General features: G+C 62.9%; 47 protein-coding genes and 1 tRNA gene (1 of these 48 running past the window's edge). 30 read left to right on the forward strand and 18 right to left on the reverse strand.

Going from position 1 to position 41,538, the window contains the following annotated elements:
- The 3 genes from ACBR42_RS09760 to ACBR42_RS09770 all read right to left on the reverse strand — a co-directional run.
- Positions 1 to 950, reverse strand: the 5' portion of a protein-coding gene (locus ACBR42_RS09760; protein ID WP_371207855.1) for a GNAT family N-acetyltransferase. The gene continues 205 nt to the left of window position 1, outside the view; only the first 950 of its 1,155 coding nucleotides appear in the window; its start codon is at positions 948 to 950; the stop codon falls past the left edge of the window.
- 81 nt (positions 951 to 1,031) lie between these two features.
- Complete coding sequence (locus ACBR42_RS09765) at positions 1,032 to 1,499, reverse strand: RidA family protein (RefSeq protein ID WP_102325219.1); 468 nt, start codon at positions 1,497 to 1,499, stop codon at positions 1,032 to 1,034.
- 39 nt (positions 1,500 to 1,538) lie between these two features.
- Positions 1,539 to 3,134, reverse strand: a complete 1,596-nt coding sequence (locus tag ACBR42_RS09770) for a vitamin B12-dependent ribonucleotide reductase (RefSeq protein WP_371207856.1) — start codon at positions 3,132 to 3,134, stop codon at positions 1,539 to 1,541.
- A gap of 320 nt (positions 3,135 to 3,454) precedes the next feature.
- On the opposite strand from ACBR42_RS09770, the gene ACBR42_RS09775 reads away from it, so the two are divergent.
- From ACBR42_RS09775 to ACBR42_RS09805, 7 genes are all read left to right on the forward strand, one after another.
- On the forward strand, positions 3,455 to 3,823 hold the full coding sequence (locus tag ACBR42_RS09775) for an NADH-ubiquinone oxidoreductase subunit NDUFA12 family protein (RefSeq protein WP_102325221.1): 369 nt from the start codon (positions 3,455 to 3,457) through the stop codon (positions 3,821 to 3,823).
- Positions 3,824 to 3,882: 59 nt separating this feature from the next.
- Complete coding sequence (gene mlaD, locus ACBR42_RS09780; RefSeq protein WP_102325222.1) at positions 3,883 to 4,419, forward strand: outer membrane lipid asymmetry maintenance protein MlaD; 537 nt, start codon at positions 3,883 to 3,885, stop codon at positions 4,417 to 4,419.
- On the forward strand, positions 4,416 to 4,646 hold the full coding sequence (locus ACBR42_RS09785; RefSeq protein ID WP_102325223.1) for a hypothetical protein: 231 nt from the start codon (positions 4,416 to 4,418) through the stop codon (positions 4,644 to 4,646). The genes mlaD and ACBR42_RS09785 overlap by 4 nt, the downstream gene beginning before the upstream one ends.
- Entirely contained in the window at positions 4,643 to 5,302 is a 660-nt protein-coding gene (locus ACBR42_RS09790) for a DUF2155 domain-containing protein (protein WP_118962540.1), read from the forward strand. The genes ACBR42_RS09785 and ACBR42_RS09790 overlap by 4 nt, the downstream gene beginning before the upstream one ends.
- A gap of 94 nt (positions 5,303 to 5,396) precedes the next feature.
- Positions 5,397 to 6,152, forward strand: coding sequence for a trehalose-phosphatase (gene otsB / locus ACBR42_RS09795; protein WP_371207857.1), 756 nt, complete (start codon positions 5,397 to 5,399; stop codon positions 6,150 to 6,152).
- Positions 6,140 to 7,492 (forward strand): trehalose-6-phosphate synthase, encoded by a 1,353-nt coding sequence (locus ACBR42_RS09800; RefSeq protein ID WP_132305443.1) that lies wholly within the window; start codon positions 6,140 to 6,142, stop codon positions 7,490 to 7,492. The genes otsB and ACBR42_RS09800 overlap by 13 nt, the downstream gene beginning before the upstream one ends.
- 6 nt (positions 7,493 to 7,498) lie before the next feature.
- Positions 7,499 to 8,014 (forward strand): disulfide bond formation protein B, encoded by a 516-nt coding sequence (locus tag ACBR42_RS09805; RefSeq protein WP_102325227.1) that lies wholly within the window; start codon positions 7,499 to 7,501, stop codon positions 8,012 to 8,014.
- Here the strand turns inward: ACBR42_RS09805 and ACBR42_RS09810 are convergent.
- Positions 7,971 to 8,141: a DUF1328 family protein gene (locus ACBR42_RS09810; protein WP_345893629.1), complete on the reverse strand. Its 171-nt coding sequence runs from the start codon at positions 8,139 to 8,141 to the stop codon at positions 7,971 to 7,973. The two genes, ACBR42_RS09805 and ACBR42_RS09810, sit on opposite strands and share 44 nt — an antisense overlap.
- Before the next feature lie 131 nt (positions 8,142 to 8,272).
- Between ACBR42_RS09810 and ACBR42_RS09815 the strand changes: the two genes are divergently transcribed.
- From ACBR42_RS09815 to ACBR42_RS09825, 3 genes are all read left to right on the forward strand, one after another.
- Positions 8,273 to 10,333: an NAD(+) synthase gene (locus ACBR42_RS09815; RefSeq protein ID WP_371207858.1), complete on the forward strand. Its 2,061-nt coding sequence runs from the start codon at positions 8,273 to 8,275 to the stop codon at positions 10,331 to 10,333.
- Positions 10,334 to 10,493: 160 nt separating this feature from the next.
- A complete protein-coding gene (locus tag ACBR42_RS09820) occupies positions 10,494 to 11,933 on the forward strand; it encodes a hypothetical protein (RefSeq protein ID WP_371207859.1) in 1,440 nt (479 codons plus the stop codon).
- A 353-nt stretch (positions 11,934 to 12,286) separates the two neighbouring features.
- Positions 12,287 to 12,556: an HU family DNA-binding protein gene (locus ACBR42_RS09825; protein ID WP_102325230.1), complete on the forward strand. Its 270-nt coding sequence runs from the start codon at positions 12,287 to 12,289 to the stop codon at positions 12,554 to 12,556.
- A gap of 57 nt (positions 12,557 to 12,613) precedes the next feature.
- Here ACBR42_RS09825 and ACBR42_RS09830 read toward each other — a convergent pair whose 3' ends face one another.
- The 3 genes from ACBR42_RS09830 to ACBR42_RS09840 are packed head-to-tail and all read right to left on the reverse strand — an operon-like array spanning position 12,614 to position 15,344.
- Entirely contained in the window at positions 12,614 to 13,198 is a 585-nt protein-coding gene (locus ACBR42_RS09830) for an LUD domain-containing protein (protein WP_102325231.1), read from the reverse strand.
- Positions 13,195 to 14,604 carry a lactate utilization protein B gene (locus tag ACBR42_RS09835; RefSeq protein ID WP_132305449.1) on the reverse strand — a complete coding sequence of 470 codons (1,410 nt, stop codon included), beginning with the start codon at positions 14,602 to 14,604 and terminating at the stop codon, positions 13,195 to 13,197. The genes ACBR42_RS09830 and ACBR42_RS09835 overlap by 4 nt, the downstream gene beginning before the upstream one ends.
- Positions 14,601 to 15,344, reverse strand: a complete 744-nt coding sequence (locus ACBR42_RS09840; protein WP_102325233.1) for a (Fe-S)-binding protein — start codon at positions 15,342 to 15,344, stop codon at positions 14,601 to 14,603. The genes ACBR42_RS09835 and ACBR42_RS09840 overlap by 4 nt, the downstream gene beginning before the upstream one ends.
- A 106-nt stretch (positions 15,345 to 15,450) precedes the next feature.
- Between ACBR42_RS09840 and ACBR42_RS09845 the strand changes: the two genes are divergently transcribed.
- Complete coding sequence (locus ACBR42_RS09845; RefSeq protein ID WP_102325234.1) at positions 15,451 to 16,395, forward strand: LysR family transcriptional regulator; 945 nt, start codon at positions 15,451 to 15,453, stop codon at positions 16,393 to 16,395.
- 9 nt (positions 16,396 to 16,404) lie between these two features.
- Here ACBR42_RS09845 and ACBR42_RS09850 read toward each other — a convergent pair whose 3' ends face one another.
- Both ACBR42_RS09850 and ACBR42_RS09855 read right to left on the reverse strand, forming a co-directional pair.
- Entirely contained in the window at positions 16,405 to 17,466 is a 1,062-nt protein-coding gene (locus ACBR42_RS09850) for a putative zinc-binding metallopeptidase (RefSeq protein ID WP_371207860.1), read from the reverse strand.
- Positions 17,463 to 18,374, reverse strand: a complete 912-nt coding sequence (locus tag ACBR42_RS09855) for a transglutaminase N-terminal domain-containing protein (protein WP_371207861.1) — start codon at positions 18,372 to 18,374, stop codon at positions 17,463 to 17,465. The genes ACBR42_RS09850 and ACBR42_RS09855 overlap by 4 nt, the downstream gene beginning before the upstream one ends.
- A gap of 289 nt (positions 18,375 to 18,663) precedes the next feature.
- On the opposite strand from ACBR42_RS09855, the gene ACBR42_RS09860 reads away from it, so the two are divergent.
- The gene (locus tag ACBR42_RS09860; RefSeq protein WP_102325237.1) at positions 18,664 to 20,130 is read left to right on the forward strand and encodes a circularly permuted type 2 ATP-grasp protein; all 1,467 of its coding nucleotides are present in this window, start codon (positions 18,664 to 18,666) and stop codon (positions 20,128 to 20,130) included.
- Positions 20,127 to 21,161, forward strand: a complete 1,035-nt coding sequence (locus tag ACBR42_RS09865; RefSeq protein WP_371207862.1) for an alpha-E domain-containing protein — start codon at positions 20,127 to 20,129, stop codon at positions 21,159 to 21,161. Before ACBR42_RS09860 ends, ACBR42_RS09865 begins: the two co-directional genes overlap by 4 nt.
- 101 nt (positions 21,162 to 21,262) lie before the next feature.
- Here the strand turns inward: ACBR42_RS09865 and ACBR42_RS09870 are convergent.
- From ACBR42_RS09870 to ACBR42_RS09890, 5 genes are all read right to left on the reverse strand, one after another.
- A tRNA-Gln gene (locus tag ACBR42_RS09870) sits at positions 21,263 to 21,337 on the reverse strand.
- A gap of 91 nt (positions 21,338 to 21,428) precedes the next feature.
- A complete protein-coding gene (locus ACBR42_RS09875) occupies positions 21,429 to 22,070 on the reverse strand; it encodes a TetR family transcriptional regulator (RefSeq protein ID WP_132305455.1) in 642 nt (213 codons plus the stop codon).
- Between the two features lie 57 nt (positions 22,071 to 22,127).
- Positions 22,128 to 22,964, reverse strand: a complete 837-nt coding sequence (proC, locus tag ACBR42_RS09880; protein WP_132306255.1) for a pyrroline-5-carboxylate reductase — start codon at positions 22,962 to 22,964, stop codon at positions 22,128 to 22,130.
- Positions 22,964 to 23,467, reverse strand: coding sequence for a YbjN domain-containing protein (locus tag ACBR42_RS09885; protein WP_102325241.1), 504 nt, complete (start codon positions 23,465 to 23,467; stop codon positions 22,964 to 22,966). Before ACBR42_RS09885 ends, proC begins: the two co-directional genes overlap by 1 nt.
- A 151-nt stretch (positions 23,468 to 23,618) precedes the next feature.
- Positions 23,619 to 23,915, reverse strand: coding sequence for an accessory factor UbiK family protein (locus ACBR42_RS09890; protein WP_102325242.1), 297 nt, complete (start codon positions 23,913 to 23,915; stop codon positions 23,619 to 23,621).
- 163 nt (positions 23,916 to 24,078) lie between these two features.
- Here ACBR42_RS09890 and rfaD point away from each other — a divergent pair, with 163 nt between their 5' ends.
- The 14 genes from rfaD to ACBR42_RS09960 all read left to right on the forward strand — a co-directional run bounded on the left by rfaD (position 24,079) and on the right by ACBR42_RS09960 (position 36,467).
- The gene (gene rfaD / locus ACBR42_RS09895) at positions 24,079 to 25,059 is read left to right on the forward strand and encodes an ADP-glyceromanno-heptose 6-epimerase (protein WP_282758739.1); all 981 of its coding nucleotides are present in this window, start codon (positions 24,079 to 24,081) and stop codon (positions 25,057 to 25,059) included.
- 53 nt (positions 25,060 to 25,112) lie between these two features.
- On the forward strand, positions 25,113 to 25,973 hold the full coding sequence (lgt, locus tag ACBR42_RS09900) for a prolipoprotein diacylglyceryl transferase (protein WP_102325244.1): 861 nt from the start codon (positions 25,113 to 25,115) through the stop codon (positions 25,971 to 25,973).
- Complete coding sequence (locus ACBR42_RS09905; RefSeq protein ID WP_371207863.1) at positions 25,970 to 27,013, forward strand: class I SAM-dependent methyltransferase; 1,044 nt, start codon at positions 25,970 to 25,972, stop codon at positions 27,011 to 27,013. Before lgt ends, ACBR42_RS09905 begins: the two co-directional genes overlap by 4 nt.
- A 2-nt stretch (positions 27,014 to 27,015) precedes the next feature.
- Positions 27,016 to 27,807: a peptidoglycan editing factor PgeF gene (gene pgeF, locus ACBR42_RS09910; RefSeq protein WP_371207864.1), complete on the forward strand. Its 792-nt coding sequence runs from the start codon at positions 27,016 to 27,018 to the stop codon at positions 27,805 to 27,807.
- A gap of 40 nt (positions 27,808 to 27,847) precedes the next feature.
- Positions 27,848 to 29,296 carry a hypothetical protein gene (locus ACBR42_RS09915; protein WP_371207865.1) on the forward strand — a complete coding sequence of 483 codons (1,449 nt, stop codon included), beginning with the start codon at positions 27,848 to 27,850 and terminating at the stop codon, positions 29,294 to 29,296.
- A 99-nt stretch (positions 29,297 to 29,395) separates the two neighbouring features.
- On the forward strand, positions 29,396 to 30,385 hold the full coding sequence (locus tag ACBR42_RS09920; RefSeq protein WP_110548071.1) for a ribose-phosphate pyrophosphokinase: 990 nt from the start codon (positions 29,396 to 29,398) through the stop codon (positions 30,383 to 30,385).
- Positions 30,386 to 30,452: 67 nt separating this feature from the next.
- Positions 30,453 to 31,043 (forward strand): histidine phosphatase family protein, encoded by a 591-nt coding sequence (locus ACBR42_RS09925; RefSeq protein ID WP_102325249.1) that lies wholly within the window; start codon positions 30,453 to 30,455, stop codon positions 31,041 to 31,043.
- A 114-nt stretch (positions 31,044 to 31,157) separates the two neighbouring features.
- Entirely contained in the window at positions 31,158 to 31,769 is a 612-nt protein-coding gene (locus ACBR42_RS09930) for a 50S ribosomal protein L25/general stress protein Ctc (protein WP_102325250.1), read from the forward strand.
- Between the two features lie 33 nt (positions 31,770 to 31,802).
- Positions 31,803 to 32,375, forward strand: coding sequence for an aminoacyl-tRNA hydrolase (gene pth / locus ACBR42_RS09935; RefSeq protein WP_371207866.1), 573 nt, complete (start codon positions 31,803 to 31,805; stop codon positions 32,373 to 32,375).
- A gap of 6 nt (positions 32,376 to 32,381) precedes the next feature.
- A complete protein-coding gene (gene ychF / locus ACBR42_RS09940) occupies positions 32,382 to 33,476 on the forward strand; it encodes a redox-regulated ATPase YchF (protein WP_371207867.1) in 1,095 nt (364 codons plus the stop codon).
- 47 nt (positions 33,477 to 33,523) lie between these two features.
- Positions 33,524 to 34,807 (forward strand): glutamate-5-semialdehyde dehydrogenase, encoded by a 1,284-nt coding sequence (locus tag ACBR42_RS09945; protein WP_371207868.1) that lies wholly within the window; start codon positions 33,524 to 33,526, stop codon positions 34,805 to 34,807.
- A gap of 56 nt (positions 34,808 to 34,863) precedes the next feature.
- Positions 34,864 to 35,457 (forward strand): nicotinate-nucleotide adenylyltransferase, encoded by a 594-nt coding sequence (locus ACBR42_RS09950; protein ID WP_118963561.1) that lies wholly within the window; start codon positions 34,864 to 34,866, stop codon positions 35,455 to 35,457.
- Positions 35,458 to 35,570: 113 nt separating this feature from the next.
- Complete coding sequence (rsfS, locus tag ACBR42_RS09955) at positions 35,571 to 36,002, forward strand: ribosome silencing factor (protein ID WP_102325254.1); 432 nt, start codon at positions 35,571 to 35,573, stop codon at positions 36,000 to 36,002.
- A gap of 3 nt (positions 36,003 to 36,005) precedes the next feature.
- On the forward strand, positions 36,006 to 36,467 hold the full coding sequence (locus ACBR42_RS09960) for a 23S rRNA (pseudouridine(1915)-N(3))-methyltransferase RlmH (protein WP_102325255.1): 462 nt from the start codon (positions 36,006 to 36,008) through the stop codon (positions 36,465 to 36,467).
- Between the two features lie 25 nt (positions 36,468 to 36,492).
- Here ACBR42_RS09960 and ACBR42_RS09965 read toward each other — a convergent pair whose 3' ends face one another.
- The 4 genes from ACBR42_RS09965 to ACBR42_RS09980 all read right to left on the reverse strand — a co-directional run bounded on the left by ACBR42_RS09965 (position 36,493) and on the right by ACBR42_RS09980 (position 39,698).
- The gene (locus ACBR42_RS09965; protein ID WP_371207869.1) at positions 36,493 to 37,230 is read right to left on the reverse strand and encodes a CHAP domain-containing protein; all 738 of its coding nucleotides are present in this window, start codon (positions 37,228 to 37,230) and stop codon (positions 36,493 to 36,495) included.
- A gap of 320 nt (positions 37,231 to 37,550) precedes the next feature.
- A complete protein-coding gene (locus ACBR42_RS09970; protein WP_102325256.1) occupies positions 37,551 to 37,901 on the reverse strand; it encodes a RidA family protein in 351 nt (116 codons plus the stop codon).
- Between the two features lie 79 nt (positions 37,902 to 37,980).
- Positions 37,981 to 38,616, reverse strand: coding sequence for an NTP transferase domain-containing protein (locus tag ACBR42_RS09975; RefSeq protein WP_371207870.1), 636 nt, complete (start codon positions 38,614 to 38,616; stop codon positions 37,981 to 37,983).
- Positions 38,613 to 39,698 carry an XdhC family protein gene (locus ACBR42_RS09980; RefSeq protein ID WP_371207871.1) on the reverse strand — a complete coding sequence of 362 codons (1,086 nt, stop codon included), beginning with the start codon at positions 39,696 to 39,698 and terminating at the stop codon, positions 38,613 to 38,615. Before ACBR42_RS09980 ends, ACBR42_RS09975 begins: the two co-directional genes overlap by 4 nt.
- A gap of 132 nt (positions 39,699 to 39,830) precedes the next feature.
- Between ACBR42_RS09980 and ACBR42_RS09985 the strand changes: the two genes are divergently transcribed.
- The 3 genes from ACBR42_RS09985 to ACBR42_RS09995 are packed head-to-tail and all read left to right on the forward strand — an operon-like array spanning position 39,831 to position 41,474.
- Positions 39,831 to 40,211: a host attachment protein gene (locus tag ACBR42_RS09985; RefSeq protein ID WP_371207872.1), complete on the forward strand. Its 381-nt coding sequence runs from the start codon at positions 39,831 to 39,833 to the stop codon at positions 40,209 to 40,211.
- Between the two features lie 55 nt (positions 40,212 to 40,266).
- Positions 40,267 to 40,926, forward strand: coding sequence for an MBL fold metallo-hydrolase (locus tag ACBR42_RS09990; protein ID WP_371207873.1), 660 nt, complete (start codon positions 40,267 to 40,269; stop codon positions 40,924 to 40,926).
- Positions 40,927 to 40,961: 35 nt separating this feature from the next.
- Positions 40,962 to 41,474 carry a DUF192 domain-containing protein gene (locus ACBR42_RS09995; protein WP_132305471.1) on the forward strand — a complete coding sequence of 171 codons (513 nt, stop codon included), beginning with the start codon at positions 40,962 to 40,964 and terminating at the stop codon, positions 41,472 to 41,474.
- Positions 41,475 to 41,538 lie beyond the last annotated feature (64 nt).

Genomic DNA, 41,538 nt, shown 5'->3' on the forward strand with positions numbered 1-41,538 from the left:
GTGGCGATGGCGAAGTCGATGGCGCGGTAATAGCACAGTTCAAAATGCAGGAACGGCCAGTCCCCTTCCAGCCGTCCCCAGTTACGCCCGTACAGCGTATCGCGGCCCATGAGGTTGAGCGCACCGGCCACAGGCACCCCGTTCTGTCGTGCCACCATCAGCACCACCCGGTCGCCCAGACGTTGTGACAGCAGGGGAAAGAAACCGGGCTGGAGATAGGCGCGGCCCCATTTACGGTCCACGGTGGACAGGTAGAACTGATAGAAATCATGCCACAGGGATTCGGTAATTTCGTGGCCGCGATAGGTATGGAACGTCAGCCCGCACGCATTGGCGTCACGCCGTTCGCGGCGGATGGCCTTGCGCTTGCGTGAGGCCAGCGTGTCCAGAAAATCGTCAAACGTGGTGTAGTCGCAGTTATCCCAGTGGTACTGCACCCCAAGGCGCTGCAACCAGCCCGTCTGGCCCATCAGGTCATATTCATGCTGCGTGCAGAACGTGACATGGACGGAGGACAGGCCCAGTTCCGCGCATGCCTGTCGCAGCGCGCGGGCGGCAAGCTGGCGCAGCGCGTCGGCATCGGGCGCATCGGGATGCGCCAGCAGGCGCGGGCCCGGCACGGGGGAGAACGGAACCGCAGCCTGCAGTTTGGGATAGTACTGCCCGCCCGCCTGCGCAAAGGCCTGCGCCCATTGCTGGTCAAAGACGTATTCGCCAAAGGAATGACTTTTGGCATAGAGCGGGGCCACTGCCAGCAGTCGCCCCGCACCGTTGCGCAAGACAAGATGCTGGGGCAGCCAGCCGGTCTGGGGGGAGGTGGAACCACTTTCTTCCAGCGCCGACAGGAAGGCATGGCTGACAAAGGGATTGTCATCGCCCGCGCAGTCGTCCCATTCCCGTGCCGGGATTTCGGCTATCCTGCGGTGCAGGATCATTGTGGTGCCGGTCATGACAGACGCACCATCAGGTCGGGTGCGTGGGGCATCTGGGACATGACAGGCTCCCTAAGCTTATGTCTGATGTGTTTTACATCAGGCGATTTCGAACAGTCCTTCCACTTCCACTGCCGAATCAAGCGGCAGTGACGGCACCCCCACGGTGGAACGGGCATGACGGCCCGCATCACCAAATACCGCAACCGCAAGGTCGGATGCACCATTCATGACGGCGGCATGCTGCGTGAAGTCGGGCGTGCAGGCGATGAACCCGCCCAGACGGACAACCCTGCGCACGCGCGACAGGTCGCCAATGGCGGCCTTCACCTGCGCGATCACGTTGATCATGCTGTAGCGCGCGGCCTCGACCGCCAGTTCCACCGCAACACTGTCACCCAGCTTGCCCGTGGTCAGCAGCTTGCCATCCACCAGCGGAAGCTGCCCGGACACCACCAGCGATGAACCGCTGAGTACGGCGGCGACGTAATTCGCCACCGGGGCGGCGGGTGTGGGCAGGACAATGCCAAGGTTCTTCAGGCGCTGTTCGGGAGTTGTGTCAGGCATCGGGGTATCCTTCTGTCAGGGTGGCGGGATGGACCAGCCTTATCCGACCAGTCGCAGCCCACGCCGCCGGGGAGGCGTGTCATCACCATCGTCATGCCCGGATTCGGGCAGGTCAAGCGGCAGCATGGGGGCAGGGCTGTCCGCCATCATATCCTCATGCGGGGCATCGGGCAGCCTGCGACCCAGATAGGCATCGGACAGGGCCCGGAATGCGTAGTCCAGCATGGATGTCGCATAGGATGCAACCGGATCGCCCTCCACCGTGCCGGCAGGGCCGAAATGGGTGTAGGCAAAGGCCTCCACATAGCTTTCCAGCGGCGCGCCATATTGCAGGCCGATGCTGACCGCCTGACCCAGCGTGTCCATAAGCCCGCGAACCATCGGGCTTTCGCGCGTGGGCGTCAGGCTGATTTCACCCAGCGACCCGTCGGCATATTCCCCCGTGCGCAGGAACAGGCGATGACCGCCCACGCTTGCTTTCTGGGTGAAGCCCCCATGACGCGGCGGCAGGTTGCGGCGCACGCCGCGTTCCAGACCGGACCGGGTGGCCAGCGTATCGCGCGTGGCGTCGGGGCGGGCGGGGACATGATCGACAAAACCGCTCAGCGCGCGGTGCATGGCCTGATGCGAAACGGCGCCGGGCAGCGGCAGCACGGTTTCACCCGCCAGCGTCGCCGCGAAGGCGGCTTCCAGCGTCAGTCCCCGGCAGGCCAGACGGGCCAGCGTGCTCATGGCCAGCCGCCCGTCAGCACGCAGCGGGGAAAACACCGGCGCAAGGCCACAGGCTTCCACACCCAGCAGCGCATCAATCGGGCCGGGGGTGGAAAAGCCGGTTTCCACCCGGGCCGCGGGCTGGTCGGCCTCGACTGCGGCTTCCTGCCACACGGCGCGGGCAATCTGGCTGACACCGGGCAGCACGCTGCGCACGGGCGGCAGGGGCATGGCGTCAGCGCCCTCGCCCGCATGGGCGACAAGGGTTGCCAGCGCCACGATGCTGCAGGCCGCATCCCGTCCGGTCTCGCTGTCGTAATCCAGTCCCAGCCCGGCGAGGCAGGCATCGAGATTGGTCAACTGGATGGTGCCGGCGGTGGGCGGGCGCTCATGGCTTTCCACCGGCTGCGGCATCGCCACGGGCCGCAGGTGCGGCGTGGCGCGGCCCGCAGGTTCGGGCAGGGGCAGTTCGCCGTTGCGCATATGGATTTTCTGTTGCGACACCGCGCGCAGGACGCGGGCCAGCAGCCGCAGGGCAGCGACGAAATCCTGCGCCATGAAGCCGTTATCGGCTTCCACGAACGCGGCAAGGTTGACCACGAAGGCGGGTCTGCGGTCGTGATGGCCATGCCACAGGCTTTCCGCCGGCGCCGCCTGCCGCATGAGCAGGAGGCACGACAGCGTGCGCGCGACGGGCCGGATGACTGGACCGGACACTTCGCCCAGACACAGGTCATCTATCCATCGCGCGGCCTCGACCGGCAGGCTGGCGGGACCGTGGCCGGGGGCCAGCCGGGCAAGGGCCGCGGCTGCCGTGTCATCCCAGTCGGCGGGCAGGGTAACGGAACGTGGGGCGTCGTCGGGGTCGGCTGCGGCCTCGACGGTGCGCATGCGCACGCCGTTCCAGTGGCTTCGTGCTGTCATGCCTACTGTTTTACCGGCACGTACAGGGCGGGCGGAACCCGTTTGGAGCGGAGTCGCAACTATACATTCCACTGGATACCGTGGATATGGGGGATAACTGCAAACGGTGTGCCGCAGCAGTGAAAAATCGGGGCTGGCCGGGGTGTCGGGGTCGGGAATCCGGGTCATCCGCCGGGCCAGAAGACCGGGAGCAGCCCCTACGCGCGCGGGTTCATATGGTGTTTTGCGCAGGGTGGACGGATGGCCGATCCCGCAGATGTGACGGGCGCGTGCGCATATCCGCGTGGACCATGCGGGCACGCGCGGATTAGGCTGCGTGCATGGCAAATCTAGGCACCCGTATCTATACCCGTTTCAGGGGGCGGCTGGTCGGCAGGGACGCCGATGGCCGGTGTTATTATGAGGCCCGGACCCTCAACCGCACTGGCGGCGGGGAAAAGCGGCATGAACGCTGGGTCATCTACCATAAGGGGGAGGACGCATCCGCCGTTCCGCCCGAATGGTGGGGCTGGCTGCACCATATGGAGGCAGCACCCCTGCCCGAAAGCGCGCGCCAGCCATGGCAGCAGCCGTGGCAGCCCAACCGCACTGGCACGCCGGAAGCCTATCATCCCCCCGGCAGCGATGTGCAGGGCGGCCAGCGGGCTTCAACCACCAGCGATTATGAGGCATGGTACCCCGAGGGATGAAGTCGGTGGCGTAACCTGCTAGGGTGCGTCCCATCGGATATTGGGGAAGCTTAGCCACCATGGTTGCTGCTGTTTCAGGGCGCGCAGGCCGTCAGCCAACGGAACTTCTTGCCGGTTTCGCCGTACTGGCGGCGCTGGCCGGGCTGCTGGTTTACGCCGTTGTCGACAAGGGACGCCCGCATGAAACGGGCTACCGGCTGAATGCGGGTTTTGCCCATATCGATGGCCTGTCCATCGGGTCGGATGTGCGGCTGGCCGGTATTACGGTGGGGCAGGTGGTTGATGAACATGTCGACCCGAAGACCTATGCGGCGCAGGTTACCTTTACGGTGCGGCCGGACATAAAGCTGCCCGATGATACGGCGGCGATCATCACCAGCGACAGCCTGCTGGGCGGCAAGTATATCGCGCTGTCTCCCGGCGGGGATGAGAAGATGCTGGCCCCCGGCGGCATGATCGGCCAGACGCAGGGCGCGATCAGCCTTGAGCAGCTTTTAAGCAAGTTCATCTTTTCCGTCACCGATACACTGACGAAGAACCGGCAGGACAAGGCCGCGCAGCAACTGCCGCCGCCCGGTGGTGGAGACGCGCCATGAGCCGTGACGCATCGGATAATGCGACGACGCCCCGCATCTGGCCACAATCTGATGGCACACCCGTCTCATGTCGGGACAAATTGCTGATATTGCAGGAAAATCATGAAGAGATTCAGGGAATCCTGCGTGATGCGTTCGAGGATGCCATCCTGATGGGCGTGGATGAGGCCGCAATGCGCCAGATCCTGCTTGATGTGGTCAATAACCTGCGGAGCCCCAAGGTATGAGGTCGGCTGCGCGCTGCCTGCCCGTTCTGCTGCTCGCCTGCCTGCCCGTCAGTGCCCATGCTGTTGAATGGCTGCCCGCACCTGCCATCTATCCGGCCGATACATGGCAGGGCCAGTCAGTCGCGGTTGTGCGTGTGCTTGACAAACTCGACGCCCATACCCAGACGCTGACCGTTCCGGTCGGGCAGGACGCGACCTATAAAAGCCTGACGGTGCATGTGACATCGTGCCTCCAGCGCCCGCCTACCCTGCCTGCCGACAGTGCAGCATGGCTGGAAGTGCGTGATGCGCATGAGGGCATGACCCCATTCCAGGGCTGGATGGCGGTTGCGGAACCCGCGACGGGCGTATTCCAGAACCCGCTTTATGATGTGCAGCTTGTGGCCTGTAGCGGGGATGTCGTGGCCCCCATCCCGCCGCCGCTTGCCGTAGCGGCGGCCCAGAGTGCCGCGCAGCCGGCCGTGCCGCCCGCTGCGGATGGCGGTACCGCTGCACCTGTATCCCCCGCTCCATCTGCGGGGAGCGAGAGCACACCCGCGCAGGGCATGTCCCCCGTACAGGCACCCGTGATGGCACCGCCCGTGCCGTCCCCATCCGTATCCCCCACACCATCCCAGCCGGAGGACGATGGGGGTGCGCCCCTGATGCTACATTAGAAAAAAGTTTAGTTTATATCGTATTAATGCACGCTTTGGTTCGGGCCGGTTCCGGGCTTGCGTATTCCCCAGCTATGCCGGAGGCTAGAAAACCATGAGCAAGATATCTTCCCTTCCTTCGCTCGAACGGCTACCTCCACCGGCCAAGGCGGCATTCCTGCTGGATTTTGACGGTACGCTGGTCGATATCGCTCCCACGCCTGAATCGGTCGTTGTCGCCCCGGGCCTGCTGGATACGCTCAGACGCCTGCGCGAGCGGTGCGGCAATGCGCTGGCCGTCATTTCCGGCCGCCCCATCGAACAGATCGACCATTTCCTTGGGGATGTGCCCTATGCCGTGGCGGGGGAGCATGGCATCGCCATCCGGCACGCGCCGGGCCAGCCGATCGAACGCTCGCCGCTGCCGCCCGTGCCCGCCGCATGGCTGGAACAGGCTGAAAGTCTGGCGCAGGCCCATCCCGGCGTGCGGATCGAACGCAAGAAGGCGGGTTTTGTCCTGCACTACCGCGGCGCGCCCGATGCCGGTGCGGAACTGGGCCGTATCGCGCATGAATGGATCGCAACCACCAATGGCGCGTTTCATGTGCAGGCGGCCAAGATGGCGTGGGAAATCCGGCCAGCGGGTATCGACAAGGGACATGCGGTGGCGGCCCTCATGCAAAGTGCGCCCTTTGCCGGGCGGTCCCCCATTTTCGTGGGCGACGATGTAACCGATGAGGACGGCGTGCGCATGGCCGAACAACTGGGTGGTATCGGATTGCGTATTCCCGCCGATTTCCCTGATCCTGAAGCATTCCGCGCGTGGCTTGCGGGTCTGGCCGGGGGAGGCAGTGATACATGGGGCGACTGATTATTGTTTCAAACCGCGTTCCTTCCCCGCGTGAACGCAGCCAGCCTGCTGGTGGTCTGGCCGTCGGGCTGAAGGATGCCCTGCGCGAAGGGGAATCGCTCTGGTTCGGCTGGTCGGGCAAACAGGTCCAGCTTCACGGTGGCGATCCGGTGCCCCGGCTGGACCGGGTCGATAACGTGACCTACGCCACCATTGACTTGACACCCGCGCAGTATGAGGGATTTTACCAGAATTTCTCCAACGGCATCCTGTGGCCGCTGTTCCATTACCGCGTCGGGCTCATGAACTATTCCCGCACGGACTGGGAAACCTACCTTGCGGTCAACGCCATGTTCGCCCGCACGCTGCTGCCGCTGCTGCGTCCTGATGACGTGATCTGGGTGCATGATTACCACCTGTTCCCGCTGGGGCAGGCGCTGCGCGATCTTGGCGTGACATGCCGTATCGGCTTTTTCCTGCATATCCCGTTCCCGCCATGGAGCCTTGTACGCTCGCTGCCCGGCGCGGACCTGCTGCTTGAGGATATGCAGAGCTACGATCTGGTGGGCGTGCAGACTGCCGAGGATGCGGAAAACCTCAATCACGCGCTGCGCGTCAACAATCTGCCCGAACGGGGGCAGGCCTTTCCCATCGGTATCGACCCGGTTGAATTCCGCACGCAGGCTGAAAAAAGCATGCAGGGGGCGGAGGTCGAACGGCTCGAATCCAGCCTGCGCGGCGCGAAACTGGTGCTGGGCGTTGACCGGCTGGATTACTCCAAGGGCCTGCCCGAACGCTTCCGGGGGTATGAGGCGTTTTTGGCGCGCTACCCCGAACATCGGGGCAAGGTCACTTTCCTTCAGGTGGCGCCCATCTCACGCGGGGGGGTGGAGGAATATCGCCAGCTTCGCCGTCAGCTTGATGAACTGACCGGCCGGATCAACGGTGCGTATTCGGAATTCGACTGGACCCCCATCCGCTACATCACCCGCCCGATTGCGCGCGAAGTGCTGGCGGGATTCTACCGTCGGTCGGAAGCAGCCCTTATCACCCCGCTGCGCGATGGCATGAACCTTGTGGCCAAGGAATATGTCGCAGCCCAGGACCCGGCCAATCCGGGGGTGCTGATCCTGTCGCATTTCGCGGGCGCCGCCCCGGAAATGGAAGAAGGGATACTGGTCAACCCGTATGATCCCGATGAGATCGCCGATGCCCTGCACGCCGCCCTGACCATGGGGGTGGATGAACGGCGCACGCGCTGGCAGGCGCTGGAACAGGAAGTCAGCCGGACCACGGCGATAAGCTGGGCGGCGGATTTCATGCGTGCGCTTGAAGCAGCACCCGTCGCGGGTCAGCCGTAGCCGGTCATGCGTTCCTATGCCTTACTGCTCGTGCTGGCAGGCTGCATGGCGCTGGGTATCGCGTGGTGGAGCGAGCATGTTCTGGGCACGGTGCCGTGTGAACTGTGCCTGATGGAACGCTGGCCCTATCGTATCGTGATCGGGCTTGGCGTTCTGGCGGCCGTGCTGCCCCGTGGGGGGGCGCGTCTTGCCCTGTGGCTGTGCGTGCCGGTCCTGTTATCGGGCGGCGTTCTGTCGTTCGTGCATGTAGGGGTCGAGCAGGGATGGTGGATCAGTCCATTCCCGTCATGCCGCGCCCCGGTTTTTCACGGCGGCACCTTTGCCGAACGTCTGGCCTCCATGCCGCGCCACCCGGCCAAACCGTGCGACGCGGCGACTTATCTGGTGCCGGGCCTGCCCCTTTCAATGGCGGCCATGGACGGGATCTATGCCCTGCTTCTGATCCTGCCCGTGCGCCTTGCGCTCCGCCACGGCAAGGTCAGGGCAATGTTCCGCGACCGCGGCCAAAAAACAATCCAATGATGAACAGCACGATGAAGATGAAGAACAGCACCTTGCCGAAATAGGCAAAGGTGTCTGAAATGCCACCGAAGCCAAAAACCGCGGCGATCAGGGCCAGGACAAGGAATGTGATGGTCCAGCGTAGCAGGTCCATGATTCGGTTCCTTCCGTTCGTTGTTTGACAGACGCGGCAATGGAATCCGCCCTATAACAATGCGCCAGAGGGCGGGCGGTTCATCGGAACACATGATTTTGGCCAGGCCGGGTGGGAAGCAGGATATGACAGCAGGCAGTACGACAAGCGGATTTTACAATCTGTACCAGCATGGTTTCGCCCGCGTGGCGGCCTGTACGCTGCCTGTTGTGCTGGCCGATCCGATGGAAAATGCCCGCCGCACGTATGATGGTATCCGTGCCTGCCATGATGCGGGCGCTGTGGTGGCGGTGTTTCCCGAGCTGGGCCTGTCGGGCTACGCGATCGAGGATCTGCGGCAGCAGGACGTCCTGCTTGACCGGGTGAATGACGCCCTTGTCTGGCTTGCGCGGCAGACGGCGGGGTTACGGCCACTGGTACTGGTGGGCGCGCCGGTGGTGTGGCGCGATGCGCTGTATAACTGCGCCGTCGCCCTGCATGATGGCCGTATTGTCGGCATCATCCCGAAATCCTACCTGCCCAATTACCGTGAGTTTTATGAAGCCCGGCAGTTCACCGCCGGGGCCGGGCTGCGTGACGGTCATATTCTTCGCGACGGTTCTGACGTGCCTTTTGGCACAGACCTGCTGTTCGATGTGCAGGGCGTGCCGGGACTGGTGGTCGCCGCTGAAATCTGTGAGGACATGTGGGTGCCGCAGCCGCCGGGCATCCATGCGGCCCTGGCCGGTGCGTCGGTCATTGCGAACCTGTCCGCCAGCAACATCACGGTTGGCAAGGCGCGTACGCGCACCCTGCTGTGCAAGTCCCATTCGGCGAGATGTGTCTGTGCCTATGTCTATGCTGCCGCGGGCGAGGGGGAATCGACCACCGATGTCGCATGGGACGGTCAGGCATCGATTTTTGAAAATGGCACGATACTGGCGGAAAGCGCGCGCTTTCCTTCCGGTCTGGTGACATTGCTGGCGGATATCGATCTGGACCTGCTGCGGCAGGAACGCCTGCGCATGGGCACGTTCGCCAATAACCGTGCCCAGACCATCACGCAGGAATGGCGTCGTATCGCCCTGTCCGTCACGCCACCTGCCGGGGATATCGGCCTGCGTCGCGCCATTCCCCGTTTTCCCTTCGTGCCAAGCGATCCGGCGCTGCTGGATCAGGACTGTTACGAAGCCTTCACCATACAGGTGACGGCGCTGAAGCGACGGTTGCAGGCTTCGGGTGCGAAAACGCTGGTGATCGGGGTATCGGGCGGACTGGATTCGACGCATGCCCTGCTGGTGGCCGTGCGGGCGGCGGATGAAAGCGGACTGGGGCGGCAGGCGGTGCGGGGCTACACCATGCCGGGTTTCGGTACTACCGACGGCACGCGCGGCAATGCCCATGAACTTATGGCGGCACTGGGTGTGCAGGCGCAGGAGATAGACATCCGCCCCGCCGCACGCCTCATGCTGGAACAGATGGGTCATCCGTTTGCACAGGACCTGCCGATCTATGATGTCACGTTTGAAAACGTGCAGGCCGGGCTGCGCACGGATTACCTGTTCCGTCTGGCCAACCAGACGGGTGGTATCGTGATTGGCACGGGGGACCTGTCCGAACTGGCGCTGGGATGGTGTACTTATGGTGTGGGCGACCAGATGGCGCATTACAACGTCAATTCCGGCCTGCCCAAAACCCTGATCCAGCACCTGATCCGTTGGGTCATGGCGAACGGGCAGGAAGATGCCCGCACCCGCACGGTGCTGGAGGCGATCCTGTCGACCGAAATTTCGCCCGAACTGGTGCCCGCATCGCCCGGACAGGCCGTGCAGAGCACCGAAGCGCTGATCGGTCCTTACGCATTGCAGGATTTCACCCTGTTCCATGTGCTGCGTTATGGTTTCCGTCCCTCCCGTATCGCATTCATGGCCCTGCATGCATGGGGAAATGCGCAGGCGGGCGAGTGGCCTCCCGGTTTTCCGCCGGACAGCAGGCAGGCGTATACACTGGCTGAAATCCGGCACTGGCTGGGTGTTTTCCTGCGCCGCTTCTTCGGGTTCAGCCAGTTCAAGCGTTCGGCCATGCCCAACGGGCCAAAGGTGGTGGCAGGGGGCGCGCTGTCTCCCCGTGGTGACTGGCGCGCGCCGTCGGACGGCAATGCCCGCATCTGGCTGGAGGAACTCGAAAACCGCGTGCCATTAAACTGAACCAATCCGCTCCGGATTCTGAATTTCTTAACTGATCAAGACTATATCGGTCCTGAATGAAGCCTGTTCCGCTCCCGTCATGGCAGCGGAACAACGGATCATCTGCGGCAGGGGATGCAGGCACGCCCTTTCCCGCAGGGCGTGAAAAGGACCGGAATTCATGGGTGATGTGACCGTAACCGGCGCAACCGGACTGTTGCTGGGAATCAATCAGGACAGCGGTGCGCTCATACAGGGGCTGCAGCAGGTCGGCGAGCAGCAGGCACTGCGTGCGCTCAGCCAGCTTACGCTTGGCACCAATGCTTTTGGCGCGGATATCGCAACCGTGGCGGGGGGCGCCACGACAACCCAGCAGACCGGACGCGTTACAGGCGTGGAGGACATCGATCAGGCCCTGCGCAGCAACGCCGGGACTGCGGGCGTGCAGGATGTCACCAGTGGCGGAACATATGCCATCGACAGCACTGCCTCCCTTGTCGATATCGGCAGCACCACCACGACCCCGCTGGATCAGGATATCGGTCTGCAGGGCAGCAGCACGTCATCGTCCGTCAATGTCATGGACGGCGATCTTGGCACCGTGGAGTACAATGCCGGACCGGGGCAGGTAAATTATGACGCCGCCGGGGGCGATAGCGCCGTGGTCAGTGGCGCGGGGCAGGATACCGTCCATACGATGGGCGGATCGGATACGGTCTATGGCTATGCGGGCACGCCTACGGTTACGGGAAACTGGTCCATGCCGGGGTCATCGACAACGCTGTTCAGCGGCGGGGTATCGACCGTTGAGGTCATTGATGGCGTGGTCGTGCAGAATACCGGTAACGACACCATCAATGCCTATGATGACGGCGGCTTTTTTGAAGACGAATATACGGACCAGACCATCAATACCGTGCAGGGCGGACAGGATGACGTCATCAACGGCCATGGCAGCCTTGTGCTTGATACGGTCAGTGGCAGTTCGATTGTGGCGGATGGCAGCCTGTCCATCACGGGGGGCAGCAGCGATACGATTTCTGCCAGTCAGACGACGCAGATTGATGGTCTCGACAACAGCACCATTCAGGTCAGCGTACCGGGAACCCTGACCTTCATTGATGGCAGCAGCGGCATTTCAGATACCGTGACCGGAAGCAACGCCACCATTTTTGGTGCGGCTGGCCTGGATCTTACCGCTGGCACCACCCGCAGCATGACCTACCACGCCGCCGGCGGGAACGAGACACTGGATGGCGGCCTGTCGGGGGGGACGCTGTACGCAATGGGTGGCACGGGTAATGACACGCTGATCGGCGGCAATGGTCAGAATATCCTTCAGGCCGGATCGGGCAATGATCTGCTCAAGGCAGGGAGCGGGACGACGGAATTCGATTTTATCCACGGTCAGGACGGTGGCCACGACATTATCCAGGATTTTGGAAAGTCGGCTGCCAATATCGTCAAACTGTCCGGTTTTGACGCGACTCCGGCGTCGATACAGTCGATGCTGGATAACGCCACCATTGCGGGCGGCAGCACGACTGTCAGCCTTGGCGACAAGACCCAGATTACCTTTGTCGGTGTAACCGATCTCAAGGTCCAGAATTTCAAAAGCTGACCGGCCGACATATCCCTGCGCCGCAAACGGTGCCGCCCCGTAATGACGGGGTGGTGCCTATTCTCTGGTGCAGGCCCGGTTTTGCGCCGGTTAAATGATTCGGTTACGTTATAAAACTTTCGTTATCCGATAGATTCCCTTATATGACTGCAAAATATGGGACGGATACGGTTCTTGCTGATCTGATCAAGATAAATTTTCATGTGATAACAAAAAATTGCTGGCCTAACCCCTGTCATCAGGTTACAAGCCGCGACCGTCCAGCCCCGGTGGGTGGTTATGTCCAATCAATTCCATGCGGGCGCAAATATTGACGCAATCAATTTTTAGCCAGGAAGGAGCGCGCTGTTCCGATGAGTAAGGCCTTTATTGCCGCTGTTATACAGGATTCAATCGATTGCACCGGCGTTGCGGCCAACCAGGCGGCCTCTGACCTGATTGCAGCGATTGTCAAGGAACTCAAGCGGGAAGGGGGCTTTACCCTACCGTCTTTCGGAACATTTACCGTCAAGAAGACCAAGGCGCGCAAGGCGCTCAACCCCCGCACGGGCGAAGCGGTCAAGGTCAAGGCGGGCAAGACCGTACGCTTCAAGGCCAGCCCGAACCTTAAAAAGGCGGTCTGATACCAGCCCGTCCCGGCCACACTCCATGATGGGGCCGGGACGGATTTCTGGTTGCTGTCAGGTAAACCAGACGGAAAGCGTGCGCACGCCCTGTGCGCCACGGATCAGCACGCCCTGAATATCCGCCGTGGCGGATGGCCCGCTCATCAGCACGCCATAATTGGCGGACCGGAATTCCGGCTGCTTCTGATACGCAGTATGCATGTTGGCCGTAATCGCATCGGCTGACAGCAGCACCACGATATGCTGCCCCAGATGGGCAAAGGAATTGATCGGAAGCTGGGCTTCGCTCAGGAAGATCGATCCCATTTCCGCAATGCCGAAGGCTGCGCGCACCACGGTCACGTCTATCGTCGCGGCATCCTGCGGGGTCTTGATCCGCTCGACCGGCAGCGTCCCCCTGGCCTCCGGCACGTTGGAACAGATCACCTTCGCATCCGGGTGGCGGCGCAGGATGGCTTCGTCCAGCGTTTCACCTTCCACCGGTTCCAGTACGTCACCGCCCAGTATCTTCAGGCTGGTGATGAAACGCTCGCGGCTGGCATCCAGATCGCCCAGTGTCGCAACGGGCGGCAGGGGATGGTTTTCCGGCGTGGGGCGATTGTTCCGCAGGGCCTGCAGGATTTCATCGCGTGCGCTCATTTTGCGGTCTCCGCTGCGTCAGTCTGGCCGGGTGCGCGGTTTTTCTTGTACCAGTCATGGAAGGTCTGCTTGACCGGATGGGGGTTTTCGCGGTGCTTGCCCCACGGGTTCAGCCAGTTATACAGCACGAAGCGCGGCATGCTGGCCAGCGAGACCTCGGTCATCTTGATGGCGGCGCGATACATCTTGGGCTGCCCCATGAGCTTGCCCGCCATGTGCATGATCTCGCGCTTGACGAAGGGCATTTCATGGTGCTGCACCAGCACGCGACGCCATTTGTAAAGCTGTTCGTGGATGTTGATCTTGACCGGGCAGACATTGGTGCAGCTTCCGTTCAGCGTCGAGGCATAGGGAAGCGTGCTGTATTTGCGCTCGTTGAAGGTGGGATCGATGATCGCGCCGATCGGGCCGGAATAGACCGCGCCATAGGACAGCCCGCCAGACCGGCGGTAAACCGGACAGGTATTCATGCACGCGCCACAGCGGATGCATTTGAGCGATGTCCAGAAATCTTCCATGCCAAGGCGGGCGGAACGGCCATTATCCACCAGCACCACATGCATCTCGCCGCCCTTCTGCGGGCCACGGAAATGGGTGGTGTACTGTGTGATGGGCGATCCCAGCGCACTGCGTGACAGCAGGCGGATGAAAACGCCCAGATCGGCCATGCGCGGCACAAGGCGTTCGATGCCGATGGTGGCGATATGCAGGTTGGGCACTGTCGCACTCAGGTCGGCATTGCCTTCATTGGTGCAGACAACGAACGTGCCGGTTTCCGCCACCACGAAATTGCCGCCCGTCATGCCTGCATCGGCGTGCAGGATCACCGGCCGCGCGGCCTGACGCTGCGCTTCGGCCAGCAGGTGCGGGTCACGGATATCGGGATCGGTGTGGTAGTCCTTGGCGAATATCTTCGCCACGTCCGATGTCAGCTTGTGGACGGCCGGGACCACGATATGGCTGGGCAACTGGTCATCAAGCTGCTGGATGCGTTCGCCCAGATCCGTTTCGGTCACGGTAACGCCCTGTTTTGCAAGATAGGGCCGCATGTCACACTCTTCGGTGACCATGGACTTGCTCTTGATCAGGTTGCGCGCGTTATGGGCCTTCAGGATTTCACCCACGATGCGGTTATGTTCCGCCCCGTCGCGCGCCCAGTGGACGTGAATGCCGTTCTTCTTCGCGTTTTCCTCGAACTGTTCAAGATATTCGGGCAGGCGCGAGAGCGTGTGTTCCTTGATGCGCGATGCTTCCTCGCGCAGTTCCTGCCATTCCGGCAGGATGTGCATCTGCGCGTCACGCTTCTGGCGCATGTCCCACAGGCGTTCGTCATGGAACTGGAGATGGGGCGCATCTTCCAGAAAATGCGCGGCGGCCTTTGCGTGATTGACCGGTCTGTTGCTCATTCTGCTGCTCCGTTAAGGATCTGCGCGATATGAATGAAGCGGATCGGAACGCCCGCGCGTTCGGCACAGCCCTGCTGGTGCATCGTGCACGACGAATCGGCGGAGACGATGTATTCCGCCCCGGCCTGATGATGGTCGCGCACCTTGTCCACGCCCATGCGGGCGGACACGGCTTCTTCCGTAACCGAGAAGGTACCGCCGAAGCCGCAGCATTCATCAGGCCGTTTCGGGGTGACGAAGCGGATGCCCCGGACTTTTTTCAGCAGGTCCATCGGCTTTGAGAACGGCTTTTCCCCCAGTTCGGACATGCTGGCGGTGCGCAGGGCGCGCAGCGTGCCGCAACTGTTATGCAGTCCGACGGTGTGATTGAACTCCGCCCATGGGAAGGCGTCCACCTTCAGCACGTCATGCAGGAATTCCACCAGTTCGAAGGTGTTTTCACGCACATGGCGGACTTCGTCGGTCTGGGGAATCGCATCGAAATTGTCGCGCACATGATGCGTGCAGCTTCCCGAAGGCATGACGATCTTGTCGAAGCGCGCGAAGTTGCGCACGAACAGCGCTTCCGCCGCCGCAGCGTCCGAATTGCAGCCTGAATTGCCCATCGGCTGGCCACAGCAGGTCTGGTCCAGCGGATATTCAACATCCAGCCCCAGTTTCTCCAGCAGTTCCAGCGTGGCGATTCCCGCCTCGGGGTAGAACGCGTCGATATAACATGGAATGAACAGGCCAATCTTCATTACGGGATACTCATCCTCAGCACGATTGGCGCGAAACGTGGCGCATGGCATGTTATTTCGTCAAATATATATTGAAGGCCCTTTCCATATATAATTTATATGGAATATGGATTTAAGGCATTTACGATATTTCGTGGCAGTGGCCGAGAACGGCAGTTTCACCCGTGCGGCGGAACAGCTTGGCATAGAACAGCCGCCATTGAGCCAGCAGATCAAGCAGCTTGAAAATGAACTGGGCGTGCTTCTGTTCCAGCGCCTGACGCGCGGGGTCCGGCTGACGGATATCGGGCTTGTCCTTCTGGATCAGGCCCGTGCGTTGCTGGGGATGCAGCGGCAGTTCCTGTCCACCGCGCGCGGGCTGGCACGGGGCGAGAAGGGGCATATCCGCGTGGGGCTGGCGGGCGCGGTCTCCCTGCTGCCGCTGATCCCGCTGACCGTGCGCCGCTTTTGCGAAGTGTGGCCCGATGTCACCATCTACCTTGAGGAAAGCAATACCCCGGCCCTGCGCAAGGCCCTGCATGACCGGGCCATTGATATCGCAATCGTCCGCCCGCCAGTGCCAGACGGGGCGGGGCTGCTGGTTTCCCCCCTGCTGGAGGAGGAAACGGTGGTCGCCCTGCCCAAGGGCCATCCGCTTGCCATCCATCCGAATCTGGAACTGGAGATGCTGGCCGATGAGCCCTTCATCATCTTCCCGCGTGAACTGGGACCGGGCTTTCATGATGCGATCCTGTCAGCCTGTCACAATGCAGGTTTTACGCCGCGCATGGGCCAGCAGGCCCCGCAGATCGCATCGACCGTGCCGCTTGTGGCCGCAGGACTGGGGGTATCGGTCGTGCCGCGTTCGCTGCACCAGATCCATTCGGGCGGCGTGACCTATCATTCACTGGGGGCGAAAGCGCCGCGTGCGGAACTGGCCATAGCCATGCGGGCGGGCCAGCATGTGCCGCTTATGACGAACTTCATCGCCACCCTGCGCGCCTGCTGTCAGGACATGAACGACAGCGCCATTTCCATAGCCCCCGCCAGCCCGGACATGGAAGGGGCGTAGCGTCCCCGCTCAGCCCACGCGGCTGTGATGGATCAGGTCGTGGATGAAGGACAGCTTGCGCAGGATTTCGGGTGTCAGCACGAACGGATAGAAATCCGGCAGGCCCATGGAGCGGTTGAGGCTGTTGGCGGCATAGGTAAGGGGCAGCCAGCCTTCCGTAATCTCCGTAAACGACATTTCGGTATACGGGTCCTTGCGCACGGTGGCGCGCATCGGCGGGGCAGTGGCCCCCGGCGCGTCAATGGACATGCCATAGGCCCAGGCGGTTTCCAGCGTCGAGATGATATGCAGGTAATGCGCCCATGTTTCCGCAAAATCCTCCCATGGGTGGGATGTTGCGTACTGGCTGACATACCGTCCCTGCCAAGTATTGCCGGAAGGGGTTTCGTAGTGTTTTTTCAGCGCCTGTGCGTAATCGGCGCGGTCGTCGCCAAATACGTCCCGGCAGGCGGCAAGGCGTTCGGGGCCGCCGTCGCGTACCAGCACATTCCAGTAATAATGCCCCACCTCATGACGGAAATGGCCCAGAAGGGTGCGGTAATATTCCCCCATTTCCAGCCGCATCCGTTCACGCTGGGCATCGTCCGCCTCATTCAGCGCGATTGTGATGACGCCATTCATGTGCCCGGTCATGGCGGGCGAGCCATCGGGCAGGCTGTCCAGAAAATCGAAGGCAAGGCCGCCTTCGGGGTCCTCGCGCCGGTTGCGCAGCGGCAGGCCAAGGCGCAGCAGGGTATAGAACAGCCGGTGCTTGGCCACTTCCAGCTTCTGCCACCGGGCGGTATTGCCCACCACTGACAGGTTGGGAATGGTGCGGTTGAAACTGCATGCGACGCAGAATGGCTTTCCCGGTTCGGCCAGCCAGTTGCATACCCCGTAATCATTGTTGGCACATAGGGCGCGGGGCGTATCGGGGGCGACGATGGGACGCCATAGCCCGTCGCCCGTGGCTTCCAGCGCACTGAGGGTGGTCCGTTCAGGCAGGTAGCCCAGTGTCAGGCCACAGCGTTCACATGCCGTATTTTCAAAAAACAGGACCTGCTGGCATGACTGACAGAAAAAAAGCTTCATGAGGGGCGCGTCAGTCTTCGCGGGCTGGCATGGATTTCGCTCATGGCGGGCAGGGGCATGGTTTCCATCACGGCTTCGAATGTGGCGACGCACTGGTCCAGCAGCCCGCTTACGGGGGCGGCGTCCTGCGGGGTGACGGCGACGGCCAGCGGGACATGCCCCTGTGCGGCCAGCAGGCCCGATGTCGTATCCAGACCGATCCATCCCGCACCCGGTATGTAAACCTGCGTCCATGCGTGAAGTTCGCAGCCCAGATGCTCCGGGGCGTCGCGTTCGGGCTGGAACAGGTAGCCTGATACGAAGCGCGCGGCAAAACCCAGGCGGCGCAGCACGGCAATCAGCAGCCAGGCGCTGTCGCGGCATGAACCGGCGGCGTTACGCAGGGTTTCCTCTGGCGACCAGACACCGGCTTCAAGCCGGATACAGTAGGTGATGCGCGCCGCGATCGCCCGTGTCAGGCCGGTCAGCAGGTCCAGCGTGGGACAGGGCAGGGTCGCACGCCATTCCCGTGTCAGGGCATTCAGCAGGGGGGTGGCCTCCGTCGCTTTGTGCGGTGCCAGCAGGTACGCGCCCAGCGCGGGATCGGCATTCATGCCGTTGGCCGACCACAGCCGGGCATGCGGCGCGATGGTGAAGGTAAACGGGTCGGTGGGTGTCTGGTCCGTGGTCAGGCGGACGGTTACGTCAAAATGCGTGACCCGTTCGCCAAAAACGACGCGGGCGATGCGGTTGCCGCAGGCGTCATTGCTCCATGTGCGCGTGTGGGCCGCAGGGGCGATGTCCAGCGCGTGCGACAGCACGTTGCGGGTGCCGGGCAGCGGGTGCAGGCGGATCGTTTGCGGACCAAGGTGGACAGGCCGGTCGTATCGGTATCGCGTGTGGTGGACCAGCATGGCATGCGCGTTCATGTACTCACTCTCAGCCCCGGAAAACTCTCCCGCATGCCGGCCATCGTGATCCGGCGATGGTAACGGTCTGGACGCGGTTATGGATGCCGCGCCCACGCTATCAGGATTGGCGTTTGCAGCAATATCGTATTTTTCAGGCATTTGGGCGCGAATGGAAGAAGAATGCAGATTCGTTCTTGGCAAGAGACGATTTTCTTGCTCCGCTAGGTTGGGATCGAAACTGAAACGACAGGTGGGTGGACATGATTCCTTCGCGCCTGATCCACCTCCATCCCAGCGGAGGTAGGGCATGCATGATATGAAAATGGCGGCGCAGGCAGCGGGTCTGTTCGCGACATACGACATTCCGGATTTTTTTTGTGAACTGCTCAACCGTGGGGATACGCCCCCTCCCGGCCTGCAGATGGTGCGCGACAGGCTGGCCCGCTTTGACCTGACGGAACTCCGCCGTCGCGCGGCCGCGGTAGAGGCGCAGTTCTACCGCCTGGGCATCACCTTTACCGTCTATTCCGACCGCGAGGCCATCGACCGCGTCCTGCCGTTCGATGTCATTCCCCGCGTGCTGACGGCGGCGGAATGGGATCATGTCGAACGCGGCGTGCAGCAGCGCGTCCGGGCGATCAACCTGTTCCTGCATGACATCTATCACGACCGGCATATCCTGCGCGATGGCGTGGTTCCCGCCGATCTGGTGCTGGGCAATCCCAATTACTGTCAGGCCATGGTCGGGCTGGATGTGCCCGGCGGGGTTTACGTGCATATCAATGGCACCGATCTCGTGCGGGACCGTGATGGCCGTTTTCTGGTGCTTGAAGATAACGCCCGCACGCCATCGGGCGTATCGTACGTGCTGGAAGACCGGCAGATGATGCTGCGTCTCATGCCCGATCTGGCAACCGGGCTCAATATCCGCCCGGTCGATGAATATGGCCCCCGGCTGCATCGCGCACTGGTGGAAGTCGCCCCCGCCGGTGTCACGGAGCCGCAGGTCGTCCTGCTTTCCCCCGGCATCTATAACGCCGCGTATTTCGAACACGTATTCCTTGCCCGCGAAATGGGTATTCCGCTGGTCGAAGGCCGCGACCTGATGGTGGAGGACGGATACGTATACATGCGCACCGTCGCCGGGCCGCGCCCGGTCCATTCCATCTATCGCAGGCTCAACGATGATTTTCTGGACCCGCTGGTCTTCAACCCCGACAGCCTTCTGGGCGTGCCCGGTCTGGTTGACGCCTACCGGCGCGGGAACGTGACGCTGGCCAACGCGATTGGCACCGGCGTTGCCGATGACAAGGCGGTATATGCCTACATGCCGCGCATCATCCGCTACTATCTGGATGAGGAACCGATCCTGACCAATGTGGAAACCCATATCTGCGCCGAACGCGCGGGGCTGGAATACACGCTGGCCAATCTGGAACAGCTTGTGGTCAAGCCGGTGGGGGAATCAGGCGGTTACGGCCTGCTGATCGGCCCGCATGCGTCACAGGCCGAACTGGCGGAGTTCCGTGACCGGCTGCGTGCCAATCCGGCCAATTACATAAGCCAGCCGGTTATCAGCCTGTCGGTATCCCCCACCCTGTGCCCCGCAGGCGTGGAAGCGCGGCATGTCGATCTGCGGCCATTCGCCGTGACGGGGGAAAGCACATGGGTCCTGCCCGGTGGCCTGTCCCGCGTGGCGCTGCGCAAGGGATCGCTGGTGGTCAATTCCTCGCAGGGTGGTGGATCAAAGGATACGTGGGTGCTGGCATCATGACACAGGTTTCTGCCTTTACCGCCCCGGCCCTGCCGGGGCTGCGCAACCTGCTTTCGCGTTACGGCGAAAACATGATGTGGCTGGCGCGCTATATGGAGCGCATCGAGAACATGGCCCGCCTGATCGATGTGACGGGTTCGTCCGTGCAGGGCAGCAACAGGGATGCGGGATGGGACAGTGTCATCCGCATCAACGCGGATGAGGCGTTTTTCTTCCATCACCACAAGGCCGCGACCGAGCAGGCCGTGGTCGCCTTTTATATTACCGAGAGCGAGAACCCCGATTCAATCAAGTCCATGGCCCGCTGCGCGCGTGAAAACGCCCGTGTGCTGCGGCCCCTGATCTCGACCGAGATGTGGATGCACCTGAATGTCTTTACCCGCTGGGTCGTCGATCTGGGGCCGGAGGATGTGGGGGCCAGTTACCTGTCCGCCCTGTGCACGCGGCTGAAACAGGACTGCCAGACGCATTTCGGCATTACGGAGGGGACGCTGTACCGCGATCAGGCGTGGCAGTTCTACAGTGTTGGCAAGAACCTTGAACGTGCGGACCAGATCACGCGGCTGATCGACATCAAATACCATACCCTGCTGCCCAGTGGGGCCGGGGTGGGGTCGGATATCGATATGAGCCAGTGGACATCCGTGCTGCGGTCAGCTGCCGCCTACCACGCATTCCGCCGCGTGCTGCCCGATGGCATGACACCGGCCAATATCGTGGGCTTCCTGCTCAAGAACGATGGCTTCCCGCGTTCTCTGTCCACCAGCCTGCGCAATGTATACAGCGCGCTGGGCATATTGGCAGGCGAATACCGGCTGCGCCAGTGTGGCCCGATCCTTGAACGGGTGGAAGAACTGCGGGTGACGCTGGTGGAGCAGACGGTGGAAGACATCATCCTGCGTGGGCTGCATGAATACATGGACTGGATACAGCGCGAGCTGCGGCAGTTGCAGAACGAGATCGCGCAGGCCTTCTGGCCCCCGGTCGTATCGGTGGCTCCCATGGGGGGCATGGAGCAGATGCAGGACTGAAAACGCGGCCCATCGTCATGCCGATGTATGGCGATGGGCATGCGGTTCCGCACCCGGATGCGCGGGTGCAGGGAACAGATAGCGATTTCAGGAAAAATGGCTGGCTGGGGCGGGAGGGTTCGAACCTCCGCATGGCGGAATCAAAATCCGCTGCCTTACCACTTGGCTACGCCCCAACATGCAGCAAACCGCGCGATTCGCGTGATTGGTGTTCTTCTAATGTCTAAAGGGCTGTCCCGTAAAGGGGGGACAGCCCGGTTCGCGCCTTCAGGCGGAAGGTTCAAGCGGCAGATCGACCATCGGGTCGGTTTCCATATCGTAATCAGCCGGTGAAGCGGGGGCCTGCGTTGCGGCGGGGGCAAGACCGGTAAAGCGGGCGGCGCGGTCAAGGGCCTGATCCAGCGCGGCCATGGTGATGCCCATGTCCTGACTGTCATCACGGTCCCATGTCCGCAGGGTCAGGGTCCACACCCCCACCAGCGCCTGCAGGCGGACAGCGCCAGCCAGCCCCCCGGTTTCCATCCCGGCGGCATCGGCCATCCATTTCATGCTTTCCAGCGTGGCACCGCCCAGTACCACCGCCAGCAGCGGGTCGGTCGGCAGGGCGCGCAGGACGCTGCGCACGCCTTCACGATACTGCTGGAACACGTCCAGACGCCGCATGAGCATGTCAAACAGCTTTTCGCGCACGCTGCCTTCGGACTCGTCCTCGATCAGGGCCGCCTCATCGGCCTGCCGCCCCAGCGTGAGCAGGATCGTGGTCTTGCACGGAAAACGCTTGCGCGCGGTTTCAAGGCTGAGTCCGGCATCCCGTGCGGCATCAACGACCGTCGTGCGCCGCCATCCGTGCAGGCCGGCACGTTCCAACGCGGAGCGGAGAAGGGTGGCGTCAAACTGGTCGTTATCCATAGAGGGCTTGATCTTCCGGGTTAGGGGTATCGGGGGGAGCCATGCGCTGCCACATGGTCATGCAACGGGCTGGGCGCCTGACAGTTCACGCGAACGTCGTGCCGCGGCCCGCAGGGCGCGTGACATGGTGGCGGGCCAGGCGTCAGCGGCCATCAGGACCTCAAGCGCCTGCTGCGTGGTGCCGCCGGGGCTGGTCACGTTATGGCGCAGGATGGCGGAATCGGTGCCGCTCCGGATCATCAGCGCGCCCGCGCCCGCCACGGTCTGGCGTGCGATCTGGCGGGCCAGGGCGGGGGACAGCCCTTCCGCCACGCCAACCTGTTCCATGAGTTCGGCCAGAAGATAGACATAGGCCGGACCACTGCCCGATATCGCGGTCACGATGTCCATCTGGTCTTCACGGTCCGCCCACGCCACGTCGCCTATGGCGCGCAGCAGGCGTGTGCACAGGTCGCGCTGGGCCTGTGTCGCGGCGGGCGGGGCGTAACACACGGTCATGCCCTGTCCGATGCTGCTGGGTGTATTGGGCATGGCCCGGATCACCACGGGCATCGGGCTGCCTGCGGGCAGGTGATCCGTCAGCATGTCGGTCAGGCCGCCCACCGTACGGCCCGCAAGAACGGACAGGACCGGCGCACGCAGCGCGAAGGGGGCAATCGCCGCCATCACGGCATCGACCTTCTGCGGTTTGGTGGCCAGCACGATCATGCCGGGGTGGAAATCGTCGGGCACGTCATCGGCGCTGCGCACGAGGTGGTGCGGCGCGGGAACTGAGTCGCGATGCCGGTCGATGATGAAGGAAGGGGCAAGCCCTTCCTTCAGCCATCCATCAAACATGGCGCCACCCATCTGGCCGCAGCCGACAAGGAGGAGGGGGGGAAGCTGCTGCGTCATCATGCCATCCCGGCACAGTCGAGCATTGCAGCTTCGAGTGCCTCTGCTGGGTTTTTGCCGCCCCACAGCACGAACTGGAACGCAGGATAGAAACGTTCGCATTCGGTCAGGGCGATATCAATCATGTCCTCAAGGCTTTCCATGGATGCGCCACGCGATCCGCGCAGCAGCACCGCATGGCGGAATACCGGCGTGCCATGTTCCATATCCATGCCGAAATGGCCGATCCACAGCCGCTCGTTCGCCAGCGCCACCAGTTCGAACAGGTTGCGCCGCTGGCCCGCGGGCACCTTGAGGTCGAACGTGCAGGTGAAATGCATGGCGTTCACTTCTTCCGACCAGCAGAAGAACAGGCCGTAATCGCACCATTTGCCCGGTGCTTCGGCCGCCATTTCCGAATCGCTGCGGCGTTCGAAGTTCCAGTCGTATCCGCCGACGATCTGTTCCATCAGATCAAGGGGATTCGTATTGCGTGAGATTGCTGTCTGAGTCAGAGCAGGCATGTGGCACTCCCCGAAGCCGTCGTGGAGGAAATCCGGGCATGACGCCGGATTCCGTGTCTCTGCAACCCGATCCGCGTCCTGTTACGGGGAATCAGGGCGCGGGCCGTCCGGTTACACTATGGCCCGCGCGCACCGGCTGCAAGCGTTGTCCTCAAAGCCCGGAACGGGGCGGGGACGATGGCGCGGTCAGGCTGGCTTCAAGATCGGACACGCGCTCTTCCAGCCGGGCGATCTGGCTTTCCATCGTGGCCTGCGCCTGACGGGCGCGGCTGGCGACCTCGCGCACGACTTCGAATTCGTCGCGGCGGACAAGGTTCAGGCTGCCAAGTGTTTCATCCACGCGGGCACGGACGATGGCTCCGATTTCCTCACGCACACCGGCCAGCGCCGAGAACGCGCCACCGGCCACGCCTGCGAGGTCATCAAGAATGCGGGGCCTGTCGGACATAGGGGATACTCCATGACGTTCCGCGCCGTGTCTGTGCCAGACCGCGCGAAGGGGGAAAGGGCACTACTATAGACACATTGCCGCCTCAGGGCTATCCGCACGATTGTAGCGACCGTACATACGCTGCAACATCAACTTCCATGCGACAGGCGGGGTGCGGACAGTGATCGTGATTACGGGGGGAGCCGGGTTCATCGGGTCGTGCATGCAGCAGGCCCTGCATGCGCGCGGCATCGAAACGGTGGTGGTGGACTGGCTGGGCAATGCGGGCAAGTGGCGCAACCTGCGCCATCATGCCCCCGCGCGTATTGTCGCACCCGAGGCGCTGGACGCATGGCTTGCGACCCGGCCGGACATTTCCGCCGTCATCCACATGGGCGCGATCAGCGAGACCATGGCCACCGATGGCGATCTGGTATGGCGCACCAATGTGGACCTGTCATGCCGCCTGCTGGAATGGTGTGCGCGCGAAGGGGTGCGCTTCATCTACGCCTCCTCCGCCGCGACCTATGGCGCGGCGGATACCGAAGACCGGTTCAGTGATGATCCGGCGCAGATGGATACGCTCCGTCCGCTGAACCTGTATGGCTGGTCCAAACATGCGTTCGACCAGATTGTGCTGCGGCGTCTGGGGCAGGGGGATCTGCCGGGCCTGTCATGGGCGGGACTGAAGTTCTTCAACGTCTATGGCCCCAACGAGTACCACAAGGGGGCGATGATCTCCGTGGTGAAGGTCAAGTATGACGAAGCCCGTGCCGGTCAGCCGCTGCGGCTGTTCCGTTCAGACGTGCCGGGCCTTGCCGACGGGGCGCAGGCGCGTGACTTCATCTGGATTGGCGATGTGGTCGATGTCATGCTGTGGCTGCTGGACCATGCGGGCGTGTGTGGCCTGTTCAACTGTGGCACGGGGGTCGCGCGCACCTATACCGATCTGGCCCATGCGGTGTGTGATGCGGCAAACGTGCCGCGCCGCATCGAATTCATCGACATGCCCGCAGCCCTGCGCGGGCAGTACCAGTCCTTTACCTGCGCTGACATGCGCAGGCTGCGCGCGGCAGGCTACACCCGTCCCTTTACCGCGCTGGAAGACGGGGTGCGGCGTTACGTGCAGGACCATCTTGCCGCAGCCGACCCGTACATCTAGCCATTGCGTCCTGACCGTGACCCCGCGACAACCGTGATAATGAAAGTGGGCCGATGCTGCCTGTCCTGATCTTTCCGCAGTTCGATCCGGTGATGGTCCATTTCGGGCCGCTCGCCATCCGCTGGTACGCCATGGCCTATATCGTGGCGCTGATCGCGGGCTGGCGGATCGCCCGCAGGCTGGCAGCCCTGCCGCCGCGCGCCGCCACCGCGCTGCAGGTGGATGATTTCCTGACATGGGCGACCCTTGGCGTGGTGCTGGGCGGGCGGCTGGGCTACATCCTGTTTTACCAGCCCGGCTATTACCTTACGCATCCGCTGGCCGTGCTGCAGGTCTGGCACGGCGGCATGTCGTTCCATGGCGGCGCGGCCGGGGTGATTATCGCGCTGATCATGTTTACGCGGCTTAATGGACTGAGCTTCCTTGCCTTTTCCGACCGGATCACGACCGTCGTGCCCATTGGTCTGGGGCTGGGGCGTATCGCCAATTTCATCAACGGGGAATTGTGGGGACGTCCGGCATCGCCATCGCTGCCATGGGCCATGATCTTTCCCGATGCGGGACCGGAACCGCGGCATCCGTCGGAACTGTACGAAGCCTTTGCGGAGGGGCTGCTGCTGTTTACCCTGCTGTGGTTTGTCTCCCGCAGCCTGCGGGTGCGCCAGCATCCGGGTTTCGTGGCGGGGCTGTTCCTGTTCGGTTATGCGGTAGCGCGCACGGTATGCGAATGTTTCCGTGAGCCGGATGCGTTCATCGGCTTTCTGCCCTTTGGCGTGACAATGGGGCAGGTGCTGTGCGTTCCCATGGCCATTGGCGGGGCAGGTCTCATGATCCATGCCTGCATGAGTCCGGCGCGTATATCGGTCATGGCGGAACCGGAAAACGCGGACGGGGATAGTGGAGCGGCCGGGTGAGCGGGCCGGGCGAACGTCTGGACCAGTTCATGGGCCGGGCGAATGCCGCCTATTACGCGGGGCACGACCCGTTTGCCGATTTCATCACGGCCCCGGAAATATCGCAGATATTCGGGGAACTGCTGGGGGCATGGGCGGCGGTGGTCTGGCAGCTTCTGGGCAGCCCCGATCCCTTTGTGCTGGTGGAGGCCGGTCCCGGTCGTGGTACGCTCATGGCGGACGCGCTGCGCCTGCTGCGCCGTGTCGCTCCCGCCTGCCACGCAGCCGCGCGCATACACCTGATCGAAACATCGCCCCGCCTGCGCGTCCGGCAGCAGCGTGCCCTGCATGGGGCGACGGCTGTTCCGCCATGCTGGCATGATACGATTGCCAGTCTGCCCGATGGCCCGATGATCCTGCTGGCCAACGAGTTCCTGGACGCCCTGCCCATTCGCCAGTTCGTAAAACGGGCGGAGGGCTGGAATGAACGTTTTGTGCATGATGGCCGGTTTCATGAATATCCGGCCTGTCTTCCGCCCGCGCATCCGGCAGTCAGCCGGGTGGCGGATGCTGGCGACGTGCTGGAAATATGCCAGCCTGCAGTTGCGTTCATGCAGGCCGTGGTGGCGCGGTTGCAGCACCAGCGGGGTGCCGCGCTGCTGATCGATTATGGGTATGATGCCCCCCTGTGCGGTGACAGCCTTCAGGCCCTGCGCGATGGGCGACCGGCTGACCCGCTGCGCGATCCCGGCACGGCGGACCTGACGGCGCATGTTGATTTCCGCACCCTTGCACAGGTCGCCAGCACCGTGGACGTGTGGGGCAGCGTGACGCAGGGGTATTTCCTGTCCGCGCTGGGGCTGGAGGCACGGGCCGAACAGCTTGCGCGTGCGGCCCCCGCACAGGCTGATGAGATCAGGACCGCCGCCGCCCGTCTGGCCGCACCGGGCCATATGGGACGGCTGTTCCGCGTGCTGGGCCTGTCGGTCGGGCTGGGGGGCGACATGCCGGGATTCGCGGGGCGGCGCGATGGCAACGCAACCGGGAATGAAAGGATATGACCATGATCCACCGCGCGATTACGGACGGGGAGGTGGTGCGTGCCCCCACTCTTGCGGGGGTCAGGCATGGGTTCTTTACCCGTCAGGGCGGCGTGTCCACGGGGCCGTATGCGACACTGAACTGTTCGACCCGTTCGGCTGATGACCCGGCGGCCCTGCGCGAAAACCGCTGTCGCGTGGCGGATTATGTGGGCGTGCGGCCTGACTGCCTGCTGGGGCTGACGCAGGTGCATGGCGACCGGACCATTACGGTGGAAACCCCGTGGCCCGTCGGGCAGGGACCGGAAGCCGACGCCATGGTTACGAACCGTCCCGGTCTGGCGCTGGGTGTGATTACGGCGGACTGCGCGCCGGTCCTGTTCAGCAACGTACGGGGCACGGTGGTCGGCGCGGCCCATGCGGGCTGGCGCGGCGCGTGTGGCGGGGTGCTGGAATCGGTGGTGGCGGCGATGACGGCGCTGGGCTGCCCCGCATCGGATATCCGCGCTGTGGTCGGCCCGTGCATTGCGCCGGAAAGTTACGAGGTCGGGCTGGATATGTGTGATGCGGTCATGGCGCAGGACGGCACGGCAGCGCCTTTCTTTACGCCTGCCGCACGTGCCGGGCATTTCATGTTCGACCTGCCGGGCTACTGCGTCATGCGTCTTGAGCGGTGCGGCGTGGGACAGGCGGCTGCGCTGGGACTCGATACCCTGCGGGATGAGGCGCGCTTTTTCAGCCATCGCCGCCGCACGCTGGCTGGTGGCGGCCCGATCGGGCACCAGATTTCCGTTATCGCCTGTCAGGCGATATAGGGGGATCATGATATCAGTAGCTTCCGCCCGGCGCCTGGTCATGATGTCAGCCGTCGGCATGCTTTCCGTGCTGGGCGGTTGTGTCCAGATGCCGCATCCCTTCCGGCATGATGGTACGGGCGCCACGGCGCAGGCGCCCACGGCCCGGCTGGCCGTACCGTTATCCACCGCGTCGGGCACGGATATGGCAGGCGCGCAGCAGTGGCAGCATGCCATGGTCGACGCCATGCTGGCGCAGTCGGTGCCCGCCATGGGGCAGGCCGTTCATACGGGGGACTGGTGGCTGAAAATGACAGCCACGTTCCATGATAATGCGGTGACACCCGTTTATGCCGTCATCACCCCGAAGGGGGAGGAGCGTGGCCACCTGAACGGTGCCCCCGTTCCCGCAGTCAGGTGGCAGGCGAAGGACGGGCAGGCCGTAACCCATGCGGCGCAGGAAGCGGCCCCCGGCGTGGCCGATCTGCTGACCGGCATCCGTGCGGCCCAGATGCAGAAAGATCCCAACAGCCTGAAAAACCGTCCCGCGCATGTTTATTTCGCCGGGGTGCATGATGCGCCGGGTGATGGCGATCGTGCTCTGGCGCGTGCCTTCATCGCGGCCTTTCCCGATGCGCAGGAAGATATCCGGCATAGCGCCAGCGGGGCGGACTACACCGTGCGCTGCATGGTGGTGCTGAACAATGCGGTCATGAGCACATCCACCACGCCCCAGCAGCACATCACCCTAACATGGCAGGTGCTGGACGCGCAGGGCAAGGAAGCGGGGTCCGCGACCCAGATCCATGACATCGCGGCCCATTCACTGGACCGGCAGTGGGGCGATGTCGCCATCGCGGCGGCGGATGAGGCCGCAGGCGCGGTGCGGCAGATCATCACCCGCTATTCCGGCCGTGCCAATGCACCCCTGCCCGCCGATGGCGCGCTGTCCGCGCATGCTTCCACCACCACTTCCCAGCCTGTAGCCGGTCCGGCGGCAGGCACGACGAAGGTGCGTGGCGTAGCGGCAAAAGCAGTGCCCGCGGTTGCAGCGGGCGCAATGCCAGTGGTTCCTCCCGCTCCGGTTGCCGCTCAGCCCGCCCCACCTGTCGCGCCGCCATCCAGCACGGCCATGACACCGGAAGCAGGGAAGAATGGGACACATCCGGTGGTCGAACGGCCCGTATCGCCCGTAGTCAGCAGTCCGGCGGCACCATTACCGGTTGCAGCTCCGCCCGTTCCGGTTCAGCCCACGCCCACGCCCACGCCCACGCCCACGCCCACGCCCACGCCCACGCCCACGCCCACGCCTGTCGCCAGTCAACCAGCCCCCATGCCAGCCGTACCGCCTGTTGCAACATCGCCTGCCGTTCCCGCGTCGCCAGCGCCGGTTGCGCAACCCGTACGGCCTGCGCCCTTTCCCGGCGTTACGTTGCCACCGGCGCGCACGGGTGTGACGGATCGGCAACGAGGGGCAGGCGTGCAGGCTTCGCCCGTCTTAGGCAGGTGACAGGGTATGTGGCGGTTGTTAGAACGCCGCACATGAATAACAGGGACGGCGGATGACAGCCGTCCCACCGCCAGTACCGCCGCCCGGGAGCGTCACACGATGAAGATTGTCGCCTGTAACAGCAACCTGCCTCTTGCAGAGAAAGTCGCGGCGGAACTGGGGATGCCGCTCTGTAACGCAACGGTCCGGCGTTTTGCCGATATGGAAATCTTCGTCGAAATCCATGAAAACGTGCGCGGCGAGGACGTTTTTGTCATCCAGAGCACCTGCTCCCCCACCAATGACAACCTGATGGAACTGCTGATCATGCTCGACGCGCTGCGTCGTGGCTCGGCACGCCGCATTACGGCGGTCATGCCGTATTTCGGTTACGCGCGGCAGGATCGTAAATCCGGTCCCCGCACCCCCATCAGCGCCAAGCTGGTCGCCAACATCCTGGTCGAAGCCGGTGCCAACCGCGTGCTGACGATGGACCTGCATGCCATGCAGATTCAGGGCTTCTTCGATATCCCGGTCGACAATCTCTATGCCGCCCCCCTGTTCACGCGCGATATTCGCGGCCGCATGAAGATCGACGGTGAACCGCCGCTTCCCTATGACGCACCGCCGATGGATATTCCCGGTGGGCCGCATAACCTCATGATCGTCTCGCCCGATGTGGGTGGCGTGGTCCGTGCCCGGCAGCTTGCGCAGCGCCTGAACGTCGATCTGGCGATCATTGACAAGCGGCGCGAACGTGCTGGCGTGTCGGAGGTCATGAACGTGATCGGTGACGTGCGTGGCCGGTACTGCGTGCTGGTTGACGATATCGTGGATAGTGGCGGTTCGCTGTGCAATGCGGCGGAAGCACTGATGAAGCACGGCGCAGCGGCGGTGGAAGCCTATGTGACCCATGGCGTGCTGACCGGCAGCGCGGTCAGCCGCATCGGGCAGTCGCCGCTGGGCATGCTGACGCTGACGGACAGCATCGTGGCGACGGAAGCCGTGCGGGAATCGTCGAATATCCGCCAGATCAGCACGGCGGAACTGATTTCGCGCGCCATGCAGGCAATATCGGATGAAAGCTCGGTCTCCTCGCTGTTTGACTAGCTCCGGGGATTGACCCTGCCGCCAGCACGGCGCTACCCCGCAAGGGTGCAGCAAGAAGGAACGCCCCATGACTGACCTGATAACCCGGCCATACTGGTATCTGCGCCACGGGGAAACGGACTGGAACGCACAGGGCCGGTCACAGGGGCGTACGGATATTCCGCTCAATGCAACCGGTATCGCGCAGGCGGAGGCGGCGGGCCTGCTGCTGGCGCGTCACTGGAACGACCATGCGCCGATCGTGCGGATCGTGGCGTCGCCACTGGTGCGCGCCCGGCGCACGGCGGAAATCGTGGCCGACCAGCTTGCCGCCAACGGCGCGCCCCGGCTTGAGATCACCCTGGACGACGGACTGCAGGAAGTCTGCTTCGGGGATGAGGAAGGCAAGGCGATGGGGTCATGGTACGATAGCTGGATCGCCGGCGACTACACGCCCCCCAACGGGGAAAGCTTCAGCGCGCTGCGCACGCGCGCCATCGCCGCCATGAACCGCGCGCTTGAGCCCGATGGCGTGCCGCTGGTCGTATGTCATGGCGCGATGTTCCGCGCCCTGCGTTCGGCCATGCATCTCAAGCCCAATGTGCGCCTGCCCAACGCCACCCCCATTTGGGCCGAACCGCATGCGGCGACGGGGTGGAGCCTGACGGCGCTGACCTGAAAACCATGTGCTGCGGGCCTGTGGTGATTGCATCGGGCGCGGTTTTCCGTTAAAGGCCGCGCACGCGCTGGCACCCCTGGAGGCCTGCGCGCTTGTGTTTCAGGAGCAGAACAAGTGACCAAATTCACGAAAATCGAAGTCTCTTCGCGCGCGAAGGCTGGTAAGGGGGCAGCGCGTGCGACGAGGCGTGCCGGCCATGTGCCCGGCGTTATCTATGGCGGCGGCCAGGAACCCACCCTGATCGCGCTTGACCCCCGTATCGTGCAGCGTGAACTGCACAAGTCCGGCTGGCGTTCGCGCATCTATGACATCTCCGTTGAAGGTGGCGCATCCGTGCACGCCCTGCTGCGCGAGATCCAGCTTCACCCCGTGTCCGACATGCCGATCCATGTTGACTACCAGCGCCTTGCCGCCGGTCACAAGGTGCATGTGGAAGTCGAAGTCCGCTTCACGGGTGAAGAAGTGGCCCCCGGCATCAAGCGCGGTGGCGTGCTGAACATCGTCCGTCATACCGTTGACGTGGTGGTTGATCCGGCCAACATCCCGGAATACTTCACTGCTGACCTGTCCCAGCTCGACTTCCACGACAACGTGCGCTGGGAAGACCTGAAGGGCACGGAAAACGTGGCCCCCGTGCTGCAGGACAACAACTTCGTCATCGCCAACGTCGCGCCGCCGAGCGTTGATGATGACGCGGCTGAAGAAACGGCAGAAGCCGAAGCCTGATCCCCGCGCCACGAACACGACAGGAGAAATACGATGCTGCTCTGGACCGGTCTTGGTAATCCCGAGACGGGGATGAGCCGGAATCGTCACAATGTCGGGTTCATGGCGGTGGACCGGATTGCCGACCGCCACGGGTTTGCCCCGTGGCGGAAGCGCTTCCGGGGCGAAGTGGCCGAAGGCATGGTGGGCCGGCACAAGGTGCTGCTGCTCAAGCCCATGACCTACATGAACCTCTCGGGGGAGAGCGTTCAGCAGGCTGCCGCCTTCTATAAACTACCCGCCGAATCCATCACGGCATTTCATGATGAACTTGACCTTGAACCCGGTCGCATCCGCGTAAAGCGTGGCGGCGGGGCGGCAGGGCATAACGGCCTGCGGTCGATGGACCGTATGCTGGGTACGAAAGAATACTGGCGCGTGCGGCTTGGCATCGGACATCCCGGCAGCCGCGAACGCGTGACGGGCCATGTGCTGGGTGATTTTTCCCGCACGGACCGCGAGTGGCTGGACCCGATGCTGGACACGCTGGCTGATGAAGCCGCGCTGCTGGCGGACGGGAAGCCGGAACTGTTCATGACAAGAATGGCCGCGCAGGCCGGGGAGTAAGGGCGTATGGGCTTTAACTGTGGCATCGTGGGCCTGCCGAATGTGGGTAAATCGACGCTGTTCAACGCCCTGACCGAGACTGCGTCGGCGCAGGCCGCGAACTACCCGTTCTGCACCATCGAACCCAATGTGGGGCGTGTGGCCGTGCCGGATGCGCGTCTGGCCAATCTGGCGCGCATTGGCAAGTCACAGAAGATCCTGCCCACCAGCCTTGAATTCGTGGATATCGCAGGTCTTGTGCGCGGCGCTTCGCGTGGGGAAGGGCTGGGCAACCAGTTCCTTGCCAATATCCGTGAAGTGGATGCGATCATCCATGTCCTGCGCTGTTTCGAGGATGATGACATCACCCACGTGGAAGGGGGCGTCGATCCCATCCGCGATGCGGAAATCATCGAGACGGAACTTATGCTGGCCGATCTCGATTCGCTGGAAAAGCGGATTGTGGCGCTCCAGAAAAAGGCGCGCGGCAATGACCGCGAGGCCGCCGCACAGGTTGAACTGATGGAGCCGCTGATCGCCGCCCTGCGTGAAGGCGAGCCCGCGCGCAAGGCGATCCCGGCTGGGCAGGAGGAAGCGGTGCGCCGCCTCCAGCTCATGACATCCAAGCCTGTGCTGTATGTCTGCAACGTGGATGAAGGGTCGGCTGCGGCAGGCAACGCGTTTTCCGAACGGGTGCGCGCCCGCGCCGAGGCCGAAGGGGCTGCCATGGTCGTGGTTTCCGCCGCGATCGAGGCGGAAGTCAGCCAGCTTGGTGCGGAAGACCGTGTCGAATTCCTCGACGGGCTGGGCCTGAAGGATAGCGGACTGGACCGTGTCATCGCTGCCGGCTACCGCCTGCTGGGCCTGAGCACCTACTTTACCGTAGGCCCCAAGGAAACGCGGGCATGGACCATTACCGCAGGTACGAAAGCCCCGCAGGCGGCTGCCGTCATTCACAATGATTTCGAGCGTGGCTTCATCGCCTGTGAAACCATTGCCTATGACGATTATATTGCCTGCAATGGCGAAGCCGGTGCCCGTGAAGCCGGGAAGCTGCGCATCGAAGGGCGGGATTACGTGGTGCAGGATGGTGATGTCCTGCTGTTCCGCTTTAACGTCTGACCGGGGCCATATTGCCCGGTTGGTGATGGATTAAGGAGTAACGGATTATGGATCAGGCTGTTGCAACCCCCGCGCGGGCAGATGCACCGCAGCCGGACGTGATCCGTGCCATGGCCATCGCCGCCCGGCAGGCCGGTCGCGTGCTGGCGCGTAGCACGACGGAAACCCGCAACCGTGCGCTTGTGGCGGCGGCGGGTGCGTTGCGCGCCCGTCAGACTGACCTGCTGGCGGCCAATGCGCATGATCTTGCGGCCTTTACAGGAGCCCCCGCCTTTCGCGACCGTCTGACCCTGACGCCCGAGCGGATCGAAGCCATGGCGCAGGGGCTGGAGCAGGTGGCAACCCTGCCGGACCCCGTCGGTCATGTCATGGCGGAATGGGATCGCCCCAACGGGCTGCGTATCCGTCGCGTGGCGACGCCGGTGGGCGTGATCGGCATGATTTATGAAAGCCGCCCCAATGTAGGGGCGGATGCGGCGGCCCTGTGCATCAAGTCGGGCAACGCGGTCATCCTGCGCGGTGGATCGGACAGCCTGAACAGCGCGCGTATCATCCATGCCGCCATGCAGGCCGGACTGAACGAAGCCGGGCTGCCGGTCGAATGCGTCCAGATCCCGCCCGATGCGGATCGCGCGCATGTGGCGTCGATGCTGGGGGCGGCGGGTCTGATTGACCTCATCATCCCGCGTGGTGGCAAGTGCCTGGTCGAACGTGTCTGCGCGGAAGCCCGTGTGCCGGTTCTGGCCCATGCGGAAGGGCTCTGCCACACCTATGTCCATGCCGCCGCCGATCTTGAAATGGCGCGGCGCATCGTGCTGAACGCCAAGCTGCGGCGTCCGGGCATCTGTGGTGCGACCGAGACGCTGCTGGTGGATCAGGCGATCGCGCCGAAGATACTGCCCGGCCTGATCGAGGATCTCGCCACCCGTGGCTGCACCTTCCGCGCGGATGAAGGCGCACGCGCCATCGTGCCGGATCTGCCTGCCGCGACCGAGGATGATTTCGCCACCGAATGGCTTGATGCCGTCCTGTCCGTCGCTGTGGTGGATGGTGTGGAACAGGCGCTGGCGCATATCGCCCGTTATGGCAGCGCCCATACCGAAGCCATCGTGACGGAAGATGCGCAGGCTGCTGCAACCTTCCTGAATGGCACGGACAGTGCCGTTGTGATGTGGAATGCTTCCACCCAGTTCTGTGATGGCGGGGAATTCGGGTTCGGTGCGGAAATCGGGATTGCAACCGGGCGCTTCCATGCCCGTGGCCCCGTCGGGCTGGAACAGCTTACGACCTATCGCTACGAGGTGATCGGCACGGGACAGGTCCGGACCTGATCGGGGTGCGTGACGGCGGGGCGGATGCGCTTCCGGCCCATGGGGACGGGCGCAGGATGCGGGTGGGCCTGCTGGGCGGGTCGTTCAATCCGGTGCATGAGGGCCATGTCCAGCTTGCCTGCCGCGCGCTGCGGGAACTGAAGCTGGATCAGGTGTGGTTCCTTGTCTCGCCGGGCAATCCACTCAAGCCGGTGGCGGGCATGGCGCCCATGGCGGATCGTCTGGCCGGGGTGCGTCACCGCATTCGGGACATACAGGGCAGGAAACTGCTGGCTACCGATATCGAAAGCCGGATCGGAACCCGTTACACCGTCGATACGTTACGGCGACTGAAGCGGCTGTTTCCGCATGTGCGCTTTGTCTGGCTCATGGGGGCGGACGGGCTGGCGCAGATGGGGCGATGGCGGCGGTGGCGGGATATTGTCGGTATGGTTCCCCTCGCGGTTCTGCCGCGTCCGGGTTATAATCCGGGTGCATTGCATGGGCGGATCGCGCGCAGGCTGGCGCAATGGCGCCGCCCCGCGCGTGAAGCCGGAATACTGGCCACATGCAGGCCCCCGGCATGGGTCTTTCTTCCCGCGCCGCAGAACGCTATATCTGCTACACAAATACGGGCATCGCAGGCCGCGCATGGCCACGGACGGGAGTAACAGCCATAACCAGAAAGCCGACAGCCGAGAGTGGCGCCAAGCGTCGTACCGGCAGCACTTTTTCCGCAGGCCAGCCGCACGTTACGGCTGGTTCACTGGGCAGCGCCGTGCAGATGCCGGGCACGCCGCGCAAGAAAGCCGCAGTAGCCGGTCCAGTTTCCGCCGAAACGCGTGAACCGGACCCCCGTGTGGAAAAGTTTCTGGAAATCATCACCACCAGCCTGGAAGATGACAAGGCGGAAGATATCGTTGTCATTGACCTGACGGGGCGTGCTTCCTTTGCCGACCGGATGGTGATTGCAACTGGTCTGGCCGACAGGCAGATCGCCGCGATGGCCGCCCATATTGACCGCAAGCTGGGTGAGGTCGGGCTGAAGCGCGTCCTGACCGAAGGGGCCAATGGCTCCGACTGGGTGCTGCTGGATGCGGGCGATATCGTCGTTCACCTGTTCAAGGCGGAAGCGCGTGCGCTGTACGGGCTGGAACGGATGTGGGGCGCGGATCTGGATGTCCCGCCGGAGGCCGCTGCAACACCGGTGGAGTGAACGGTGTTTCACCTGATTGCCGTCGGGCGCATGAAGGACCGGGTGGAGCGCGACCTGTTCGAACGCTACGCCACCCGGCTTTCACCCCGGATAAAACTGGTGGAACTGCCCGAAGGCCGGGGCGCACCCAATGAAATCAAACGTAGGGAAGGGGCTGCCATTCTGGCGGCCCTGCCTGATCGTGCGATTGTCGTCGCCATGGACGAAGGCGGCCGGACTTACGACAGCGTATCGTTTTCACGCGCGGTGGAGCAGTGGATCGAAACGCCACGGCCGCTGTGTTTTGTCATAGGCGGGGCGGAAGGGCTGGATGGCCCGGTGGTGCAGCGCGCGGACCACACGCTTTCCCTTGGCAAGATGACATGGCCCCATATGCTGGTGCGTGGCATGCTGGCGGAACAGCTTTACCGTGCCCGCGCCATTTCAGCCGGTCATCCGTACCATCGGGCAGGTCGGCCCGAATAAAGGGCCGTTCAGCCAGAATAATCTGCTAGCGCAGGGAACGGTTGGGTGCATCGTCCGTATAGGCAAGAGAGGACGAAGCGCGACCCGTGATGCTATCGGGCGCTTCCGCAACTTCCGTGCCGGTATGGCGCGTCTGGTTCTGCGCCATGATGGTCGGGTTCTGCACGGCCTTGCGGTAAGTACTCAGCATCATGTTCGAATTCGTGTCCGGACGGGCGTAAATGAACCCGTAAGTCGGATAGATGCTGCCATATGCGCCGTTACGGCTGTTGAGCGCCACGCGCACGGCCGACCAGTCATTATTGGGGGAAACGTCAATGACCGGCACATCCCTGCTGATTCCGCGCTGTCCCCAATGGGACTGGTCAATGACGATGGTGCGGTTATTGACGACCTGACGCACGACAGCCACATGGCCAAGCGGCATGCGGCGTGTGCCACGGAAATTCAGGACGCTGCCTTCTTCCGGCGCATTGCCACGGGCATAACGGCCTGCCGCATTATACCACCAGTCAATCGCATTGCCCCGAATATCGACATCCGATGCCGATTTGGCGAAAGCGACGCACTGGATGACATGCCCGCGTTCATGCGTGACATGGTGATAGGCGGCATGGCGGACGGGTGCGTGATGGACCGCCGTATGCGTTACCGGGGCGGTATGATGCACGGTGCGTGCATGGCCTGACGTGGAAAACATGAATCCGAACGAAGCACTGAGAACGGAAAGAAAAACGCCACGCTTCAGGTTTCTGATCCACATCTTACGCAATCTCTCCACCACTGCCGGGGTGATTCTGTAATGACCCGCTCACATCGTGTTCATCGAGTAGCAAGCAGATTGCAACTCTGACAAGCCTGTGGCGGGAGGGAAGAACAGTAACTTTGCAGATTTCGATCAAAAACGTTATTTCAGAAGAAAAATAGGAATATAGTCTCTGACAGGACCATCGTAGCCCTGTTTTTCTGGCTCTGGCAGGGGGCTTCCCTGCCAGGAGAACAGAAGTGGAATGATTCTCCGAAAGCGGGAAAGTTGCAAAAATGTGACATATTAAATGAGCGCTTTCCCGCCGCCGGATGGCCTTATTTGGTGCAGGTCAGCATGATCTCGACCAGCACGTCGGGGTGCGCCATCGTGGCCTGTACGCAGGCACGTGCCGGTGCGCCGTCCTTGGGCAGCCATGCGCTCCATACGGCGTTCATGGCATCACGGTCCTTGATGTCCTTCAGCCAGATCTGGGCCTGAAGCAGGCGGGTATTGTCAGTGCCGTGCAGTTCCAGCGCTTCGTCGATCTGGGCCAGCACGTCCTTGGTCTGGGCCGTGATGTCAGCGGACAGGTCGCGGGCCACGAAACCCTGCGTGAACAGGAAGCCATGATATTCCACAACCTTGGACAGGATGGGGTTGGGTTCGGTGCGGATGATTTTGCTCATGTCATTGGTCCTGACTGGTTGAAGGGCAGGCGATGACTGCCTGTCCCATCCTCTCTCTTTGCGCTGGTCAGGGCCGAGGTCAACCGCCTGCGAAAAGCCGCGCGAATTCCGCCAGCCGGGCAGGGGTGTCAAAGTCCTGCGCTATTTCCGGTCCAGCGGGAATGCGCAGCATTTCCGGTCCATGCAGGCGCAGCAGGTCGCGCGCCCCCCGGTCGCCCGCAAGCTGCATGAGGGCAGGGAACAGGGCGCGCGACCATAATACCGGATTGCCGCGCCTGCCGTCATGCACAGGCATTGCGCCCGGATATGTCGGGTGTGAAGCGAAGCCTGCGATCATGTCGTCGATCAGGCCCGTGCCGGTCAGGGGCATATCCCCCAGACAGATCAGGGCACCCGCCACATCATGCTGACTGGCTGCCTCTATGCCGACAGATAAAGTACGGGACAGACCTGCCGCATAATCTGGCGCGGTGATGAACTGTACAGGATGTCCGGTGGTAGTACCCGCCAATGCCGCTTCCCGAATCTCGGCCGCCCTGTGCCCGAGAACGACAATGACCGGTGCCGCCCGGCTTGCCGTCACCGCGCGCAGGGTGCGTGCGATCATGGGCAGGCCCATGGCGTCGGGAGCAAGCAGTTTATGGGCGGGGGCCGTGCGGCTGGAACTGCCCGCAGCCAGTACAATGGCGGCGACCGGTGCGCCCGTTCCGGTCATGTCCAGCCGGATAACCGGCCCAGTGGCCTGTTGTGCCGCACCGCCACGATTTCAGCCAGAATGGACAGGGCTATTTCCGCAGCCCCGACTGCGCCGATGGCAAGCCCCACGGGACCATGCAGCCGGGCAATCTGATGATCCATAAAACCCGTTTCGCGTAACCGTTCAACGCGCGATGCCTGCGTTTTGCGCGATCCCAGCGCACCTATATAAAAGGCGTCGCTGTTCAGGGCGTATTGCAGCGTCGGATCGTCCAGCTTGGCATCATGCGTCAATGTCACGATGGCGGTCTGGTTATCCACGCCCAGTCGTTCAAGGGTTTCATCGGGCCAGTCGGTTTCCAGTGTGATGCCGGGAAAGCGCTCCGCCGTCGCCAGTTGGGAACGGGGATCGATCACCGTTACGCTGAAGCCTGTGGTCTGCGCCATGGGGGCAAGGACCTGCGCGATATGGACGGCTCCGACAATAAGCAGGCGGGGCGGCATGGGAATCAGGTGCAGGAACCATTGCGCCTGTCCATTCTCATCTTCCAGCCGCAGGCTACGCCCGGTTTCAAATACTTCCTGTGCGCGGGCATGCAGCCTGCCTGCCCGAGTATCATCGCCATCTGGTGCCGTGTCTGTTGTGCGGTAGAGCAGTTCCGTCCGCCCGGTCGCCAGTTCCGTCGCCACGATAACCGGCACACGGGCACGACGTTTGCTTGCCACGGTTTCCAGCACGTCCAGCCCCAGCGTTCCCTGCGGGTGGCTGGGTGTGCGTACGGCTGCCACATGCACATCCAGCAGGCCGCCACAGGCCAGACCGACCGCCCAGGCATCGTCACTCGATACACCGTAGGACAGCGCGGCGGGATGGCCGGTTTCCATCACCGTGCGGGCTTCCTCGATTACCGCGCCTTCAACGCATCCCCCACTGACCGAGCCTTCGATGCGGCCATTGGCGGATACCGCCATCATGCTGCCCGCCGGACGCGGGGAACTGCCCCATGTGGAGGTCACGGTCGCCAGTGCGCAGGGCAGATCCGCCCGCGCCCATTCGATCAGGAGATCCAGAGGATCCCGCGTGGAAGAAAGCTTTGTCATAGCAGGGCTACTCTATCAGCACACATACAGTCATGCCAGCCGGTAGACATGCGCCATCGGGCAGCCCATCTAATGTTGCAACGCCCGTGCCGCCTGTGGGCGGCCAGTGCATGAAATAGGGAGTTTATTTAAATGAGCTATGTCGATCCCGTCTGGTATGTTGTTGCCGATAGCATTCATGCCCGCATTCTCAAGCACGGCGAACATGGCCTTGCCACCTTCACACATCTCAAGAGCGAGGATGCAAAAGGCATCGACGCGCCGCGTGATGGCGCTTACGGCAAGGTTATTGCGGAATTCCTGAATGATGCGGTGCGCCGCAAGGAAGCCCCCGGTATCGCTATTGCCGCGCCGGGCGAAGTGATGCACCAGATCCGCACCCATCTGGGCGTGCAGGCCCGTCCGCTGGTGGTCAAGGAAATGGAACATGACCTGACCAACACGCCAGATCATGAACTGGCATCGCATTTTGATATTCCCGCCACCGGCTGGCCCGTGTCCAGCGCTGGCTGATCGCTGCGCCCCGCGTTAGCGTGGGGCGCAACATCTGAACATGGGGTCTTTATATATGTCGGCGTCCCTCTCCCTTGAAATCATCCCGGTTACGGCGTTCGGACAGAACTGTTCCATCTTGTGGAACCGCGCTACGCAGCATGCGGTTGTGGTCGATCCGGGTGGGGATGTGCCGCGTATCATGGCGTTTATCGAACGGAACAGCCTGTCTGTGGACGCCATCTGGCTGACCCATGGCCATCTGGATCATGCCGGGGGCGCCGACGCGCTGCGCCGGGAACTGTCCGTCCGGCAGAATGTGCCGGTTCCCGTGGTCGGACCGGACAGGGCGGATGAAGCGCTACTGTCTTCCATTACGGAACAGGCCGCGCTGTTTGGCCTGACGGGGCTGGAGAATGTTCAGCCCGACCGCTTTGTAAGGCATGGTGAGGTGCTGGACTGTCTCGGACAGCGTTTCGAGGTGCGCCATGTGCCCGGCCATACGCCCGGTCATGTCATTTTCCATGATCCCGCATCCCGCTTCGCCTTTGTGGGCGATACGCTGTTTCGCGGCGGTGTCGGCCGGACCGATTTTCCCTATGGTAACCATGAGCAGCTTATCGGGGCCATCCGTCGGGAATTGCTTCCCCTGGGGGATGATGTCACGATCCTGCCCGGTCATGGCCCCGCGACAACAATCGGCGCCGAACGGAAGGGCAATCCCTTCCTGACCTGATGGATGAATAAAAGGGTGCAGGAGAGAATTTGCGTATGATGTCTTTCAAGGCAGGCCGATGGCTGGCTCTGGCCGCATGTATGGCTACGGTATCGCTTCCCGCCATGGCGGCGGAAGAAACCGGGGAGCCGACCCACGCGCAGCCTGCCCTGCCAACCGCCCCGCTGACCATTACCGGGGCCAATGGCGTGAAGCATGTTTTCACTGTTGAAAAAGCCATGACCCCGCGCGAACAGCAGGTTGGCGAGATGTTCCGTCCCAGCATCCCCGATGATGGCGGTATGATCTTTGTATGGCCCTTCCCGCGGCAGAGCGACATGTGGATGGAAAATACGCAGGTACCGCTCGATATCGTTTTCATCGGTGCCGATAACCGTATTTCGTCGATTGTCGAAAATGCCGTGCCACTCAGTCTCGCCCGCATCAGCAGCCATGGTCCCGCGCGTGCAACGCTTGAACTGCGGGGTGGAATAACGGAACGCCTTGGCATTTCAGTAGGTGACCGCGTGGATTCTGTGGCGCTTTCTGGTGTTTCGTCGGGTAAGTGATTCTAAGGATTGTTAGTTTTTCGGGGTTTGAGTGTGCCCCCGGGTCATATTTTTTGGTGTGTGT

This window comes from Komagataeibacter sp. SM21 (assembly GCF_041402665.1).
In the GTDB taxonomy this organism is placed as follows: domain Bacteria; phylum Pseudomonadota; class Alphaproteobacteria; order Acetobacterales; family Acetobacteraceae; genus Komagataeibacter; species Komagataeibacter saccharivorans.

What these genes read in the sequence shown, in the direction of transcription:
- ACBR42_RS09765 (WP_102325219.1), bottom strand. Translation starts at nt 1,499, where the DNA reads ATGCCTGACACAACTCCCGAACAGCGCCTGAAGAACCTTGGCATTGTC.
- ACBR42_RS09770 (WP_371207856.1), bottom strand. Translation starts at nt 3,134, where the DNA reads ATGACAGCACGAAGCCACTGGAACGGCGTGCGCATGCGCACCGTCGAG.
- ACBR42_RS09775 (WP_102325221.1), top strand. Translation starts at nt 3,455, where the DNA reads ATGGCAAATCTAGGCACCCGTATCTATACCCGTTTCAGGGGGCGGCTG.
- mlaD (WP_102325222.1), top strand. Translation starts at nt 3,883, where the DNA reads ATGGTTGCTGCTGTTTCAGGGCGCGCAGGCCGTCAGCCAACGGAACTT.
- ACBR42_RS09785 (WP_102325223.1), top strand. Translation starts at nt 4,416, where the DNA reads ATGAGCCGTGACGCATCGGATAATGCGACGACGCCCCGCATCTGGCCA.
- ACBR42_RS09790 (WP_118962540.1), top strand. Translation starts at nt 4,643, where the DNA reads ATGAGGTCGGCTGCGCGCTGCCTGCCCGTTCTGCTGCTCGCCTGCCTG.
- otsB (WP_371207857.1), top strand. Translation starts at nt 5,397, where the DNA reads ATGAGCAAGATATCTTCCCTTCCTTCGCTCGAACGGCTACCTCCACCG.
- ACBR42_RS09800 (WP_132305443.1), top strand. Translation starts at nt 6,140, where the DNA reads ATGGGGCGACTGATTATTGTTTCAAACCGCGTTCCTTCCCCGCGTGAA.
- ACBR42_RS09805 (WP_102325227.1), top strand. Translation starts at nt 7,499, where the DNA reads ATGCGTTCCTATGCCTTACTGCTCGTGCTGGCAGGCTGCATGGCGCTG.
- ACBR42_RS09815 (WP_371207858.1), top strand. Translation starts at nt 8,273, where the DNA reads ATGACAGCAGGCAGTACGACAAGCGGATTTTACAATCTGTACCAGCAT.
- ACBR42_RS09820 (WP_371207859.1), top strand. Translation starts at nt 10,494, where the DNA reads ATGGGTGATGTGACCGTAACCGGCGCAACCGGACTGTTGCTGGGAATC.
- ACBR42_RS09825 (WP_102325230.1), top strand. Translation starts at nt 12,287, where the DNA reads ATGAGTAAGGCCTTTATTGCCGCTGTTATACAGGATTCAATCGATTGC.
- ACBR42_RS09830 (WP_102325231.1), bottom strand. Translation starts at nt 13,198, where the DNA reads ATGAGCGCACGCGATGAAATCCTGCAGGCCCTGCGGAACAATCGCCCC.
- ACBR42_RS09835 (WP_132305449.1), bottom strand. Translation starts at nt 14,604, where the DNA reads ATGAGCAACAGACCGGTCAATCACGCAAAGGCCGCCGCGCATTTTCTG.
- ACBR42_RS09840 (WP_102325233.1), bottom strand. Translation starts at nt 15,344, where the DNA reads ATGAAGATTGGCCTGTTCATTCCATGTTATATCGACGCGTTCTACCCC.
- ACBR42_RS09845 (WP_102325234.1), top strand. Translation starts at nt 15,451, where the DNA reads ATGGATTTAAGGCATTTACGATATTTCGTGGCAGTGGCCGAGAACGGC.
- ACBR42_RS09850 (WP_371207860.1), bottom strand. Translation starts at nt 17,466, where the DNA reads ATGAAGCTTTTTTTCTGTCAGTCATGCCAGCAGGTCCTGTTTTTTGAA.
- ACBR42_RS09855 (WP_371207861.1), bottom strand. Translation starts at nt 18,374, where the DNA reads ATGAACGCGCATGCCATGCTGGTCCACCACACGCGATACCGATACGAC.
- ACBR42_RS09860 (WP_102325237.1), top strand. Translation starts at nt 18,664, where the DNA reads ATGCATGATATGAAAATGGCGGCGCAGGCAGCGGGTCTGTTCGCGACA.
- ACBR42_RS09865 (WP_371207862.1), top strand. Translation starts at nt 20,127, where the DNA reads ATGACACAGGTTTCTGCCTTTACCGCCCCGGCCCTGCCGGGGCTGCGC.
- ACBR42_RS09875 (WP_132305455.1), bottom strand. Translation starts at nt 22,070, where the DNA reads ATGGATAACGACCAGTTTGACGCCACCCTTCTCCGCTCCGCGTTGGAA.
- proC (WP_132306255.1), bottom strand. Translation starts at nt 22,964, where the DNA reads ATGACGCAGCAGCTTCCCCCCCTCCTCCTTGTCGGCTGCGGCCAGATG.
- ACBR42_RS09885 (WP_102325241.1), bottom strand. Translation starts at nt 23,467, where the DNA reads ATGCCTGCTCTGACTCAGACAGCAATCTCACGCAATACGAATCCCCTT.
- ACBR42_RS09890 (WP_102325242.1), bottom strand. Translation starts at nt 23,915, where the DNA reads ATGTCCGACAGGCCCCGCATTCTTGATGACCTCGCAGGCGTGGCCGGT.
- lgt (WP_102325244.1), top strand. Translation starts at nt 25,113, where the DNA reads ATGCTGCCTGTCCTGATCTTTCCGCAGTTCGATCCGGTGATGGTCCAT.
- pgeF (WP_371207864.1), top strand. Translation starts at nt 27,016, where the DNA reads ATGATCCACCGCGCGATTACGGACGGGGAGGTGGTGCGTGCCCCCACT.
- ACBR42_RS09915 (WP_371207865.1), top strand. Translation starts at nt 27,848, where the DNA reads ATGATGTCAGCCGTCGGCATGCTTTCCGTGCTGGGCGGTTGTGTCCAG.
- ACBR42_RS09920 (WP_110548071.1), top strand. Translation starts at nt 29,396, where the DNA reads ATGAAGATTGTCGCCTGTAACAGCAACCTGCCTCTTGCAGAGAAAGTC.
- ACBR42_RS09925 (WP_102325249.1), top strand. Translation starts at nt 30,453, where the DNA reads ATGACTGACCTGATAACCCGGCCATACTGGTATCTGCGCCACGGGGAA.
- pth (WP_371207866.1), top strand. Translation starts at nt 31,803, where the DNA reads ATGCTGCTCTGGACCGGTCTTGGTAATCCCGAGACGGGGATGAGCCGG.
- ychF (WP_371207867.1), top strand. Translation starts at nt 32,382, where the DNA reads ATGGGCTTTAACTGTGGCATCGTGGGCCTGCCGAATGTGGGTAAATCG.
- ACBR42_RS09945 (WP_371207868.1), top strand. Translation starts at nt 33,524, where the DNA reads ATGGATCAGGCTGTTGCAACCCCCGCGCGGGCAGATGCACCGCAGCCG.
- ACBR42_RS09950 (WP_118963561.1), top strand. Translation starts at nt 34,864, where the DNA reads ATGCGGGTGGGCCTGCTGGGCGGGTCGTTCAATCCGGTGCATGAGGGC.
- rsfS (WP_102325254.1), top strand. Translation starts at nt 35,571, where the DNA reads ATGCCGGGCACGCCGCGCAAGAAAGCCGCAGTAGCCGGTCCAGTTTCC.
- ACBR42_RS09965 (WP_371207869.1), bottom strand. Translation starts at nt 37,230, where the DNA reads ATGTGGATCAGAAACCTGAAGCGTGGCGTTTTTCTTTCCGTTCTCAGT.
- ACBR42_RS09970 (WP_102325256.1), bottom strand. Translation starts at nt 37,901, where the DNA reads ATGAGCAAAATCATCCGCACCGAACCCAACCCCATCCTGTCCAAGGTT.
- ACBR42_RS09975 (WP_371207870.1), bottom strand. Translation starts at nt 38,616, where the DNA reads ATGACCGGAACGGGCGCACCGGTCGCCGCCATTGTACTGGCTGCGGGC.
- ACBR42_RS09980 (WP_371207871.1), bottom strand. Translation starts at nt 39,698, where the DNA reads ATGACAAAGCTTTCTTCCACGCGGGATCCTCTGGATCTCCTGATCGAA.
- ACBR42_RS09985 (WP_371207872.1), top strand. Translation starts at nt 39,831, where the DNA reads ATGAGCTATGTCGATCCCGTCTGGTATGTTGTTGCCGATAGCATTCAT.
- ACBR42_RS09990 (WP_371207873.1), top strand. Translation starts at nt 40,267, where the DNA reads ATGTCGGCGTCCCTCTCCCTTGAAATCATCCCGGTTACGGCGTTCGGA.
- ACBR42_RS09995 (WP_132305471.1), top strand. Translation starts at nt 40,962, where the DNA reads ATGATGTCTTTCAAGGCAGGCCGATGGCTGGCTCTGGCCGCATGTATG.